Origin of the sequence: Achromobacter sp. UMC46, assembly GCF_014170335.1 — a bacterium.
Classification (GTDB): Bacteria; Pseudomonadota; Gammaproteobacteria; order Burkholderiales; family Burkholderiaceae_B; genus Achromobacter.
Genome location: NZ_LZZS01000030.1, coordinates 55,577 through 110,348, shown reverse-complemented (window position 1 = coordinate 110,348; position 54,772 = coordinate 55,577). Strand labels below are relative to the sequence as shown.

The 54,772-nt window shown below is 67.5% G+C and carries 58 protein-coding genes (2 of these 58 cut by a window edge); 20 read left to right on the top strand and 38 right to left on the bottom strand.

Going from position 1 to position 54,772, the window contains the following annotated elements:
• From A9973_RS20595 to A9973_RS20585, 3 genes are all read left to right on the top strand, one after another.
• On the top strand, positions 1-321 hold the 3' end of the coding sequence (locus tag A9973_RS20595) for a LysR family transcriptional regulator (RefSeq protein ID WP_183015526.1). The gene continues 567 nt to the left of window position 1, outside the view; only the last 321 of its 888 coding nucleotides appear in the window; its start codon lies off the left edge, out of view; its stop codon occupies positions 319-321.
• 146 nt (positions 322-467) lie between these two features.
• Entirely contained in the window at positions 468-617 is a 150-nt protein-coding gene (locus A9973_RS20590; RefSeq protein WP_183015525.1) for a hypothetical protein, read from the top strand.
• A 211-nt stretch (positions 618-828) separates the two neighbouring features.
• Positions 829-1,647 (top strand): SDR family NAD(P)-dependent oxidoreductase, encoded by an 819-nt coding sequence (locus tag A9973_RS20585; protein ID WP_183015524.1) that lies wholly within the window; start codon positions 829-831, stop codon positions 1,645-1,647.
• Positions 1,648-1,680: 33 nt separating this feature from the next.
• Here the strand turns inward: A9973_RS20585 and A9973_RS20580 are convergent, their stop codons facing one another.
• Together A9973_RS20580 and A9973_RS20575 are read right to left on the bottom strand one after the other, a co-directional pair.
• Positions 1,681-2,451, bottom strand: a complete 771-nt coding sequence (locus A9973_RS20580) for a sulfite exporter TauE/SafE family protein (protein WP_183015523.1) — start codon at positions 2,449-2,451, stop codon at positions 1,681-1,683.
• Positions 2,448-2,864, bottom strand: a complete 417-nt coding sequence (locus A9973_RS20575) for a sel1 repeat family protein (RefSeq protein WP_183015522.1) — start codon at positions 2,862-2,864, stop codon at positions 2,448-2,450. The genes A9973_RS20580 and A9973_RS20575 overlap by 4 nt, the downstream gene beginning before the upstream one ends.
• A 136-nt stretch (positions 2,865-3,000) precedes the next feature.
• Here A9973_RS20575 and A9973_RS20570 point away from each other — a divergent pair, with 136 nt between their 5' ends.
• Positions 3,001-3,966: a LysR substrate-binding domain-containing protein gene (locus tag A9973_RS20570; protein ID WP_183015521.1), complete on the top strand. Its 966-nt coding sequence runs from the start codon at positions 3,001-3,003 to the stop codon at positions 3,964-3,966.
• On the opposite strand, the gene A9973_RS20565 is transcribed toward A9973_RS20570, so the two are convergent.
• Positions 3,887-5,290 (bottom strand): MATE family efflux transporter, encoded by a 1,404-nt coding sequence (locus tag A9973_RS20565; RefSeq protein ID WP_255469247.1) that lies wholly within the window; start codon positions 5,288-5,290, stop codon positions 3,887-3,889. The two genes, A9973_RS20570 and A9973_RS20565, sit on opposite strands and share 80 nt — an antisense overlap.
• Before the next feature lie 133 nt (positions 5,291-5,423).
• Here A9973_RS20565 and A9973_RS20560 point away from each other — a divergent pair, with 133 nt between their 5' ends.
• Complete coding sequence (locus tag A9973_RS20560) at positions 5,424-5,900, top strand: MarR family winged helix-turn-helix transcriptional regulator (RefSeq protein WP_183015520.1); 477 nt, start codon at positions 5,424-5,426, stop codon at positions 5,898-5,900.
• On the opposite strand, the gene A9973_RS20555 is transcribed toward A9973_RS20560, so the two are convergent.
• The 5 genes from A9973_RS20555 to A9973_RS20535 form a co-directional block, all read right to left on the bottom strand.
• The gene (locus A9973_RS20555; RefSeq protein ID WP_255469246.1) at positions 5,897-6,829 is read right to left on the bottom strand and encodes a DMT family transporter; all 933 of its coding nucleotides are present in this window, start codon (positions 6,827-6,829) and stop codon (positions 5,897-5,899) included. The two genes, A9973_RS20560 and A9973_RS20555, sit on opposite strands and share 4 nt — an antisense overlap.
• 96 nt (positions 6,830-6,925) lie before the next feature.
• Positions 6,926-7,729: an AraC family transcriptional regulator gene (locus A9973_RS20550; RefSeq protein WP_183015519.1), complete on the bottom strand. Its 804-nt coding sequence runs from the start codon at positions 7,727-7,729 to the stop codon at positions 6,926-6,928.
• 23 nt (positions 7,730-7,752) lie between these two features.
• The gene (locus tag A9973_RS20545; protein WP_183015518.1) at positions 7,753-8,091 is read right to left on the bottom strand and encodes an EF-hand domain-containing protein; all 339 of its coding nucleotides are present in this window, start codon (positions 8,089-8,091) and stop codon (positions 7,753-7,755) included.
• Between the two features lie 52 nt (positions 8,092-8,143).
• On the bottom strand, positions 8,144-8,476 hold the full coding sequence (locus A9973_RS20540) for a hypothetical protein (RefSeq protein WP_183015517.1): 333 nt from the start codon (positions 8,474-8,476) through the stop codon (positions 8,144-8,146).
• A gap of 69 nt (positions 8,477-8,545) precedes the next feature.
• On the bottom strand, positions 8,546-8,923 hold the full coding sequence (locus A9973_RS20535) for a hypothetical protein (RefSeq protein ID WP_183015516.1): 378 nt from the start codon (positions 8,921-8,923) through the stop codon (positions 8,546-8,548).
• 252 nt (positions 8,924-9,175) lie between these two features.
• On the opposite strand from A9973_RS20535, the gene A9973_RS20530 reads away from it, so the two are divergent.
• Entirely contained in the window at positions 9,176-10,816 is a 1,641-nt protein-coding gene (locus A9973_RS20530; RefSeq protein WP_183015515.1) for a hybrid sensor histidine kinase/response regulator, read from the top strand.
• Here the strand turns inward: A9973_RS20530 and A9973_RS20525 are convergent, their stop codons facing one another.
• From A9973_RS20525 to A9973_RS20510, 4 genes are all read right to left on the bottom strand, one after another.
• Positions 10,817-11,470 (bottom strand): response regulator transcription factor, encoded by a 654-nt coding sequence (locus A9973_RS20525; RefSeq protein ID WP_183015514.1) that lies wholly within the window; start codon positions 11,468-11,470, stop codon positions 10,817-10,819.
• Between the two features lie 157 nt (positions 11,471-11,627).
• Positions 11,628-12,122 carry a hypothetical protein gene (locus A9973_RS20520; RefSeq protein WP_183015596.1) on the bottom strand — a complete coding sequence of 165 codons (495 nt, stop codon included), beginning with the start codon at positions 12,120-12,122 and terminating at the stop codon, positions 11,628-11,630.
• A complete protein-coding gene (locus tag A9973_RS20515; RefSeq protein WP_183015513.1) occupies positions 12,122-12,670 on the bottom strand; it encodes a hypothetical protein in 549 nt (182 codons plus the stop codon). Before A9973_RS20515 ends, A9973_RS20520 begins: the two co-directional genes overlap by 1 nt.
• 141 nt (positions 12,671-12,811) lie before the next feature.
• Positions 12,812-13,780, bottom strand: coding sequence for a LysR substrate-binding domain-containing protein (locus tag A9973_RS20510; RefSeq protein ID WP_183015512.1), 969 nt, complete (start codon positions 13,778-13,780; stop codon positions 12,812-12,814).
• Between the two features lie 107 nt (positions 13,781-13,887).
• On the opposite strand from A9973_RS20510, the gene A9973_RS20505 reads away from it, so the two are divergent.
• Complete coding sequence (locus A9973_RS20505; RefSeq protein WP_183015511.1) at positions 13,888-16,188, top strand: NADP-dependent malic enzyme; 2,301 nt, start codon at positions 13,888-13,890, stop codon at positions 16,186-16,188.
• Between the two features lie 96 nt (positions 16,189-16,284).
• Here the strand turns inward: A9973_RS20505 and A9973_RS20500 are convergent, their stop codons facing one another.
• Positions 16,285-16,665 carry a hypothetical protein gene (locus A9973_RS20500; protein ID WP_183015510.1) on the bottom strand — a complete coding sequence of 127 codons (381 nt, stop codon included), beginning with the start codon at positions 16,663-16,665 and terminating at the stop codon, positions 16,285-16,287.
• Positions 16,666-16,855: 190 nt separating this feature from the next.
• A complete protein-coding gene (locus A9973_RS20495) occupies positions 16,856-17,212 on the bottom strand; it encodes a DUF4148 domain-containing protein (protein ID WP_183015509.1) in 357 nt (118 codons plus the stop codon).
• Positions 17,213-17,433: 221 nt separating this feature from the next.
• Between A9973_RS20495 and A9973_RS20490 the strand changes: the two genes are divergently transcribed.
• The gene (locus A9973_RS20490; protein WP_183015508.1) at positions 17,434-18,252 is read left to right on the top strand and encodes a class I SAM-dependent methyltransferase; all 819 of its coding nucleotides are present in this window, start codon (positions 17,434-17,436) and stop codon (positions 18,250-18,252) included.
• An 11-nt stretch (positions 18,253-18,263) separates the two neighbouring features.
• Here the strand turns inward: A9973_RS20490 and A9973_RS20485 are convergent, their stop codons facing one another.
• Positions 18,264-18,479: a SlyX family protein gene (locus A9973_RS20485; RefSeq protein ID WP_183015507.1), complete on the bottom strand. Its 216-nt coding sequence runs from the start codon at positions 18,477-18,479 to the stop codon at positions 18,264-18,266.
• A gap of 157 nt (positions 18,480-18,636) precedes the next feature.
• On the opposite strand from A9973_RS20485, the gene A9973_RS20480 reads away from it, so the two are divergent.
• A complete protein-coding gene (locus A9973_RS20480) occupies positions 18,637-20,709 on the top strand; it encodes a TonB-dependent receptor (RefSeq protein ID WP_220805595.1) in 2,073 nt (690 codons plus the stop codon).
• A gap of 12 nt (positions 20,710-20,721) precedes the next feature.
• On the opposite strand, the gene A9973_RS20475 is transcribed toward A9973_RS20480, so the two are convergent.
• Positions 20,722-21,351: a nitrogen fixation protein NifQ gene (locus A9973_RS20475; protein ID WP_183015594.1), complete on the bottom strand. Its 630-nt coding sequence runs from the start codon at positions 21,349-21,351 to the stop codon at positions 20,722-20,724.
• Between the two features lie 213 nt (positions 21,352-21,564).
• Between A9973_RS20475 and A9973_RS20470 the strand changes: the two genes are divergently transcribed.
• Positions 21,565-24,045: an ankyrin repeat domain-containing protein gene (locus A9973_RS20470; protein ID WP_183015506.1), complete on the top strand. Its 2,481-nt coding sequence runs from the start codon at positions 21,565-21,567 to the stop codon at positions 24,043-24,045.
• A 92-nt stretch (positions 24,046-24,137) separates the two neighbouring features.
• On the opposite strand, the gene cyoD is transcribed toward A9973_RS20470, so the two are convergent.
• The 12 genes from cyoD to A9973_RS20410 all read right to left on the bottom strand — a co-directional run bounded on the left by cyoD (position 24,138) and on the right by A9973_RS20410 (position 35,686).
• Positions 24,138-24,488, bottom strand: coding sequence for a cytochrome o ubiquinol oxidase subunit IV (gene cyoD / locus A9973_RS20465; RefSeq protein WP_054422653.1), 351 nt, complete (start codon positions 24,486-24,488; stop codon positions 24,138-24,140).
• The gene (cyoC, locus tag A9973_RS20460) at positions 24,488-25,102 is read right to left on the bottom strand and encodes a cytochrome o ubiquinol oxidase subunit III (protein WP_006222595.1); all 615 of its coding nucleotides are present in this window, start codon (positions 25,100-25,102) and stop codon (positions 24,488-24,490) included. Before cyoC ends, cyoD begins: the two co-directional genes overlap by 1 nt.
• 3 nt (positions 25,103-25,105) lie before the next feature.
• A complete protein-coding gene (gene cyoB / locus A9973_RS20455) occupies positions 25,106-27,082 on the bottom strand; it encodes a cytochrome o ubiquinol oxidase subunit I (RefSeq protein ID WP_183015505.1) in 1,977 nt (658 codons plus the stop codon).
• Positions 27,083-27,084: 2 nt separating this feature from the next.
• Positions 27,085-27,993, bottom strand: a complete 909-nt coding sequence (cyoA, locus tag A9973_RS20450) for a ubiquinol oxidase subunit II (protein ID WP_183015504.1) — start codon at positions 27,991-27,993, stop codon at positions 27,085-27,087.
• Between the two features lie 524 nt (positions 27,994-28,517).
• Positions 28,518-29,069: a response regulator transcription factor gene (locus A9973_RS20445; protein ID WP_183015503.1), complete on the bottom strand. Its 552-nt coding sequence runs from the start codon at positions 29,067-29,069 to the stop codon at positions 28,518-28,520.
• 5 nt (positions 29,070-29,074) lie between these two features.
• Complete coding sequence (locus A9973_RS20440; protein WP_169272008.1) at positions 29,075-30,277, bottom strand: ATP-binding protein; 1,203 nt, start codon at positions 30,275-30,277, stop codon at positions 29,075-29,077.
• A 215-nt stretch (positions 30,278-30,492) separates the two neighbouring features.
• The gene (locus tag A9973_RS20435) at positions 30,493-30,864 is read right to left on the bottom strand and encodes a DUF4148 domain-containing protein (RefSeq protein ID WP_183015502.1); all 372 of its coding nucleotides are present in this window, start codon (positions 30,862-30,864) and stop codon (positions 30,493-30,495) included.
• Between the two features lie 286 nt (positions 30,865-31,150).
• Positions 31,151-31,648 carry a copper chaperone PCu(A)C gene (locus tag A9973_RS20430; protein ID WP_370539516.1) on the bottom strand — a complete coding sequence of 166 codons (498 nt, stop codon included), beginning with the start codon at positions 31,646-31,648 and terminating at the stop codon, positions 31,151-31,153.
• A gap of 35 nt (positions 31,649-31,683) precedes the next feature.
• Positions 31,684-32,307: an SCO family protein gene (locus tag A9973_RS20425; RefSeq protein ID WP_183015592.1), complete on the bottom strand. Its 624-nt coding sequence runs from the start codon at positions 32,305-32,307 to the stop codon at positions 31,684-31,686.
• A 76-nt stretch (positions 32,308-32,383) separates the two neighbouring features.
• Positions 32,384-32,824, bottom strand: a complete 441-nt coding sequence (locus tag A9973_RS20420; protein ID WP_183015501.1) for a DUF2946 family protein — start codon at positions 32,822-32,824, stop codon at positions 32,384-32,386.
• Positions 32,825-32,850: 26 nt separating this feature from the next.
• The gene (locus A9973_RS20415; RefSeq protein ID WP_183015500.1) at positions 32,851-34,401 is read right to left on the bottom strand and encodes an acyl-CoA-binding protein; all 1,551 of its coding nucleotides are present in this window, start codon (positions 34,399-34,401) and stop codon (positions 32,851-32,853) included.
• Entirely contained in the window at positions 34,388-35,686 is a 1,299-nt protein-coding gene (locus tag A9973_RS20410; RefSeq protein ID WP_220805588.1) for an MASE1 domain-containing protein, read from the bottom strand. Before A9973_RS20410 ends, A9973_RS20415 begins: the two co-directional genes overlap by 14 nt.
• A 285-nt stretch (positions 35,687-35,971) precedes the next feature.
• Here A9973_RS20410 and A9973_RS20405 point away from each other — a divergent pair, with 285 nt between their 5' ends.
• The 7 genes from A9973_RS20405 to A9973_RS20375 all read left to right on the top strand — a co-directional run bounded on the left by A9973_RS20405 (position 35,972) and on the right by A9973_RS20375 (position 41,696).
• Positions 35,972-36,655 (top strand): peptidoglycan DD-metalloendopeptidase family protein, encoded by a 684-nt coding sequence (locus A9973_RS20405; RefSeq protein ID WP_183015499.1) that lies wholly within the window; start codon positions 35,972-35,974, stop codon positions 36,653-36,655.
• Positions 36,656-36,837: 182 nt separating this feature from the next.
• Positions 36,838-37,818: a tripartite tricarboxylate transporter substrate binding protein gene (locus tag A9973_RS20400; protein ID WP_183015498.1), complete on the top strand. Its 981-nt coding sequence runs from the start codon at positions 36,838-36,840 to the stop codon at positions 37,816-37,818.
• Positions 37,819-37,878: 60 nt separating this feature from the next.
• Positions 37,879-38,835, top strand: a complete 957-nt coding sequence (locus tag A9973_RS20395) for a tripartite tricarboxylate transporter substrate binding protein (RefSeq protein WP_255469245.1) — start codon at positions 37,879-37,881, stop codon at positions 38,833-38,835.
• 37 nt (positions 38,836-38,872) lie between these two features.
• Positions 38,873-39,517: a flavin reductase family protein gene (locus A9973_RS20390; protein WP_183015496.1), complete on the top strand. Its 645-nt coding sequence runs from the start codon at positions 38,873-38,875 to the stop codon at positions 39,515-39,517.
• 37 nt (positions 39,518-39,554) lie between these two features.
• Positions 39,555-40,169 (top strand): glutathione S-transferase family protein, encoded by a 615-nt coding sequence (locus A9973_RS20385; RefSeq protein WP_183015495.1) that lies wholly within the window; start codon positions 39,555-39,557, stop codon positions 40,167-40,169.
• Between the two features lie 13 nt (positions 40,170-40,182).
• The gene (locus A9973_RS20380; protein WP_183015494.1) at positions 40,183-40,797 is read left to right on the top strand and encodes a carboxymuconolactone decarboxylase family protein; all 615 of its coding nucleotides are present in this window, start codon (positions 40,183-40,185) and stop codon (positions 40,795-40,797) included.
• Positions 40,794-41,696, top strand: coding sequence for an amidohydrolase (locus A9973_RS20375; RefSeq protein WP_183015493.1), 903 nt, complete (start codon positions 40,794-40,796; stop codon positions 41,694-41,696). The genes A9973_RS20380 and A9973_RS20375 overlap by 4 nt, the downstream gene beginning before the upstream one ends.
• 18 nt (positions 41,697-41,714) lie before the next feature.
• On the opposite strand, the gene A9973_RS20370 is transcribed toward A9973_RS20375, so the two are convergent.
• From A9973_RS20370 to A9973_RS20330, 9 genes are all read right to left on the bottom strand, one after another.
• Positions 41,715-42,677 (bottom strand): LysR family transcriptional regulator, encoded by a 963-nt coding sequence (locus A9973_RS20370; RefSeq protein WP_183015492.1) that lies wholly within the window; start codon positions 42,675-42,677, stop codon positions 41,715-41,717.
• A 63-nt stretch (positions 42,678-42,740) separates the two neighbouring features.
• Positions 42,741-43,712, bottom strand: a complete 972-nt coding sequence (locus tag A9973_RS20365; protein ID WP_183015491.1) for a tripartite tricarboxylate transporter substrate binding protein — start codon at positions 43,710-43,712, stop codon at positions 42,741-42,743.
• A 44-nt stretch (positions 43,713-43,756) separates the two neighbouring features.
• Complete coding sequence (locus A9973_RS20360) at positions 43,757-46,087, bottom strand: acyl-CoA dehydrogenase (protein WP_183015490.1); 2,331 nt, start codon at positions 46,085-46,087, stop codon at positions 43,757-43,759.
• The gene (locus A9973_RS20355; protein ID WP_183015489.1) at positions 46,084-47,307 is read right to left on the bottom strand and encodes a CaiB/BaiF CoA-transferase family protein; all 1,224 of its coding nucleotides are present in this window, start codon (positions 47,305-47,307) and stop codon (positions 46,084-46,086) included. The genes A9973_RS20360 and A9973_RS20355 overlap by 4 nt, the downstream gene beginning before the upstream one ends.
• Before the next feature lie 97 nt (positions 47,308-47,404).
• Positions 47,405-48,202: an enoyl-CoA hydratase/isomerase family protein gene (locus tag A9973_RS20350; RefSeq protein ID WP_370539515.1), complete on the bottom strand. Its 798-nt coding sequence runs from the start codon at positions 48,200-48,202 to the stop codon at positions 47,405-47,407.
• 21 nt (positions 48,203-48,223) lie between these two features.
• Positions 48,224-49,444 carry a CaiB/BaiF CoA-transferase family protein gene (locus A9973_RS20345; protein ID WP_183015488.1) on the bottom strand — a complete coding sequence of 407 codons (1,221 nt, stop codon included), beginning with the start codon at positions 49,442-49,444 and terminating at the stop codon, positions 48,224-48,226.
• A gap of 144 nt (positions 49,445-49,588) precedes the next feature.
• Positions 49,589-50,347: an amino acid ABC transporter ATP-binding protein gene (locus A9973_RS20340; protein ID WP_183015487.1), complete on the bottom strand. Its 759-nt coding sequence runs from the start codon at positions 50,345-50,347 to the stop codon at positions 49,589-49,591.
• The gene (locus tag A9973_RS20335) at positions 50,344-51,024 is read right to left on the bottom strand and encodes an ABC transporter permease subunit (protein WP_183015589.1); all 681 of its coding nucleotides are present in this window, start codon (positions 51,022-51,024) and stop codon (positions 50,344-50,346) included. Before A9973_RS20335 ends, A9973_RS20340 begins: the two co-directional genes overlap by 4 nt.
• Before the next feature lie 84 nt (positions 51,025-51,108).
• Positions 51,109-51,891, bottom strand: coding sequence for an amino acid ABC transporter substrate-binding protein (locus tag A9973_RS20330; protein WP_183015486.1), 783 nt, complete (start codon positions 51,889-51,891; stop codon positions 51,109-51,111).
• Between the two features lie 203 nt (positions 51,892-52,094).
• Here A9973_RS20330 and A9973_RS20325 point away from each other — a divergent pair, with 203 nt between their 5' ends.
• Both A9973_RS20325 and A9973_RS20320 read left to right on the top strand, forming a co-directional pair.
• Positions 52,095-53,171, top strand: coding sequence for a P1 family peptidase (locus A9973_RS20325; protein WP_370539514.1), 1,077 nt, complete (start codon positions 52,095-52,097; stop codon positions 53,169-53,171).
• A gap of 102 nt (positions 53,172-53,273) precedes the next feature.
• Positions 53,274-53,906, top strand: coding sequence for a hemolysin III family protein (locus A9973_RS20320; RefSeq protein WP_183015485.1), 633 nt, complete (start codon positions 53,274-53,276; stop codon positions 53,904-53,906).
• A gap of 25 nt (positions 53,907-53,931) precedes the next feature.
• Here A9973_RS20320 and A9973_RS20315 read toward each other — a convergent pair whose 3' ends face one another.
• Positions 53,932-54,405, bottom strand: coding sequence for an Lrp/AsnC family transcriptional regulator (locus A9973_RS20315; protein ID WP_006222611.1), 474 nt, complete (start codon positions 54,403-54,405; stop codon positions 53,932-53,934).
• A gap of 139 nt (positions 54,406-54,544) precedes the next feature.
• Here A9973_RS20315 and kynU point away from each other — a divergent pair, with 139 nt between their 5' ends.
• A protein-coding gene (gene kynU, locus A9973_RS20310) for a kynureninase (protein ID WP_183015484.1) crosses the window boundary here: on the top strand, positions 54,545-54,772 show its 5' portion. Its footprint extends 1,023 nt past the window's final position; 228 of the gene's 1,251 nt are visible here — the first part of the coding sequence; it begins with the start codon at positions 54,545-54,547; its stop codon lies beyond the right edge, outside the window.

Below are 54,772 nucleotides of genomic sequence, written 5' to 3'. Positions count from 1 at the left end.
CCATTGGCGGTGTTTCCCGAGCCGTGCGTGTATCGCGAGGCGGCCATCGCGGCGCTGGGGCAGACCGGCCAAGGATGGGTGCCTGCTTTCGAAAGCGGCAGCATGGCGGGTTGCCTGTCTGCCGCGCTGGCGGGATTCGCCGTGGCTCCGGTGGCGCGCAGCCAGCTGCGCGAGGGCCTGCGCGCCCTGTCGCAGCATGATGGCATGCCGGACCTTCCGATGACGCGCTTCTACGCTTATCTGCGTTCGGCCGAACCTGCGGTGCATGCGCTGGTGGCCGCGGTCAGGCAGACCGGCCAGCGCCGGCGGTTCGGGCGCTGACCGCCTGCGGGTATCGCCGCCCTTTATCGCCGCCATTGAGTAAAGCAAATGGACGCCGCGCGCCATGGCCCGCACCATGACGCTCATGTCCTTACCGAGGCCGGCGCGCAGTCCGCCGGCCGGGACGCTTCACTCAAGGAATCAACATGGCAAATTTCATACTGGCATTGGTCAACGCGGAACTCTCGTTGTTCGGCGTGCAGACGGCGGACGAACCGGTGGCGGCGCCTGCCGCCGTCGTGCAGGACACCGCGCCCGCCTTCAATAGCGAGCACTACCGCAGCGCGCTGGGCTGAGCGCGCGCACCGCGCTGCGGCGCAAAAAGCATCAGCGGAGAAATAGGCAGGTTTCACGCAAGAACGAGCCTGTACGCCCGCCCGCACGATTCTTAATATCCTTAACCAGGCTCAGGGCCGAAGCGTCAGACATGAATGCTTCGTCCGGCCTGGCCGCCCGGCATCTTGCCGGCGGCTGCAAGCATGCAGGCTAGCAAGGGATGGGAATCGCATGAATACCGAAAAAATCTGGTTGGTGACGGGCGCGTCGACGGGCTTGGGCCTGGTGCTGGTGAAGATGCTGCTGGACCGTGGACACAAGGTGGCGGCGACGGCTCGGGACGGCGATGCATTGCTGGAGGCCGTGGGGGCCAAGCTGGAAGGGCAGTTCCTGCCCCTGTCGGTGGACCTGGCGGACGAGCGCAACGTGCGCCGTGCGGTGGACGCCACGATGGCCGCGTTCGGCAGGGTGGACGTCGTGGTGAACCACGCGGGCGACGCCCTGCAGGGATCGTTGGACAGCCTGTCCGACGACGCGTTGCGCGGCACCTTCGACATCAATGTCTTTGGCATGTTGAATGTCATCCGCGCCGTGCTACCGCGCATGCGCACGCAGCGCAGCGGGCACGTGTTCAACATTTCGTCGATCCTGGGCTTTGACGGCGGCCACGCGGAATGGGGTGCGTACAGCGCGGCCAAGTTCGCGGTCAGCGGGTTGACCGAGGCGTTGGCCGCCGAAGCATCGGCGTGGGGCGTGCGCGTGTCGCTGGTGTACCCCGGCGCCATGCGCGCGGTGCCGGATCGCGGCGACGCGCCCGAATTGGCGGCGCGCGACCCGTTGCTGCAAGCGTCGGGCGGGGATCCCGTGAAGGCCGCGCAAGCGTTGATCAGCGCCGCGCAGGCGCAGTACGCACCGCTGCATCTGTTCCTGGGCCGCGACGCGTTCGACCAGGCACGCGGCAAGATCCAGTCGGTGCAGCAGGAATTGGCGCGCTGGCGCGAGATGTCAGTATCGATCGGCTTTGTCGACGAGCGGCGCCTGGCGGCGTGATCGGCCCGCGCTTGGGCGCGCGGGCCGGGTCGCTCACGCCGTCCAGCCTTGCACGACCTGGTACACGCCCAGCAGCGCCAGGCTCACCATGAAGCACAGCTTGAACGTGTGCGCCGACAGCCGGCCGCGCAGCCATTGGCCCAGTGCCATGCCGATCAGCGCGGGCAGCAGCATCAGCACCGAGGCGCCGGCCGCGTTCGAACTGTAGCCGCCGTTCAGCCACAGGCCGGCCGCCAGGGCCACCGTCGATACCGTGAAGGAAATGCCCATGGCCTGGATCAGTCCATCCTTGCCCAGGTTCAGCGCCTGCAAGTAGGGCACGGCGGGAATCACGAACACGCCCGTCGCTGCAGTGATCACGCCGGTGACCGCGCCGACCACCGCGCCCAGCGCCTGCTCGTGCCGGCGAGGCACGCTGGGCGGTGATCCGAACAGGCCCCAGGCCGCATAGGCGATCAGCGCAAACCCCAGGCAGACGCTGGCCCAATGGCCGCTGGGCGCACCGAGCCATAGCGCGCCCGCGATCGTGCCGACGCAGACGCCCGCCTGCATGGCGGCAACGCGGCGCAAGGTCGCGAAGAGCGTGGGCCAGGGCCGCGCCTGCCACAGGTTGGTGACCAGCGACGGCACGATCAGCAGGGCGGCGGCCTGCGCGGGCGCCATGACCAGCGCCAGCATCGCCATGGAAATGGTCGGCAGGCCCAAACCCACCACGCCCTTCACGACACCGGCCAGGACGAACACCGCAGTGGTCAACGCAATCAGCGCCGGCGTGCCGCCGGGAAACAGGTCCAGCGGGCTCATGAGCGCTCGCATTGGAAGGGCTGGGCTTGCCGGGGGCGGCCGAACAGGGCGTAGGCCACGTCGTTCGGGGCGGCCCCGTCCTGGCGCGCGGCGCGCAGCAGCCATTGGCGCGCTTCGCACAGGTCGGCGGGCATGGCCGGGCCGTACAAGGCCGGGCCGCCGATCAGCGCCATGCCCAGCAGGCGTTGCGCCGGCGCATGGTCGTCCCGCGCTGCGGCGCGCAGCCAGGCCAGCATGGCGGGCACGTCGCCTTCGGTTTGGGCTTCCAGCGCCAACGCGTATTTCTGCGCGGGCGTGGTGTAGGCGCCAAGGCCGGGCTGGGCTATGGCGTCGCCTGAGGTGTTCAGGGCCAGCGCCAGCAGCGCCAAGCTTGGCCAACGCGACGGGCGGGAGCGGGGATTCAAGATTGTCATGGTCGAATTCCGGGTTCGGGCGGCAACGTAATGGGGGAACGTCTGAATTCTGCGCCACGGCGCCCGGGTATGGAATCGGGAAGTCGCATAGCTTGCCTATGGGTCAGCCTGAGGAGCGACGTGCTACGCTGGCCGGATGCGATTCGACCTGACCGACCTTCGGCTCTTCCTGAACGTGCAGGAAACGGGCTCCATCACGGCGGGCGCCAAGCGTTCCCACATGACGCTGGCCTCCGCCAGCGAGCGCATCCGCGGCATGGAGGACACCTTGGGCGTGCCGTTGCTGCTGCGCGAGCACCGGGGCGTCGACCCTACGCCGGCCGGCCGCACGCTGGCGCACCACGCGCGGGTGGTGCTTGCCCAGATGGACCGCATGCGCGGCGAGCTCGACCACTACGGCCACGGGCTGAAAGGCCATGTGCGCGTGTTGTGCAACACCACGGCGCTAAGCGAATACCTGCCGGCGGTGCTGGGCGATTTCCTGAAAGACCATCCGCGCGTGTCGGTGGACCTGGAAGAACGGCTCAGCCACGAGATCGCCGATGCGCTGCGCGCCGGCACCTGCGACATCGGCGTGCTGGCGGATTCGACCGATCTGCACGCCTTGCATACGCAGACCTTCCGCCATGATCCCTTGACGCTGATCGTGCCGCGCGGCCACCCGTTGGCGGGCCGTCCGGCGGTCACGCTGGCCGAGGTGGGCGACGAGGAGTTCGTGGGTCTGGTGGAAGGCAGCGCGTTGCAGGAGCACATTGCGCATCACGCGCGGCGCGGCGGCAAAGTGCTGTCGTACCGCGTGCGCTTGCGCAGCTTCGACGCCGTCTGCCGGATGGTGGGGCAGGGCGTGGGCATCGGCATCGTGCCGCGCGTGGCCGCGATGCGCTATGGCCGTGCCGCCGGTGTGCTGCGCGTGGCGCTGGCCGACGACTGGGCCACGCGCGACCTGGTGCTGTGCGTGCGCGACGCCTTGCCGGCGTATGCCGCCGAACTGGTCGCCTACGCGCTGCGCGACGCGCCCGCGGCTACGGACGCGCCAGCGGCTGGGGTTTGCGCAGATGCCCCCGGTCGAACCACGAGCCGGACGCGACCGCGGTCAGGATGATCAGGCCATACAGGCACATCGCCACCGCCGCGGTCAGGAAGAACACGGTCAGCGATCCGGTCAGGTGCAGCGCCACGCCGCCGGCGCCCACGGCAGTCAAGAGGCGCAGGCAGCCTGCGATCAACGGCCACTTCAACCGGCCCGCGCCTTGCGAAGCGAAGTACATCGAGAACCCCAGCGCAAAGAACCCGTAGACCGGGCCGACCGTGCGCAGATACGCCGAGCCGGCTTGCAGCATGTGGTCTTCGGCGCCGAACAGCCGCAGCCACGCTTCGGGAAAGCACGCCGCCGCGAGTCCGATGGCTTCGGCCAGCACGAAGGCCATCGCGCCGCCCGTCAATGCGATGCGCATTGCGCGTTCGGGCTGGCCCGCGCCGATGTTGGATGCGACCATGGCGACCATGGGCGCACCCAACCCGAAGGCGATCGGAATCAGCAGATACTCCAGACGCACGGCGATGCCGTAGCCGGCCACGGCCGCCGTGCCGGCATAGGCGCCGACCAGCGCCGCCGTCAGCGCCACCAGCGCATTGGTCAGCAGGGGGTTCAACGTGGCCAGCGCGCCCACGCTGAGGATGCTGCGCATCAGGTTCGGATGCAGCCGGCTGAGGACCAGCCGCGCGGGGTTGCGCCCGCTGACGCAGTAGGTGCCCAGGATCAGCGCGCCCACGCCGTAGTAGATGACCAGCGCCCAGCCGCCGCCTGCCACGCCCAGCGCGGGGAACGGCCCCCAGCCGAAGATCAGGCACGGCGACAGGGGGATCAGCAGCAACGCGCCGCCGCAGATCACCGCGCCGGGCACCAGCATGTTGCCGGTGCCCCGGATGACGCTGGCGAACGCGTTCATCAGCCACATCAGGACGATGCCGCCGAAAATGACATTGGAGTAGGCCAGGGCGGCGTCCAGCGCCTCGCCTTCGGCGCCCAGCGCGCGATACAGCTGCGGTCCGAATGCCAGCAGCAGCACGCAGAAGACCAGCCCCAGCAGCGCGTTCAGCACCACCGCGTGCAGCACCAGCTGGTCGGCCTCTTGCTGGCGGCCGCCGCCCAGCGCGCGCGCCACCGCGGCCGAGATGCCGCCGCCCATCGCGCCCTGCGACATGTTCCCCATCAGGAACAGCACCGGCACCACCAGCGCCACGCCCGCCAGCACGGATGTGCCCAGCCGGGCCAGGAACCAGGTCTCGATCAGGCCGGTGGCGGACTGCGCCGACATCATCAGGATATTGGGCCAGGCCAGGCGTGCCAGCGTGGGGGCGATGGGCGCTTCAAGCATGGCCTGCAGGCGCGCATTGGCGGGGCGTGGCGGGGGAGTCGCTGGCATGGAAGATGGCCGGAACGGGATGCGGTAAAATTTACGTGCATATGCCAATACCTGTCAAGAATGGGCTGGACGCGAGTCCGGCCCGGCAGTAGCGTAATGGCCTTGCCCCTTTCCATTTGCCGTCCCCGCCGCCATGTCCGCCGCCGATCCTACCGTCCCCGCCATTGTTCCGGATCCCCTTGTCTGCAACGGCGCCGCCCTGCGCAAGGCGACCCGGCGCGTGTCGCAGTTGTATGACACGGTGCTGGCGCCCTGCGGCCTGAAAGTGTCGCAGCATTCGATTCTGATCCACATCGCGCGCGCCGGCACACCGTCGATGACGGATCTGGCGCGCTCGATGGTGTTGGACCGTTCCGCATTGGCGCACAACCTGAAGCCGCTGGAACGGGACGGCTATGTGCGGATGGCGCGTGACGAACACGATGGACGCAGCCGCCGCGTGGCGCTGACGGACGCCGGCCGCGCCAAGCTGGCGGAATCCAAGCGCCTGTGGAAAGACGCGCAGGACCGCTTCGAAGCCGCCTACGGCGCAGAGCGCGCGGCCGCCTTGCGCCATGCGCTGGCCGACATTTTTTCCGATGAGTTCGCGCTGGCGTTCAGCCGGGGCTAGCCGCCTGCGGAATTAGCTGGATTTTTCGGATTCGCCGGATTTTCCACATGCCGCTTGCGGCCGGGCCAGCCCAGCAGCGCCACGGCGCCCAGCACGCACGCCATCCCCGCGATCTGGACGCCTGTCAACGGCTCCCCCAGCAAGCCGGCCGCCAGCGCGACCGCGGATGCCGGTGCCAGCGCCGTGAAGAGCGCGGCCTCGGACCCTTGCACGCGCGCGGCGCCGGCATACCACAGCAGGAAGCCGCCTACCGTGGGCACGACGGCGTAGTACGCGACGGCCAGGAATGCGTCGGCGGATACTTCGAGCCGCCAGGGCGATTCCGTCAGGCTCGCCAGCGCCGAGAAGGCCAGCCCGAAACCTGTCATGACGGTGGAAAGCGCAAGCGGCGGGACCGGTACGCGCAGGCGTTTGTTCAGCAGGATGAACAGTCCTTCGCACAAGACCGCGCCCAGGATCAGCGCGTTGCCGATCCAGGACGGCGCGCCGCTGGCGTCCGCGCCATGGCGCGTCATCAACCAGACGCCGAAACCGGCGGCGGCGATCGCGGCCAGCATGGCCTTGCCCGGGCGTTCACCCAGCAGCACGATCGCGACGGCCGCGGTGACAAGCGGCAGCGTCCCCAGAATGACGCCGCCGTCCACGGCCGATGTGCGCTGCAGCCCGGCGATCAACAGCGTGGTGTAGCCGACGCTGCCGGCGATGGCCTGCGCCGCCAGCAGCAGCCAGTCGCGCCGGTCCAGACGCGGCATCCGGGCGCCGGTCGCGGCCATCAGCAGCGCGAAGCAGGGCAGCGCGATGGCGAACCGCAGCGCCGTCGCGGTAAAGGGCGGCAGCCCGGTTCCGATGATCTTGCTGGCCACGACCGTGCTGCCCACCAGCACCATGGCCGCCGCCAGGCAGCAATATCCCTGCATCTTTCCATTCATGTCCGTGTACGCCACCAAGTGGGAAAGCCGCAGCGTAGGGCGTGCCCGCGGCACGCGTCTTGAACGAAATTGCAGGGGGGCGGCTGGGCGGAAAGGTCAGCGCGCCGCCAGCGCGTAGCGCCGGGGAGAAACGCCGTAGGTGCGCACGAACAGGCGGGTCATGTGGCTCTGGTCGGCAAAACCGCCCGCCACGGCGGCGTCCGCCAGCGGCCTGCCCTCGCGGATCAGGCGGCGCGCCAGCAGCAGCCGGCGCTGCATCTGGTAGGCGTGGGGCGTCATGCCGGTGGCGCCGGCAAAGGCGCGCAGTACTTGATAGCGGCTCAGGCCGCTAGCGGCGGCCAGATCGGCCAGCGACACCAGGGCGGCGGGATCGTCGTCGATCAGGGTGCGGGCGTGGCGGATCGCGTCGGGCACGCCGCGGCCGGCTTCAGATGGCGCGTAGGGGCTGTGCGCCGCCGCGACGATGCGCAGCAGCAGGGCGTCGCACGCCAGCCTGGCCTCTGCGCCAGCCGTCACGTGGGCATACAGCGACAGCACGTCGCGCGCCAGGCCGGGCTGGTCGCGGGCAGGGTGTTCGAATTCGTAGCGGCGCCCATCGGCGATCAGGTCGGCCGCGCTCTGCGCGATCACGCCGGGGTCCAGATACAGCATCTGCCAGGCACGCATGCCGTCGCCGACGGGCGCGCCGTCGTGGACTTCGCCGGGGTTGACGGTAATGACGTGGCCGGGACCGGCCTGCACGCGGCCGCGCCCGCTATGCGACACCTGGGCGCCCGCGCGGATCACGCCAATGCCGAACTGATCGTGCGTGTGCCGCGAAAAGGTGTGCCCGCTGCACGCAGCCACGGCCTGCACGCCGGGAAGCGCGCTGCGCTGCATGACGAATTGGCCGGGTTGCATGCGCGGGGCGCCGGCGAAGACGGTCAGCCCTTGTATTCCTTCATGACCTGCTTCAGGAATTCGGCGCGGCTGATCTTGCCGTCCTTGTTGGTGTCCATCGCGGCGAACTGTTCGGCCGTCAAGTCGGCCGGCAATTCGCTCTTCGTGAGAAAACCGTCGCCGTTGGCGTCCAGTTTGGCGAATGAGGCTTCCATGAAGGCCTGGTATTCGCTGCGGCTGACCACGCCGTTCTTGTCGGTGTCCAGGCGCTGCATCTGTGCCGGCGACAGCTGGACGCTGCCTTCGGAAGACGGGGCGGCCGCCAGCGGCGCCGCGATAGCCAGCGCGGCGACTGCCGCGCTCAAGGTGATGAACTTCTTCATGTCTTTCCTTCCCTTGCCGGCCAAGGCCGTGATGTTTGCAGCGTAGCCGAAATCACTTCAGCGCGCTGCAACGGAAGGCCTTGATGCCTTTTTCCACGTAGTGGGGTTCCCGGGTGCAGGCGGCGCGCATGGCCTGGTTGGCCAAGCCCATGAGCTTGACCGCGCGGGTCATGGCTTCCGAGCCGTCGGGGCCGGGGCCGACCTTGTCGGCCCACGCCTTGAATTGTTCGGCTTGCTTCTGGTAGGCCTGCGCGCGCAGGGCGTCGGTGTAGGCCACCGCGCGGGAGATGTCCCCGGCGGACATTTTCTCTTCGGCATGGACGGCCGCCGAAAGGCCAAGCGATGCCGCCATCAGCCAGGGAACGAGGGTGGTTTTCTTAATCATCTCAGGTGTGCTCGCAGGAAGGTCGATAGGCGTGCTGCAGGGGGGAAGGGCCAGGGAGCCTGGCTGCCGTCACCACATCTTGCAGGTCACCCCCTCGTTCTCGAGGTTGCCACCAACGATGATGCCGTTCTCGTCGACGTAGAAGCTGGTGTAGCAGTTGGCCACGCCCGAGCGCCGCTGGTAGATCGTCCCGCCGTACATGTTGTTGCCGTAAGAGCCGACGGCTTCGTTCCATTCGACGTTGTCGGCTGTCGAATACAAATACACCAGTTGGCCGACCGGCAGGTCGTCGCTGGCGTAGACCTTGTTGGGCGGCCCCCATTCGGCGACGAGGTCGTTGACGGGCCGGCCCTTCTGGCGCATGAGGGCGACGTCCCAAGTGGTGCATGCCGTCAGCATGGCGCCGCACAGGCCCGCCAATACCGCTCTCTGAAAACTGAATCGCACGTGCTTTTCCTTTTTATATGCGCGGCCAAGCCTCCCCGCCTGCGCCATGTCCCGGATGCGGCGGCGGTGCCCGCCAGCGCATTCGGCTGCTGATATTAAGTGGGCGGATCGGCCCGATCAAGATTTCGCTTGGGGTTTCCGGTGTACTAGTACACCGGAAACCCCAGGGCAAAGGATGAACCTGCCGCGAAAGGGACGGAAAATGCGCGTCGGTCACACCAAGACGCGGCGCCGGCCGCTCCCAAGGGGAATATGGCGGAACAGATCAAAGACACCGAGCGCGCGCAAGCGACGGTGCGCCTGATGAGCGCCTTGCTCGTCACGGTGTATGCGCCGATCCTGGCGTGGGCGGGGCAGCTGCCGCTGCAGCACGCCGTCATCATGGCGATCCACGGCGTAGCGTTCCTTGCGGTGTCGCTGCTGCTGCGGTGGGCAATCATCCGTTGGCCGGGAAACTACCCGGGCCGGCGCGTGTTCGCGATGGTCAACGACTATTCGGCCCTGGGCTTTCATCTGGCGATGGGCGGCAGGGTCCTGCTTCCCGTCTATGCGGTCGTGCTGTGGATGACGGTCGGATACGGCGTCCGGTATGGCTCGCGTTATCTGGCCGCCGCGACCGGCCTGGCGTTGCTTGACCTGGCGGTGGTGGTCTGGCTGACGCCGTATTGGCGCGAGCAGCCTTACGTCACGGTGACGCTGGCCCTGACCACGCTGATCGTGCCCGCCTATACGCATTTCCTGTTGCGCAGCAATGAAAAATCCCATGCGCGCGAACGCGAGGCGACGCTGGCGAAGACCCGTTTCCTGGCGCAGGCCAGCCATGATCTGCGCCAGCCGATCCATTCGATCGCGCTGTTCGCGGATTGCCTGCGCGACGAGAACCTGAACGGGCATCAGCGGCATCTGGTCGACAGCATCGACCGCTCGTTAAACAGCGTGTCGCACTTGTTCCGTTCGATCCTGGACAGCTACACGCTGGATAGCGGGAAGCTGGAAGCCAAGCCCGAAGTGGTGCGCCTGCGCGACGTGCTGGACACCGTGCTGCGGGATTCCCGCGATACGGCCTCGCATTGGGCCGAGGTGCCGATCCGCGTCAAGGCAGGCGACTGGCAGGTCCGGACGGATCCGCATCTGCTCAGCACCATTGTGCAGAACCTGGTGTCCAACGCCCTCAAGTACGGGGAGGGGCGGGAGGTGCTGGTGGCGGCGCGCCGGCGGGGGCGCGCCATCGCCCTGCAAGTGCATGACCGCGGGCGCGGCATCCCGGAGGCGCATCTGGGCCTGGTGTTCGAAGAGTTCTACCGGGTGCGCCTGCAGCGCGACAAGGACATCGAAGGCCTGGGGCTGGGGTTGTCGATCGTCAAGCGGCTATGCGCGCTGTTGGGGCTGCGCGTAAGCATCCGGTCGCGCTTGGGGCGGGGCACGACGGTAACGATCGAGGGGTTCCCGATCGCGGAGGCGGCGCAGCCGCCCCAGGCGCCCCGGACGGCGGCGGGCGCAAGCCGGTTGAACGGGCTGCGCGTCCTGCTGATCGAGGACGATGCGAACGTGCTGATGGCGACCGCCACGCTGCTGGAACGGTGGGGCTGCGTGGTGGAACGGGCAAGCGCGATGCCGGCGGCGCCGGCGTGCGATGTCGTCATCAGCGATTACGACCTGAATGCCGAGATGACCGGCGCCGAGTGCATCGCGCGGGTCAGGGAACAATTGGGGGCGCATGTGCCGGCGGTGCTGCTGACGGGCCATGACACGAAGGCGATCCGGGAGGTCGTGCCGGATCCGGCGCTTCCCGTTCTGGCCAAGCCGATCCGTGCGGCGGAACTGCGTTCGTTGCTGACGACCCTGGCGCTTGCCGTGCAAACGCGTCAGCCCGAGCCGGCGCGGGAACCGTGATCAGGCGGCGGCGCGCCGCACGCCCGCCTTGGCGGCCAACACCGCGGCGGACGCCCGCGTGGGCACGTTCATTGCCTTGAGCAGGGCGGAAACGTGGATGCGCACCGTGAAGGGCGAGATGTCCAGGATCCGGGCGATTTCCTTGTTGGTCAGGCCTTCGACCAGCATCGCCAGCACATCGCGTTGCCGTTGCGTCAGGCCCGCGATCACGCTGGCCAGGTCGTTGTCGCCGGACAGGTTCGGCCGGTTGTAGCGGACCACGATGTCGCCCGCCCGGATGGCCAGGATCGCTTCCCCGATTTCGGCGGGCGACACCGATTTGCCGATGAAACCGTCCGCGCCCGAGGCCATGACGGCGTCGATCCGCTGCTTGTCGTTGATCACCGAGACCACGATCAGCGAGCTGCGCGGGCACATCCGCCGCAACTCCGAAATCCAGTCGACCGAGTTGCCTTCGGGGAACAGCAAATCCAGCACCAGCGTGTCCGGCGGCCCGTCCCGCCGGATCATTTCGAACACGTCCTCAAGGCGGTCGGCCTCTTGCAGCGCGGCGGCAGGCGCAATGCGCCGGATGATTTCGCACATGCCCATCCGAAACGTGGGGTGGTCATCCGAAATCAGGAAACGCTCGGGCGGGCCGGATCCAATTGCCATTTTTTTTATCGTCTAGCAGGTGCTTTCCGCGAATAGGAATTTTCCCGCATCTTATGCGCAGAGGCCGTGATTCCGATCGGGACGCAGCCTAAGGTTGATAAATGTTACGTTTTGAAGCCGGGGCGCGAGGATGCGGCCGCCGGGCGCCTCCGCCGGGCTATTGCAGCCCGTTCCAGCGCGCCACCGAGGGCTCCGCCGCCGCCCATTTCCATTGCCCGCCGGGTTGCCGGCAGATCATGCTGGCGTAGGCGGGCGCGGGCGCGTCGTCCTGCTCCACCGTGAACAGCACTTCGCGGCAGCGCGCAAGCGGCGTGTCGATGTCGCGCACCACCTGGATGCCGCCTTGCTCGTTGCCCACGGGCAGCGCATGGCGGATCTGCCATTGCCGCACCTGGCCGATGGGCAGTTCGCCGGCCGCGTTGGCCATGACGTTCTGCTGATCGTTCTTCCATTCGCGCAGCACGTATTTCACCGTGGCGTCGACTGCGGCCTGCACGGTGACGCCGATGGCGTAGCCGGCGACGGGATTCGCGGTGGCCGCGCCGCTGACGGTGCCGACCACGGCGCCCGTGGCGCCGCCGATGGAGGAGCTTTGGCAGCCGCTCAACCCGACGGCGGCGGCCAGCAGCGCCAGCAAGCCTGCGCGGCGCATCACTGCAACGATCCCCAGCGCGCCGTGGCCGGTTCGGCGTTGGCCCAGCGCCAGTGCGCGCCGTCGCGGCAGACCGCCGTGACGAAGAATTCGCGCGACGGGTCGCCGCCTGCCTTGTCGGCGGGCGTGTCGATCGAGAAGACCACTTCCTTGCATTCCAGGCCCGCGCCGCCGAAGGTCCGGCTGATGGCGACCTGGCCGCGCGCATCGCTTTCGATGGGAAGCTGGTGCTTGACGCTCCAGGGCGCGACGGCGCCCACGCCGAGCGGCCCGGCGGCGGTGGCGATGGCGTCTTGTTCTTCGCCACGGGTCTTGCGCTGGGCGTAGGCCAGCGCGGCTTTGGCGCCGGCCTGCACGCCCAGGCCGATGCCGGTGGCGACGGTCGCGTTGTCGGTGACTTTGTTGGCGATGGCGGTGCCGGCGATACCTGCCGCGGCGCCGGTGCCTTCGCTGAGCAGCGAGCTGCAGCCGGACAGCGTGGCTAGCGCCGCAAGGGCGATCAGGGCAAGTGCGCGGCGTTTCGCGTGGCGTGGCGAATGGGTGAACAAGCGGCGTGCCCTCCTGCGTGATGCTTGGCGCCGCAAGTATAGGAGGGCAGGCGGCGGCGCGGGCGCGGCCTTTGCATTTCTTGGCATTCCGCCCGCCCGCATCGGCGCGCCCCGGGGGCGGCCCAGGACCGGGTCCAGACGCTACGCGCCCGGTCTTGCGCCCTTGGTATAGACCTCGCGCAAGGCCGATGCGAACAACGCGTCCACATTGCGCCGCAAGCCGTCCGCTCGCGTGAACAGCGAGATCGGCGGCAGGGTCCAATCGAAGGAATAGGGCACGATGGCCGCGCCCGCGATGCGCACCAGTTCATCGGCGATGTCGGCCGGCAGGATCGACACGGCGCGGTCGCTGGCCACGATCATTTCCCCGATCAGCTTGGATGAATCGCTTTGCACCGACGGCGGCGGCGGCGGCAGGCCGGCGCGCAGGAAGATGTCGGCCACCTGTTCCCGGATGGGGCTGCCCGGCGTGCCCAGGATCCAGTCCAGGTCGGCCAGCCGGTTCCATTCCAGCCGCGACCGGCCCAGGCGCGCGGCCAGGCGGCGGCTGGCGATCAGGCGCGGCTGCTGGTGGTACAGCACTTCGAAATCGATGTCGCTCAGGTCCACCGACGGCGTCGCCCAGCCCACCACGATGTCCAGGGTGTGGTCGCGCAGCTGGCGCAGCAGGGCGGGCCCCTGGCCTTCGTGGATGGTCGCGGTGATGCGCCGGCCCTGCGGCAGCGTGCGGCTGATGGCTGCCGACAGCATCTGTCCCGACACGAAAGGGATGACCCCGATGTGCAGGTGGGCGGCATGGCCGGCCGCCACGGCTTCCATTTCCTGCACCAGATGGCCCAGGTCATGGACCAGCCCCCGGGCGCGCACCAGCACGACGGCGCCCAGCGCGGTGGGCGTCATGCCCCGGACCGACCGCTCGAAGAGCGGCACGTCGAACATGCTTTCCAGTTCGGCCAGGGCGTTGGTCACCGCCGGCTGGCTGGTGGCCATGTGCTCCGCCACCCGGGTCAGCGACCCGTGCTGCTCGATTTGCAGCAGCAGCATCAGGTGGCGCATCTTCAGGCGCGAGGTCAGTTTCCGGATGACGGCATCCGGGTCAAAGGCTGTCATAGACAGGCCATAAGGTAAAGGTAATGGGACAATATTAAATCCGAATGATCGTCTTATGTCTTGAGGCCTAGAATTTTTGCATATTCAAGACAGCGAGGCTACCGCCCATGAACACCCCCTCAGACCGCCAGGCAGCACTGGACTATCACGAGTTCCCCACCCCGGGGAAGATTTCAGTGGTGGCTTCCAAGCCGCTCGTCAACCAGCGCGACCTGGCGCTGGCGTATTCGCCCGGCGTGGCGTCGGCCTGCGAAGAGATCGTGGCCGACCCGGCCAATGTCTACCGCTACACGGCGCGCGGCAACCTGGTGGGCGTGATCACCAACGGCACCGCGGTGCTGGGCCTGGGCAACATCGGCGCGCTGGCTTCCAAGCCGGTCATGGAAGGCAAGGCGGTGCTATTCAAGAAGTTCGCCGGCCTGGATGTCTTCGACATCGAAATCAATGAAACCGACCCGGACAAGCTGGTCGAGATCATCGCCGGCCTGGAAGCCACCTTCGGCGGCATCAACCTGGAAGACATCAAGGCCCCGGAATGCTTCACCGTCGAGCGCAAGCTCCGTGAACGCATGAAGATCCCGGTCTTTCACGACGACCAGCACGGCACGGCCATCACCGTATCGGCCGCCTTCATCAACGGCCTGAAGGTCGTGGGCAAGGACATCAAGTCGGTCAAGGTCGTGACCTCGGGCGCAGGCGCCGCCGCGCTCGCTTGCCTGGACCTGATGGTGGACCTGGGCCTGCCGCTGGAAAACATCTGGGTGACGGACCTGGAAGGCGTGGTCTTCGAAGGCCGCACCGTGCTGATGGATCCGGACAAGGCGCGCTTTGCGCAAAAGACGGAGGCCCGCAAGCTGGCCGAAGTGATCCAGGATGCCGACGTGTTCCTGGGCCTGTCGGCAGGCGGCGTGCTCAAGCCCGAAATGGTCGCCGCGATGGGTTCGCGCCCGCTGATCCTGGCGCTGGCCAACCCCACGCCGGAAATCCTGCCGGAAGTGGCGCACGGCGTGCGCGACGACGTGGTCATGGCCACGGGCCGTTCGGACTACCCGAACCAGGTCAACAACGTGCTGTGCTTCCCGTACATCTTCCGCGGCGCGCTGGACGTGGGCGCAACCACCATCACGCGTGAAATGGAAATGGCGGCGGTGTACGCCATCGCCCAGTTGGCGGAAGAGGAACAGAACGAAGTCGTGGCGGCCGCTTACGGCACCTATGACATCTCGTTCGGCCCGGAATACCTGATCCCCAAGCCGTTCGATCCGCGCCTGATCGTGCGCATCGCGCCGGCGGTGGCCAAGGCGGCGATGGACGGCGGCGTGGCCACGCGCCCGCTGGCCGACCTGGAAGCCTACGAAGAGCAGCTGCAGCAGTTCGTGTACCACTCGGGCGCGTTCATGAAGCCGTTGTTCTCGGCAGCCAAGCGCATCGTGCGCGGCGGCGGCAAGTCGCGCATCGTGTTCACCGAAGGTGAAGACGAACGCGTGCTGCGCGCCGTGCAGGTGGTGGTCGACGAAGGCCTGGCCCGTCCCATTCTGGTGGGCCGTCCGGCCGTGCTGCTGTCGCGCATCGAGAAATTCGGCTTGCGTCTGCGCCTGGGCGAAGACGTCGAAGTGACCAACCCCGAATACGACGAACGCTTCCACCAGTACTGGACGACGTACTGGGAACTGATGTGCCGCCGCGGCATCACCAAGGAAATGGCGCGCGTGGAAATGCGCCGCCGCCTGACCTTGATCGGCGCGATGATGGTGCACCTGGGCGATGCCGACGGCATGGTCTGCGGCACCGTCGGCGCCTATCACGACCACCTGCGTTTCGTGGACGAAGTGATCGGCCGCCGTCCGGGCCACAACGTGTATGCCGCCATGAACATCCTGCTGCTCAACGAGCGCACGGTGGTGCTGGTGGACACGCACGTGAACGACGAGCCCACGGCGGAACAGATCGCGGAATTCACGGTGATGGCGGCGCAGGAAATGGCCCGCATGAACCTGGCGCCGAAGGTGGCGCTGCTGTCGCGGTCGAACTTCGGTTCGGGCAGCTCGGCCTCGGGCGCCAAGATGCGGCATGCGCTGGAAATCGTGCGCGAAAAAGCGCCCGGTCTGGAAATCGACGGTGAAATGCACGGCGACTGCGCGCTGGACGAAGCGCTGCGCATGCGCATCCTGCCGTCGTCCACGCTGAAGGGCGAGGCGAACCTGCTGGTGTGCCCGAACGTGGATTCCGGCAACATCGCCTACAACCTGCTCAAGACGGCAGCCGGCGGCAACGTGGCGGTGGGCCCGTTCCTGCTGGGCGCGAATGCGCCGGTGCACATCCTGACCTCCAGCTCGACCGTGCGCCGCATCATCAACATGACGGCCATGACCGTGCTGGACGCCAATCGGGTGGAAGCCTCGGACTGAAGTAGAGGGGGGCTGCCCCCACGCTGCCCGCGCCGCACACGCTTCGCGTGCTTGCAAAAAAAATGCCCCGCAAGGGGCATTTTTTTGGGCGGCCGCTTAGTTGCTGCTGGCCTTCCAGGTGCCGTCGGGCTGCTTGCAGAACCAGAACTGCCATTTTTCGGTGGTGCTGGTGCGCGCGAAGTCCGCCACCAGGAAGCGGCAGACGCGGTCGTCCTTGACCTTGCTGGTTTGCGTGGGCGTCAGCTGGACGGTGATCGGGGCGGCCCGCTTGGGTTGCGCCTTGCTGGCCCATTCGGTGCGTTGGCCGTCAGCCGAATTGTTCAGTGCCTGCGCGACGGCTTCATGGAACGACGTCCGGTCGCCTTTGGGGATCTCGGTGATGAGCGAATTGTTCAGCATTACCGGCGGCGCGGCCACGGCGGTGGCCGACAAGCCGGTCGCGATGAGCAATGCGGCGAGAACGCGGGTGGTTTTCATTATGGGCTCCTTGTCGGATGGATCAGATTGTCATGCTTGCACATGAGGCGATAGTACGCGAACCCGTTCCATTTTCAATCCGCCCGTCCGCGCGCGTTTTGACTTGACGCGACCCGATAAAAAAAAAGGCCGCCCTATTGAAGGCGGCCAAGGTACAACAAGGGGAGGGAGTCGGTCGTTACCGGGCAGATCAGTTGCCGTGGTAGACGCCGGAGAAGGGCATGTCGTTGGGTTCGACATTGCTGACCAGGCCGGCGGCCTTGGCGGCGGCTAGTTCGGCTTGCACGTCAGCGCGGGTCTTGCCCGACTGGGGGGCGCCGTAGACGCCTTGGAACGGCACGTTGTTCGGTTCGACGTTGGTCACCAGGCCAGCGGCCTTGGCGGCAGCCAGTTCGGCTTGCACCTGGGCGCGGGTCGGGCCTTCGTACTGGGTGCCGTAAACGCCTTGGAACGGCACGTTGTTGGGTTCGATGTTTTGCGATGCGTAGGCGCCGGCGCTCAGGGCGGCCAAGGACAACATCAAAGCGGTAGCGAGGGTCTTCTTCATGATAAATCTCCGATTTCAAGAGCCTGGGGGCGAATCCGGCGGCCTATCCGTCGTGGTTCGTGCTGTTTCCCGATGACTGAATTCTGCGCTGAATTAAGATAGGGATAAACCCGTATATCGGTAAAACATATTTCCATTAATGGAAATAATGATGTTCGATATTCTAGATAGTCGCCATCAATGGAACGGATAGTGCAAGCATTGGCCTACCTGGAGCCCGCATGGAGAAGGTCCATCTGACCGGAGAGAAGGCCACGCTGCTGATCACGCTGCACGCCAAGGCAGAAGAGAGCCGCCTGCCTGGCTCCCTGTTGCAGGACCACCATGCCGCCGAGGCCGTGGCGCGCATCGACCACGATTTTTCCGCGCTGGGCATGCGCCGCGACGAGATGATCGGGCTGGCAATGCGGGCGTACACGCTTGATGCCTGGGTGCGGGAATTCATCGCCGCGCACCGCGGCGCCACCGTGTTGCATCTGGGCTGTGGCCTGGACAGCCGGGTATTCCGGGTGGCGCCGCCGCCCGAGGTCAGTTGGTTCGACGTGGATTATCCCGACGTGATCGCCCTGCGCCGGGCGCTGTATCCGTCGCGGCCCGGTTATCAGTTGCTGGGCTCGCCCATGTCGGACCTGGGCTGGCTGTCGCGGATCCCGACAGACCGGCCGGTCCTGGTGGTGGCCGAAGGGTTGTTCCTGTATCTGGCCGAAGACGAGGTGCTGTCATTGCTGCGCGCCGTGGCCACGCAATTCCCGTCCGGCGAGATCGCGTTCGACGCGTACAGCCGGATGGGCTTGGCGCTGGCATCGCGCAACCGCATGTTCCGGGCGACGGGCGCGGTAATGCGCTGGAGCCTGGACAATCCGTTGGACCTTGAGGCGCAGGTGCCCGGGTTGCGGCTGCGCGACGAGCAATGGGTGTATGAGGAAAGCGACGGCGCGCAGTGGGCCAGGTTTTCCTGGCCCGCCCGGGCGGCGGTCTGGCTGATGCGGCGGGTGGCGCCGCTGCGGCGCCTGGGCAGGCTGCTGCGCTACCGTTACTAGCCGCGCCGCGCTTAGTAGTGTGGCGGCAGTTCGTCGCGCAGGCTGCGGAAAGGCGTGGCGCCTTCGGGCGTCTGCTGGCGCAGGTCGGCCACTTCACGCAGCAGCCGGTCTATCTGCTGTTGCTGGCGGACGATGATCTGGTTCAGTTGCTCGAGCAGGTCGTCCGCGAAGCTGGACTTGACCTCCAGTTCGAGCAGGCGGCGTTCGATGTCTTGCGATGGTTCCATAGCGGCTATTAGAACCTATTCCCGCTTTGTGTTTCCAATGGCGATGGCGGGGTGCGTGGCTCTACGGGAGAGAGAATTGACGAAGCAAGTCGAACTGCGCGGCAAGGCGGCGCAACGAGGAGGGCAGTGGGGCGTGCGCTGGGCCGTGCGCGGTTCGCTGGCGGCGGGCCTGGCGCAAGCGCTGGCGAACGCGGCCTGGGCCGAGGAGGCCGGGTCGACGTTGTCCCCCGTGGTCGTCACGGGCACGCGCCTGGGCACGCCGGTCCTGGACACGCCGGCGTCGGTGGACGTGGTCGACGGCGCGGCGATGCGCCGGGGACAGCCTGGGATCAATCTGTCCGAGGGGTTGGCGGGCGTGCCGGGCCTGCAGATCCAGAACCGGCAGAACTACGCGCAGGACCTGCAGATATCCAGCCGTGGCTTTGGCGCCCGGTCCACCTTCGGCGTGCGCGGCGTCCGGCTTTACGTGGACGGCATTCCCGCCACCATGCCGGACGGCCAGGGGCAGACGTCGAACATCGACATCGGCTCGATCGACCGCGTCGAGGTGCTGCGGGGGCCGTTTTCCGCGCTATACGGCAATTCCTCGGGCGGCGTGATCCAGGTCTACACGGAAGACGGGGCGCCGCCGCCCACGCTATCGGCAAGCGGGTGGGGCGGCAGCTACGGCACGTGGCGCTATGGCGCGAAGGCCAGCGGCGGGGGCGCCGGCGGGCTGGATTATGTGCTGGACGCCAGCCGCTTCACCACCGACGGCTACCGCGACCACAGCGCGGCGCGGAAGAACCTGGCCAACGCCAAGCTCGGCCTGCAGCTGGACGACGCCAGCCGCTTGACCCTCGTGGTCAACAGCGTCGACCTGAAGGCGCAGGACCCGTTGGGCCTGACGTACGCGCAGTTTCAGGACGACCCGCGCAGCGCCCCGCTGGCCGAGCAGTACGACACGCGCAAGACGGTGCGGCAGACGCAGGGCGGCGTGGTGTATGAACGGCAGGTGGATAGCCGCAACACCTTGCGCATCATGGCGTACTACGGCCAGCGCGACACGACCCAGTACCAGTCGATTCCCCCGGCGGCGCAATTGGCGCCCACGCAGGCGGGCGGCGTGATCGACCTGGCGCGCCAGTACGGCGGCGCGGATCTGCGCTGGACGTCCGATGTGGAGCTGGCGGGCCGGCCGCTGACGTTGATCGGCGGGTTCTCTTACGATTCCATGCGCGAAGACCGCAAGGGCTATCAGAACTTCACGGGCTCGGGCGCAGGCCTGCAACTGGGCGTGCAGGGCGCGCTGCGGCGCGACGAGACCAACACCGTCTACAACGCCGACCCTTATATGCAGGCGTCATGGCAGGCATCCGAGCGCTGGACGGTGGACGCGGGCTTGCGCTACAGCACGGTCCGCTTCGATTCCGACGACCACTACATCACGGCCGGCAATGGCGACGACAGCGGCGGCGCGCGCTACCGCAAGGCGTTGCCGGTGGCCGCGCTGCGCTACGCGGCCAGTGCGGACGTCAGCGTGTATGCCTCGTATGGGCGCGGTTTCGAGACGCCGACGCTGAACGAGATCTCGTATCGGCCCGGCGGCCTGCCGGGTTTGAATTTCGGCCTGGCGCCGTCATTGAGCACCAATCTGGAGGCGGGCGTGAAGGCGCGCATGGCGGGCGGCCTGGCGACGGCGGCCGTGTTTCATACGGGCACCGACAACGAGATCGTGTCGGCTGGCAGTTCAGGCGGGCGCACCAGTTACCAGAACGCCGGCCGCACCCGGCGCGACGGCGTGGAGCTGGGCTGGTCGGGGGAAGTCGCGCGCCACTGGCGCACGCAGCTTGCCTATACGTGGCTGAATGCGCGCTACGCCGACGACAGTTCCGGCGATATCCGCGCCGGCAACAAGATCCCCGGCATCGCGCGCCAGGGGGTGTTCGCGTCGCTGGCCTGGGCGCCGCCGGAAGGCTGGCAGGCGTCGGTGGAAGGCCGCTACCTGAGCAAGATCTACGTGAACGACGCGAACGACCAGGAGGCGCCCGGCTACTTCGTGGCCGCGGTCAGCGCGGGCTATGTGAAACGGCTGGGCGCGTGGGAATTGAACGCCCATGCGCGCGTGGACAACCTGTTCGACAAGCGCTATGCCGGGTCTGTGATCGTCAACGAAAGCAACGGCCGCTATTACGAGCCCGCCGCCGGGCGCAGCGTGGGCGTGGGGGCCGGGGTGGCCTACCGCTTCTAGCGCGGTCCGCCTTCAGTCGGGCGCATCCGGATAGCAGACGCCAAAGTCTTCGCAAGCGGGGCAGCCGGGCGCGGCCGAAGGCGGCAGGCCGGCGTGTTCACAGGCCGAGTACGCCAGGAATTTCTTCCAGCGTAAATTGCGCGTGTTGCGGATCACCAGCCCCGGATAGTGGCGCGCCAGCAGGAAGGTCACGTCTTCGCGGCCAGACAGGCCGAGGTCGCGCCAAAGATGGTCGGGCCGCAGGCAGGCATGCACCAGCACGCCGGTGACCCAGGTCGTGGTCTCGGGTTCGGGCGCGCGGTAGGCGTCCAGCAGCACGCGCAGCAGCAACGTGAAGCCGGGCTGGGGATCGCCCCGGCCCTGCGCGGCGTATTGCGCCGCCTGTTCGCGCAACGCGGCCAAGCGCGCATCGTCGGATGCCAGGGCGCCGGGAAACAGGTGGTGCAGCAACTGTCGCAGCTCGTCGGGGCACAGGCCGGTGCGCGCCAGATCCCGGTGCGCCAGGCTGGTGCCGATCACGGTGGCGAAAAAACCGGCGTCGGGATGGCCGGGCGGCGCATGGTGCAGCAGGGCGCGGGCAAACCGCTGGGCCGGTACGGTGGTATCGGCCAACGCGGAGGAAGGGGTCAGCACGGCGTCCATGGGGATGTGGCGGTCGCTAAATTCGTTCAAATGTTAATGAAATCGCTATATTGCGGAATATATAACGAAAGATGGCCGAAATTCCGTGATGCGGAACAAAAACGCCTCAGGACTTACCCGCGAGCGGGCGCGGCCCGGGGGTATGATCGGTGTCCCTGATTTCCTGGGTTTACCCTCCGCATGCCGCGCTGCTTCCGCCCCGCAGTCTCCCGAATGACCGGTGCCGTCCTGTTGGCGCTGGCTGGCCTGGCGGCAGCGCCGCCGCCTGTCCTGGCGTCCGATATCGGCGCCGCCATCGAATCCATCCGCCTGTCGCGCTACCCGTTGCGCGAACCGGAGCGGCGCGTGTGGGGCACCGAGAACGTGCGCGACGCGCTGCTGGTCGGCCAGATGGAGAACCGCCTGTATCTGTACCGGTACGTGCGGGGCACGGGCAAGGAATTCCGCCTGGACTTTCGTTCGCAACCCTTGGTGATCGACCCGGCGGCGTGGAAGGCGTCGCGCGAAGAGAACGTGCAAGTCCGGGCGCCGCGCAACGACGAGACCCTGTATTGGGTGGGCTACACCTATAACGACGCGGATACCCCGCGGTCGGACGGTTTCCTGGTGGACGCGGCAGGCAATGTGGCCACGGTCCGCGCCGACGCCAGCCTGGCGGTCGTCACCGCCAACGAACCCTGGGACGACGCGCGCAAGGCGCAAGCCCTGGCCACACTGCGGCAGGCGCTGACGAATTACCCCGGGCGCCTGAAGTCGTTTCCCGCCGACGTGCGCTTCGAGCATCAGGCGCCGGTGGATGTGACGGCCACGTTCCGTACGCTGCATCAGGTGGCGCGCGCCATCCCGCGCGGCAAGACCGCGGAATTCGGACGTGCGCTGGCGGACCTGCGCCGTTTCGTGATGGAACAGGACTTCCGCGAGATCGATCCCGGCGGCAAAGATGCCGAGATGCTGACGGGATTGAACGATTATGGCTTCTGGCTGGCCGAGTCGGGCGATGCCGTGCAGGCCGACCGCGTCTTGAGCGACGTGCTGCGGCGCGACCCGTCCCGCACGGCCGCCTACCTGAACCGCGCCGACGCGCGCTGGGCGCAAAGCGCGAAGGCCGGCGACCGGCGCGGCTACTTCGAGGCGCTGGCACGCGAGGACTACCGCCTGTATTGCGCCCACCGCCTGGCGGCCAAGGAGCCGATCCCCGGCAATATCGCCGGCCGCATCAGCGCCGCCTTGAACGAGAAAGCGCTGGACGCGGACGTCTGCCGGCCCCAGCTGGCGATCTTCAAGGCGATCCGGGCCGACGACGTGGACGCGGTGCGCGCCGAGTTGGCGCGCGGCCAGGACCCGAACGGCGTGAACGAGAACGGCACGTCGGCGCTGGCCGTGGCGGTGTCCGGCAAACAGCTGGAGATGGTGCACGTCCTGCTCGCGGCGGGCGCCCGCGCAGACGGCCCCAACAACGGATTCGTGTTGCTGGCCAGCGCCTTGCCGGACGCCAAGGACACGCGACCGGCGGCGGAGCGCTACGCGCTGGCTGATGCCCTGATCGCGGCGGGCGCGCCGCTGAATGCCGTCGACTACAACGGCACGCCGCTGCTGGTGCGGCGCATTTCGTACTACAGCGAAGACAAGGACAGCCTGACCTATTTGCTGGCGAAGGGCGCGGACCCGAATGCGCGCGAAAAGAACGGCCGGTCCGCGCTGCATGCCGCCATGGGCTCGCCCAGCCGGTTCTGGTTCGCCGAGCAGTTGCTGGCCAAGGGCGCGGATATCAACGCGGCCTATGTCCGGATGTACTACGGCAACCGCGGCATGTGGGAAACGCCTTTGCTGGAAGCGCTGCGCGAATCGAACAGCGGCGAGTTGACGCCGACGGCGGTGTTTCCGGTCTCGGAACGCGTGGCCTTCGCCTTGGCGCACGGGGCGGACGCGGCGGTGGGCGGCTATAGCGCCAGCAAGACGCCCGAACGCAATGGTCTGAACGAAGCCTTCAGCCTGGCGGTGCGCACCCTGCAGCCGGCGCTGGTGGACCAATTGGCGCAAGCCGCCGGCCAGCCGCGCCTGCCGCTGACGCCGGAGTCGCTGTCCAGCTTGCTGAGCGTGTGGAACCAGGTGGAGATCCGCGCGGCCATCAAGCAGAACGATTCCGAGTGGGACGGCCAGCGGGCCAAGCTGCGGGCTACCGCCGACCGGTTGCTGGCGGCGGGCGTGCCGCTGACCCGCGCGGACGACGCGACGGGCGTGTCCAATAACAGCATCGCGCCGCTCAGTCTGCCGTGGCTGCCCGATGACCTGTATCTGGCGTGGCTGGAGAAGGGCGCAGACGCCTCGGACCGCACCGGCAATAGTGTGCGCATCGACGGCGTGGCGGATACCGACGCCTTGCCGCTGGTGATCATGCTGCGCCTGGGCAAGGAAGCCAAAGCGAAGATGCTGCTGGAACATGACGCTGGGCTGTACCGCACGCCGTGGCGTTGCGGCATGGCGGTGGCCGATGTGCTGGCCTGGCAGCTGGACGACGGCGGGCCGCTCAGCCCGATGGGGGCGCGCGCCGTGAAGCAGGTGCTGGACGGCGCGGCGGGCGCGGCCAGTTGCGATCTGAACCAGGTCTCGCGCGTGCAGCCGTTCGTCGGCGTTTCCGCCAGCGATCTGGCCGCGAAGGCCGGGGTGGTGTTGACGGTGACGGCGCCGAAGTAGCCCGGCGTGTGCCGTGCACGGGCGCGCAAGCCCCGCAATGTAAAACAGGCGCCCGAAGGCGCCTGTTTTTTTGCTTCAACGGCAAGCCGTCATTACATGGCGTGGCCCATGTTGACGTTCATGTTGTACAGCACCCATGCCGAACCGCCGACGATGATGGCGATGATCAGCACGGTGAAGACGAACGCAGCCAGGTTGTCGCGGGCCGACTTCGACGCGCCCATGTGCAGGAAGTACACCAGCTGCACCAGCAGCTGGAGCACGCACAAGGCGACCACGCCGACGATGGTGATGGTGTGGGACAGCGCGCCGTGCATCACCAGGCCGAACGAGCCGAAGGTGAGCAGCAGCGAGAGCACGAAACCGATGATGTAGGACTTCAGGCTGCCGTGGTCGGCGGCGTGATCGTCGTGGCCGTGTGCGGCCGCAGCGGAGTGCGACATCAGATGGCTCCCATAAGATAGACGAAGGTGAAGACGCAGATCCAGACGATGTCCAGGAAGTGCCAGAACAGGCTCAGGCACGCCAGGCGGCGCTTGTTGATCGAGTCCAGGCCATGGCGGCGGATCATGTCCAGCAGGACGATGATCCAGATCAGGCCGAAGGTGACGTGCAGGCCGTGCGTACCGATCAGCGTGAAGAACGCGGACAGGTAGGCGCTGCGGCCCGGACCGGCGCCTTCAGTGATCAGGTGATGGAATTCCCAGACTTCCATCGCGATGAAGCCCGCACCGAACAGGAACGTCACCATCAACCAGCCCATCGCGCGGGACTTGTTGTTGGCGTGCACGTTCAGGTTGGCCATGCCGAAGGTGAAGCTGGAGAACAGCAGCAACAGCGTTTCGACCAGCACGAACTTCAGGTCGAACAGTTCCTTGCCCGTGGGGCCGCCCGCGGTGGCGTTGGACAACACCGCGAACGTGGCGAACAGCACCGAAAAGATCAGCAAGTCGCTCATCAGATAGACCCAGAAACCGAAAACGGTCTTGGATCCATCGTCATGATGCGCGTGATCGTCGTGACCCGCGTGGGGGTGAGTGGCTACGGCTTGAATCATGGCTCAGGCGGCCTTCTGCATTTTTTCAAAGTGGGCGTTTTCGATGCGTTCGACTTCCGCGGCCGGGACCCAGTAGTCGACGTCGCGGTCATAGGCGCGGGCGATGAACGAACCGACCATGCCGACGAAACCGGCGATGGCGAGCCACCAGATGTGCCAGATCAGCGCAAAGCACATCACCAGGCCGAACAGGCCGATGTACACGCCGGCGCCGGTGTTCTTCGGCATATGGATGTCTTCGTACTTGGCCGGGCGCTTGTAGGCCTTGCCGCTCTGCTTGTCTTCCCAGAACTGGTCCAGTTCTTCAACGTGAGGAATGTGGGCGAAGTTGTAGAAAGGAGCCGGCGACGAGATCGCCCATTCCAGGGTGCGGCCATCCCAGGGATCGCCGGTGACGTCCTGGTTCTGCTTGCGCTGGCGGACCGACACGAACACTTGCTGCAGCAGGAACCAGATGCCCAGCATGATCAGCGCGGCGCCAGCCAGCGCGACCAGCAGGTAGGGCTGCCATTCGGGGTTGTCGTAGTGGTTCAGGCGACGCGTCATGCCCTTGAAGCCCAGGATGTACAGGGGCATGAAGGCCATGAAGAAACCGACGAACCAGCAGTAGAACGAGTAACGGCCCAGACGCTCGTTCAGCGTGAAGCCGAACGCCTTCGGGAACCAGTAGGTCATGCCCGCGATGCAGCCGAACACCACGCCACCGATGATGGTGTTGTGGAAGTGGGCGATCAGGAACAAGCTGTTGTGCAGCACGAAGGACACGCCGGGGATGGCCAGCATCACGCCGGTCATGCCGCCGATGACGAAGACGATCATGAAGCCCAGCGTCCACAGCACCGGCGTCGTGATGCGCAGGCGGCCGCGGTAGATGGTGAACAGCCAGTTGAAGATCTTGGCCCCGGTCGGGATCGAGATGATCATTGTGGCAATGCCGAAGAAGGCATTGACGTTGGCCCCCGCGCCCATCGTGAAGAAGTGGTGCAGCCAGACCAGGAACGACAGCACGCCAATGGCGGCCGTGGCGTAGACCATGGACTTGTAGCCGAACAGCGTCTTGCGGGCAAAGGTGGCGACCACTTCCGAATACACGCCAAACGCCGGGAGCACCAGGATGTAGACCTCGGGGTGGCCCCAGATCCAGATCAGGTTCACGTACATCATGACGTTGCCGCCCATGTCGTTCGTGAAGAAGTGCGTGCCCAGGTAGCGGTCGGCGGTCAACAGCGCCAGCGTCGCGGCCAGCACGGGGAAGGCGGCGACGATCAGCACGTTGGTGACCAGCGAGGTCCACGTGAAAATCGGCATCTTCATCAGGCTCATGCCCGGTGCGCGCATGCGCAGGATGGTCACGATGAAGTTGATGCCGCTAAGCGTGGTGCCCAACCCGGATATCTGGAGCGCCCAGATGTAGTAGTCCACGCCCACGCTTGGGCTGTAGTCCAACCCGGACAGCGGCGGATAGGCGAGCCAGCCAGTCGCGGCGAATTCGCCCACGAACAGCGAGATCATCATCAGCGCGACGCCGGCGCCGAACAGCCAGAAGCTCAGCGAGTTCAGGAACGGGTAGGCCACGTCGCGGGCGCCGATCTGCAGCGGCACCACGATGTTCATCAGCCCGGTAATGAAGGGCATCGCCATGAAGAAAATCATGATGACGCCGTGGGCGGTGAAGATCTGGTCGTAGTGGTGGGGTGGCAAAAAGCCGGCGGAGTCGGCGGAAGCGACCGCCAACTGGGTGCGCATCATGATGGCGTCGGCGAAGCCGCGCAGCAGCATGATCAGCGCGACGATGATGTACATCACGCCGATGCGCTTGTGGTCGACGGAGGTCAGCCATTCCGTCCAGAGGTACTTCCACTTGCCGAAGTAAGTGACGGCGCCGAAGACCGCTAGGCCTCCCAGGCACACGGCGGCCAGCGTAACCATGACGATAGGTTCATGGTACGGAATGGCCTCGAGGGTGAGTTTCCCGAGCATTGTTAGTTAATTCCTGCGATCAGATTTTTCGACGTGGGGGTGCACGTGGCGGAGTCCACGCCGGCCATCTTGGACATGGTGCTGCCCAGAATGAAATCAAACATGGCCGGAGGCGCCGAGGAGTACTTGGCGACCGGATTGCGCTCGCTGCGCTTGGTCAGTTCAGCGTAGGCCTCGGGGGTCAGCGCCGTGGGCGAAGCGCGGGCTTCCTTGACCCAGTTGTCGAACCCTTCCTGCGACGTGGCGATGGCCTTGAAGCGCATGCCGGAGAAGCCGGCGCCGCTGTAGTTGGCCGAGATGCCCGCGTAGGTGCCGGCTTCGGTCGCGTTCAGGTGCAGCTTCGTTTCCATGCCGGCCATCGAGTAGATCTGGCTACCCAGCTGGGGGATGAAGAACGAGTTCATGACCGACGCCGAGGTGATCCGGAAGTTGACCGGGACGTCCACGGGGAACGCGATCTCGTTGACCGTGGCGATGTCGTACTCGGGGTAGATGAACAGCCACTTCCAATCCAGCGACACCACCTCGATGGTGACGGGCTTGTGTTCGGAAACAAGCGGCTTGTAGGGATCCAGCGCGTGCGTGGAGCGCCAGGTGATCACGGCAAGAATCGCCACGATGATACAAGGAACGGTCCAGACCACGACTTCGATCGCCGTGGAGTGGGCCCACTTGGGCTGGTAGTCGGCTTTGGTATTGGACGCGCGGTATTTCCACGCAAACGACACGATCATGAACAGTACTGGAATCACGACGATGAGCATCAGCCCCGTCGCCGTGAACAGCAACGTCTTTTCCTGAGCGCCAATGTCTCCCTTGGGGGAGAGGATTTCCATGTTGCAGCCGCCAAGCAGCATGACCGCGCCGACGCCAAAAATGCGCGTTAGGGTCGCAAGGAGGGGGTGTTTCACGTACAGCCTTGGATGGATGGTTGGAAATGCTGCGAAGCAGCAAGCTGGAATGCTAGGGCCAGTTGACGCTGAAAACGGCCCCGCACAGGCCTGCAATCGGGCGCCAGGCTAGGCGTGGACGCCGCAGCGTGGCGTGCGCCACGCAAGGTGGCTGCAACGACGCCTGGCGCCCGATTGCAGGCCTGCCCGGAGGGTGAGTGACCAAAGGAGCGTCTCTCGGCGTTGCGAATGCTCGCCGTGGTCCTGCCACGGCTGCGCTTCGCGCCTTGATAGCCACGCCTCTGGTTGCTCATGCGGGGCCGTTTTCAGCGTCAACTGGCCCTTGCAGCAACGTCCATCCTATCGGCTTGATATCGGTCAAGCATGCGACGAATGGTCGCATTGCCTGGGAAGATTCTGGCCCCAGTGGAGCAGATTCAGGGTTTTCCTAGGGAGCAGATGCCCTAAGAGGCGGGGGTGGGGGTGCGACGATATGTCGCACCTGCACATGACGCTGTTGTAAAGATGTGTCGCAGCTGCACAAATCAGTCAACCAGCACTTCGCGTTCCGGCCCCGGTTTTTTGGCCAACTTGCGTTGCAAGGACCGCCGGTGCATGCCCAACAGGCGCGCCGCCGCCGAAACATTGCCGCTGGTCTCGTGCAGGGCCTGGTGGATGTGCTCCCATTCTAGGCGGTGCAGCGGTGTCATGGTCGTTTCGATCGTAACGGATTCCGGCTTCACCAGACCCAGCGTGCGCAGGATCATCGGGGCGGTGGCGGGCTTGGGCAGGTAGTCGTCCGCGCCGCGCTTGATGGCCTCGACGGCGGTGGCCACGCTGGCGTACCCCGTGACCAGCAGGATTCGCATGTCCGCGCGGAGCGCGCGCAGGGGGCGGATCAGGGTCAGGCCGGAGTCCTCGCCCAGGCGCAGGTCCACCAGCGCGAAGGCCGGACGGATCTCTTCGGCCACGCGCAGCGCTTCGGCGATGCCGGTGGCGGTACGGGTTTCCAGGCCCCGGCGTGACAGACTGCGCTGCAGGGTGCGCACGTACAGTTCGTCGTCGTCGATCAACAGGCCAAGGTCGGTAGGATTCATCACTTTCAGGTTCCGGGGTTGCCCAGGGGCAGGTAAAAGCGGATGCGGGTGCCTCCCCCTGAGGCGGCGGTCATGGTCATTTCGCCGCCCAGTTGTTCCACGGTGGCGTGCGACAGCGCCAGGCCGACGCCCAGCCCTCCCGGCTTGCCGCTGTTGAACAGGCTGGTCGCGGGCAGCAGGGTCTGGTCGGGATCGAAGCCCCGTCCGTAGTCCCGCACTTCGCCGCGCAGGGCGCCATAGCCATATTCCAGATGCAGGTCGACGCGGGGCGCCTCGGCGGCTTCGCCGGCATCCGCCGCATTGTTCAAGAGCGCCTGCAGCAGGTGCGCGATCGCCGGGTCCACCCGCAGGCTGGTCGGCAGGGCGCCCGAGCGTTGCAGGTCGATCGTCGGGCGGATCAGGCGCCATTGCCCCACCACGCGGACAAGATCCACTGCGGTTGGGACCGCCAGATTGCGGATGCGTTCCCGGCACAGGGCCAGCAACTGGCTCAATGTGGCCACGTCGGCGCGCAGGTCTTCGTCCTTGACCTCGGCGGCGATCTCGTCGGCCAGGAGCGTCATGGTGGCCAGCGGGGTGTTCAGTTCGTGCGCCATGGCCGCCGCGTGGGTGGCCAGGGCGACGATGCCCTCGTTGCGGGTGAAGCGTTCGCGCAGCCGGGCCAGTTCGCGCTCGCGGTCGCGCAGGTCGGACGCCAGCCGGGTGGAAAACACCAGCACGACGACCACGGAAATCAGGAAGTTCACGCCCAGCCCCCACAGCAGCAGGGAATGCGTGTCGACGTCGCCGCGCAGGGGCTGGCCGAAGATGGCGGCCGCCGCGTAGCCGGAAATGCCCGCCACCGCCGCCGCCAGCGCCCAGTTGCGCGGCAGCGCCAGGGCCGCCAGCGCGGTCAGGATCAGGAACATCGTGCCGAACGGATTGCTGATGCCGCCGCTCCAGCCCACCATCCACGACAACACCGCCATGTCCACGAACAGGTGGCCGAAGGCCGTGGCGTGGGACAGGTCGCGGGGATGGCGTAGGCGCAGGCTGGCGTAGGCGTTGAATCCGATCAGCACGCCGACGCCGATCCACAGGGGCTCAAGCGGCAGGGCAAGGCCCAGCACGCTGCTGGCCAGCAGGATGGTGGCGGCTTGGCCGGCGATGGCGAGCCAGCGCAGGCTGCATAAGGTACGCAGGAATGAAAAGGCGGAACTACCGGGCATATCCAGACACAGAGGTGCCGGCGGCCCGCCGGCGGGTCAAGCGCCCGGCGGCGCGGAACGCAGGCATCCGGCGCGCGGCGCGAGAGGCCGGCTGCCGTCGGGCCTGACTACGGCGTCGACGGCGGATGTGCTGGCATTGTATGGCGATTCAGCAGGAAACGCTGGCGGGGCGGGCAGGAAATGTGTCCCCGATATTTGCCGAGTGGCCCCGTACGTCAATGGATATCGGACATGCCGCTGTGGGCCATGGCCGCAGGCGGGTAGTCTTCCTGGTCGGACGCCATCTGGCCTTGGATCTGGGCCTGCTGCAATTCCTGCTCGACCTGGGCACGGCTTTCGGACCGGCCGGACGCGACGGCGGGCGGGTAGTCTTCCTGGCCGAACGTGTATTGGCCGTCGGCCTTGGCTTCAGCCAGTTCAGCGGCGACCTGGGCCGAGGTCTTGGCGGTGGGGGCGGGGTAGCTGACACGCCAGTCCCCGTAAAGATCGCGCTTGTACTGCGCGGATGGGGCCGCGGTCTGGGCCTGGGCGGCTCCCGTGAGGGCCAAGCCGGCGCAAAGCAACAACGTGGTGGTGAAGGTCTTCATGATGAAACGCTCCTGGCAAACAAAGCCTGCGGCCGGTCCGACCGCGCCGTCGTCCGCGATGCTGCCGTCGGACGATTTCCTGGATGCGGGAATGCCTGGCCGGGTGCGTGAAAACGGCGCGCGTCCGGTCTTTTCAATTCGACCGGACGCGCGCTGCGGCGTTGCAGGGAAATCGGCGGCGGGACGCGAAAGGTATTTCAAGCCTGAAGCACAGGTGTCATTCGGCTTTCATGGGGACGTGTCCCCTTCGCCTGCCCGCCGCCAGCGCCTCATCTATATAGAGGCGTCAGTGGCCATGCGGCGCCGGCGCGGCACCCGCCTTCGCGTTCAAGGCGCGGGCCTCGGCTTGCACCGGCACGCGGCGCTGCTGCTGGCTGGCGTCTTCCACCACCAGCGTCAGCGCGATGCGGTCGCCCGGGTTGATCTGCCTCGCCAGGTCGATCAGCATGACGTGGTAGCCGCCGGGCTTCAGTTCTACCGGCTGGCCGGCGGGCAGGTCGATGCCGGGAACCTGGCGCATCTTCATGACGTTGTCCTGCATGGCCATTTCGTGGACTTCCACATGCTTGGCGGCGTCGGACTCCACGGCCACCAGGCGACCGGGCACGTTCGAGGTCAGGCGCATGAAGGCGCCGGTGGCGTGCTGGCTGGGCACGGTGGCGCGCACCCAGGCGTCGTCCACCTTCAGGGCGGCGTCCTGCGCCAGGGCGGCGGGGGCGGCGGCGGCCAGCGCGCACAGGGAAAGGGCGGCGGCCAGGGACTTGAGCGAAACGATGTTCATCATGGTGGCTTCTCTTGATCGGGTTGACGGCGTCGGGGTCACAGCACCGTGCGCAGGTCTTCCACGCATTGCTCGGCGGTCTGCGGGTGGCGCAAGGCCAGCCGCAGCTTGCCCTGGACGTCGATGACGTAGGTCAGCGCCGTGTGGTCCATGGTGTAGGACGAACCGGTGGCGACCTTTTGATAGAACACTTTGAACGACTGCGCGGCGGCGCGGGTCTGCTCGGCATCGCCGCGCAGGCCGACGAAAGCCGGATCGAAGGCCTGGGTGTAGGCGCGCAGGATCTCGGGGGTGTCGCGCTCGGGGTCGACGGTGATGAACAGCACCCGCAGCTTGTCCGCGTCGGCGCCCAGCAGGCCCTTGATCTCGATGGCGCGGGTCAATGCCGTGGGGCAGATGTCCGGGCATTGCGTGAAACCGAAGAACAGCATGACGGGATGGCCGCGGTAGTCGGCCAGGCGGCGCGTCTGGCCGCTGGTGTCCTGCAACTGGAAATCGCCTGTCGGCATGCCGGACAGGTCCATGCCGTGCAGCTTGGGGGCATCGGGCCCGCAGCCGGTCAGGGCCAGCAGCGCAAGGGAAGACAGCAGCAGGCGGCGGCGGGGATCAGGCGCAGCGTCAAGCGCCGCGCCGGCGCGCGCGCGCAGGGCGGGGGAGTGCATGAAGGGGGAATGCATGGAAACCTCTTGGGTCGACGGATCGGCAAGGCGCGCGGCGGGGCCGCGCGGTCAGGCGGAGTCAGGCCAAGGCGGGCGGGGCGCGGGAACCGAGGGGCGGGCCATGGGCGGCCAGCGCGGGCAGGGCCCGGTAAGCGGGCGGGGGCGGAACGTACCGGCCCGCCGGCAGCAGGATGGGCGCAAGCGAGGGGGTAGGCGCGGGCGCGACATGCGCCAGCAGCCCGAAGGGGCATTGCGCGCCGGTCTTGGCGCCGTCGTGGCCGGCGGGGTCGCCGCCGTCGCCACCGCCCCTTGCGCCTCCCAACGCCACGCTGAGCGTGGACAGGTCGCCCGCCGCCGAGCAGAACGTGACTTCCAGCCGGCCGTCATGCAGCGCGCGGACATCGGGCATGTAGCCCGCAGGCACCAGGGCGCGCAGGGTCAAGGCCAGAAGCGCCAGCCACAGCACGCCCCGGGCGCGCGCGGCGCGTCCCAGGCGGTGGAGGCGGGTCAGGTCAGGCATCGCGCCATTTTAGTCATGCTCCGCGGTCAATCCCCTGCGTCCAGACGCCGCACCAGGGCGATGTAGCGGCGTTGCGCCTGGTCGGCCGGCAGCCCGGCCAACAGACTCCAGGCGGCGTGGCGGACCTGGCCGCGGGCATCCGCATCAGGCGGCGCCGCCGGCGGGGCGTCGCCGTGGCGCGCTTGCTGCTCGTAGGCGGCAAGCCGGATCGCCACGGCGGCCGAGGGCGGCGCGGACAGCGAGCGCAATTCGATGACGGCCGCCTCGAACGCATCGGGCAGGGCCTGCGTGCCGAGGGCCAGCGTGGCGTCGTCCATGGCGTCGCCTTCGGGTTCGTGGCCGCCGGCGGCAGCCAATCTGCGCCACAGGGCGTCTTCGTGCCCGGGGTCGTCGGCGCGGGCGGTGACCTTGCTGATGGCGTTGTTGCGCAGGCGCAGCGTGTGCGTGGACGCGCCGTGATACAGGTTGGCGCCGTCCTGGACCTGGAAACGCAGCGGCAGCACGATGGAGCGTCCGGCCAACGCGGGGTGGCCGACATCGCTGACCGCGAAGGTGTTGCGCGAATAGTCCATCAGCCGCGAGAACAGGGTGATCAGCGCGCTCCGGCCTTCGTAGACGCCGCTGATGGGGTTGTCGCCTTCCTCGGTCCAGACCACGTCTTCGGCGAACAGCGGGAACAGGGTTTCGAATTCCCCGGTCAGAAGGGAACCCCGGTACGCGTCCAGGATGCGTTCGACATCCGCGGCGCCCATGGGGGCCGCGCGTCCGGCCGCGCGCGGCGATTGCGCGGCAGTGGGGTCGCGGTCCATGAACTGCAGCACGGTGGCCGCCACGAGGTCGCGGTCATTGTCCACGCAGATCATGTGATAGCTGTTGTCCAGCAGCACCAGCCGGCTGCCCGAAATCGCGTCATGCAGCAGGCGGGCCGAGCGCACCGACGTGAGCTCGTCCTCGTGCGCGTGCATGATCAGCGTGGGGCAGGCGATGCCGTCCAGTCCGCGCACAACGGCGTCGCGCAGCCGGTCGACTTCGCGCACGCAGGCCAGCGGCACCCAGCGGTAGTGGAAGTTCTCGCCCCGTTCGAACTTGGCCTTGACAATGGACCGCACCAGTTCGTTCTTGATGCCGAAGGGCTCTTCCTCTTCCACGCGCATGCGCGCGGCCAGGCCGGGGATGCGGTAGACCAGTTGGCGCAGGCCGCGGTACCAGGGCGTGCTCCAGCCGTCGATGAAGACGGGGGCGGCCAGCGACACCAGCTTGCCCTGGCGGTGCCCGACCCGCTTGCACAGTTCGACCGCCAGCAGCGCGCCCAGGCACATGCCCATGACGTGCACGGTGTCGTGGCGCGCAGCGACTTCGCGGTACTTCAGGGTGACGGCGTCCAGCCAGTCTTCCATGCGTACGGACAGCAGGTCTTCGGGCGAACCGCCGTGGCCGGGCAACGTCAGGCTGTACGTCTGGACGCCGGCGCGCTTCAGGACCTTGTGCATCGACCCCAGGTCGTACTCGGTACCGCCCAATCCGTGGATCAGGAGCGCGCCCGTGCCGGACGGCGCGTCGGGACTACTGGACACCATCGGCCGGCTCGCGCTCGATCTCGCCCAGCCGCCACATGCCGGCCACGACCGCCACGCTGCCATCGAAGTCGGGCAGCGGCGACCCCCGGTCGCTGACCAGCCGCCAGCCGCCGGCCGAATGAGCCACGCGGAACAGCAGGGGCGTGCGGTCCTGGGCGCCGGCGCGGCGCGCCGCCCAGTGCATCGCCAGGCGCGACCGGTCTTCCGGGTGCGCATGGGCGGTCAGCGTCGCCAGGTCGGTGATGGCGGTGGCGGGCAGGCCGAAGGCGTCCTGCAGGTCGCCCGCCAGTTCCAGCTTGCCGTCATGGGGGTTGAAGCGGTACATCAGCTGGTGGCTGCCCGCCAGCGCCAGGTCGAAGCGGCCGCGCCATTGCTCGGCGCTTTCAAGCGCCTGGGCGCGCGCGCCGCGCAGGGTGTTGACCAGCAGCAGCAGCAGGGCGGTGACCACCAGGTAGACCTGGGTGGCCAGCAGCGCGTGCCAGGGGTCGTTGGATTCGACGAACGGGCCTTCGCCCTGGGCGCTTTGATACAGCGCCATCAGCATCAGCGTGACCATCGCCAGCGTGCCGCCCGGCGTGCCCCAGACCAGCGCGATCAGCACGGCGAACACCAGCGGCAGATAGGTCAGCTCGAAGGAGACAACGTAGGGCAGGTTCTGGATCATGTCGCCGTCGAACGTCATGAAGGTCGATACGATCATCAGCGCGTAGGCCGCCGCACCGATCAGCAGGTCCCGCATGCGCGGGCCGCCGGAGCGCCGCGGCCGGAATTGCGCCCAGCCCGTCAGCGCCGGCGCCAGGATCAGCACGCCCGCCAGGTACGCGGTGACCCAGGTGCGCAGGCGGACCAGCGCGTGGGCTTCCTGCGTCAGCCATAACCAGCCGCCGCCCATCAGCGCGCTGCTGGCGGCCCCCGCCACCGCGCCGGCCAGCAGGGCGGCCACGAAGCCCGGACCCTCGGCGCGCGGCGACAGGCGCTGCACGGTCCAGGCCGCCAGCAGCGAAGACAGGCTGCCCGTCACCGCGAAGGCGATGGCGGTGGCGGGTTGCCCGCGCGCGACCAGGGTCAGCAGCAGTTGGGCGCAGAAAAACCCCACGGCCAGCAACAGCCAGTCGCGGCGCGGCGACAGCAGGTAGGCGCCCACGGCCACCCCCGGCGGCAGCCAGACGAAGAGCGCGTGGCTGACCGGGTCGTTGAGCAGGTGGGAGAACACGCCGCACAGCAGATAGGGGATGGTCCACAGCAGGCAAAGCGGATTCTTTCTAACCGTGTCGGTTATGCCCATGTCGGTCCTTGCAAACACATTGAGTCGTGGCGAAGCATGTCCGCCGTGATGAGCGGGTTATACACGGCCCGGCGGCCGTTGCGAAGCACCCGCGCCACACTGGCACGCGAAAATCTTGGTACCCTTGAATGCACTTCCGTTTCCACCGCCCTCTCAGTGCCCCAGGTTTCAGTGCTTTCCTTGTCCGCCCCGACCCTGCCCGTGCCCGCCTCCGCCCTCTGTGCCGCGGCGCCTGCCGGCCCGCCCCGGTTTGCCAGGCGGCCCCGTCCGCTGGGGCGGCTCTGGATGTGTGCCGGCATCGTGGCGTTGCTGCTTCTGCTGACCGCTTGCGGCACCACCAAGGTCCAGCCCGGCTACTACCGCGTCCAGTCGGGCGACACGCTGACGCAGATCGCGCGCAAGCAGGGCACCAGCGTCAGCAACCTGGTGCGCTGGAACAGCTTGTCGAATTCGAATGCGATCGAGGTCGGGCAGATGCTGCGGGTGCAGGCGCCGGGCGGACAGGCCAGCACCTCCGCCTCCGGCAAGGCGCAGTCCCGGCCCGCCGCCTCGTCGCCGCGGACCTCCACGTCGTCGGCCAAGCGGCGCACCGCGCCGCCGGGCGCGATCTCGCTGGTGTGGCCGGCCCAGGGCAAGGTCACGCGCGGCTATGACGGCGGCGGCTCCAACGGCATCGTCATCTCGAATTCGTCGGGCACGCCGGTGGTGGCCGCGTCGGGCGGCACCGTCGCCTATTCGGGCAGCGGCCTGCGGGGCTACGGCCACCTTGTCATCATCAAGCACAACGCCAGTTTCCTCAGCATCTACGCCCACAACAGCAAGCTGCTGGTCAAGGAAGGCCAGAGCGTGAAGCAGGGGCAGAAGATCGCCGAAATGGGCAACAGCGACAGCAAGCAGGTCGGGCTGTATTTCGAATTGCGCTATGACGGCCAGGCCGTCGACCCGGCGGGGAACCTGCCGCCCCGGTAGAGGGGGGAGCGCGCAAGCAACCGCCAGGAAACCGCAGTCGCGACCCCGCCGCTGCCGGGGCAGCCGGACCAAGGGCGGCCCACTGCCGCTGCGCAAAGCAGATATGCGATTCCGCGCATAGCGTCGCCGCCGCCTCGCGCCTACCATGCTGCAAACACTAGAACCACCAGGGTGGAGACAGCATGAGAATGGCAAGTGCGCTGACCGCATTCGGCGTCTGGCTCGGTGCGGGCCTGATCGCTACCGCCGCGGCGGCCGGGGCGTATCCCGACAGACCGGTCAAACTGATCGTGCCGTTCCCGGCGGGCGGAGCCACCGACCTGATGGCGCGCTCGCTGGCACAGGGCCTGGGTGAGAAACTCGGCCAGACCGTCGTGGTGGAGAACCGCGGCGGGGCGGGGGGATCGATCGGCGCCGAAGCGGTGGCTACCGCCGCGCCCGACGGCTACACGCTGCTGTACTCGACCATGGGGGTGCTGACGATCAACCCGTCGCTGTATCCCAAACTGCGCTACGACCCGCAGCGCAGTTTCGCACCGGTGTCTCTGACCAACCTGACCTCGAACCTGCTGGTGGTCAACCCGGCCCTGAAGGTCAATTCGGTAGCCGAGTTGGCCGACCTGGCGCGTCAGCGGCCGGGCGAGCTGACTTTTAGCTCCTCGGGCAACGGCACCACCAGCCACCTGGCCGGAGAGATGTTCAAGACGGCGGCCCACGCCGACATCCGGCACATTCCGTACAAGGGTACGTCGGGCGCCATCAACGACTTCCTGGCCGGCCGCATCTCGATGATGATCGACACCTCCTCCAATTTCATCGAGCAGGTCAAGCAGGGCAAGGTGCGGGCGCTGGCCGTGACCAGCCGCCAGCGGCTGGCCGCCTTGCCCGACGTGCCGTCCATGTCGGAGGCGCCCGGTTTCGAGGACTACGAGGTCAGCCTGTGGTCGGGCGTGCTGGCGCCGGCCGGCACGCCGCGCCCCGTCATCGACCGCCTGAACGCCGACATCAACGCGGTGATGACCTCGCCGCAAATGGTGGAGCGCATGGCCAGCTATGGCATCCAGACCACTCACAGCACGCCCGAAGCCTTCGCGGAACGCATCCGCGTCGATATGGCGAAATGGGCGCGCATCATCGAACAGTCCGGCGCCCGGGCCGATTGACGCCGTAACGCTCTGGCTGGCCAACCGGGCCGGCCCTTCGAGAGGAACCCCATGCGCTTGATGATCCGATCCTTGTTGGCGGCGGTTGTCGCGTCCGCCGTGTCCCTGTCCTCGGCGGCGGCCTACCCCGACAGGCCGGTGATTTTGGTCAATCCCTACGCCGCCGGCGGCCCGGCCGACGTGGTGGCGCGCAGTCTGGCGCGCGCGCTGGAAAAGCGCCTGGGCCAGCCGGTGGTGGTGGAAAACAAGCCCGGCGGTGGTGCTTCCATCGGCACCGGCTTCGTGGCGCGCGCCAAGCCCGATGGCTACACGCTGCTGCTCGGCACCTCGGCCGGCCACGTGGTGACGCCGCTGATGCAGAAGACCGTGTACGACGGCGTCAACGGCTTCGCCTTCTGTTCGGTGGTGGCCGAGCAGCCGATCATGCTGGTGGTCAACCCGGCGCGCGGCATCCGCACGGTGTCCGAGCTGATCGCCCGAGCCAATGCCGAACCCGGCAAGCTGAGCTACGGCTCTGCGGGCGTGGGCGGCGCCACGCACCTGGGCGCGGAGCTGTTCCAGCATGCCGCGCACGTGCAGTTCAACCACATTCCCTACGCCGGCGCTTCGCCCGCCATCAATGACGTGGTGGGCGGCCAGACCGACCTGGCCATGCTGAACCTGTCGGCCAGCCTGCCGTTCATCCGCCAGGGCCGGTTGCTGGCGCTGGCCTATGCCTCGGACAAGCGCTCGCCCTTGTTGCCGGACGTGCCGACATTGGCCGAAGCCGGCGTGCAGGGCGCGGACGCGGCTACCTGGTACAGCCTGGCCGCGCCCGCCGGCACACCGGCCGCCATTGTGCGGACGCTGAGCGATACCGTCCGGGCCGTGAACGAAGATCCCGACTACCGCCGCGTGATGCAGGAGCAGGCGATAGCCTTGATGGCGCTGTCCCCCCAGGACGCGCAGGCCTACGTCGTCAAGGACCAGGCGGACATGCGGCGCCTGCTGGGCACGCTCGGGCTGTTGGCGAAATGACGGGGCGGCGCCGGTCATCGCCACGGACACAACATCCATGAACTTCGATTTCAGCAAGCTCAGTACCGCCAACGCCTTCAAGCTGCTCTCCAGTGTGGTCGTGCCGCGCCCGATCGCCTGGGTGGTCAGCCAGTCGGCGCAGGGTCAGCGCAACGCCGCGCCGTTCTCGTTTTTCAACGTGGTCAGCAGCGACCCGCCCATCGTTGCGCTGGGGATCGGCCCGCGCGGCGGGCAACTGAAGGACACCTCGCGCAACATCCTGGAAACCGGCGAATTCGTCATCAACCTGGTCTCGGCCGAACTGGCCGAGCAGATGAACCGCACCAGCCTGGACTACGTCGCCGAGGTCGACGAACTGGCGCGTGCCGGCCTGGCGACCGAACCATCGCTGGTGGTCTCCCCGCCGCGCATCGCGTCCAGCCCCGCGGCGCTGGAATGCCGGGTGTGGAAGGTAATCGACGCTGCACCGCAGCGTGTCATCGTGCTGGCGCAGGTAGTGGCGCTATATCTGCGCGACGACGCGTTGCTGGATGCGGAACGGTTCCATGTGGATACGCCCGCGCTGCGGCTTCTGGGCCGCATGCACGGTGCCGGCTGGTATGCCCACACCAGCGACCTGTTCCAGATGCGCGCGCCGGAAGCCGCCAACGATCCGACGGTACGGCCGGCGCAGGGCCATTGAGCCACGCCACGATTCTGAATCTTTTGGGAGCCTGTTGATGAAACTGCATTGGTCGCCGCGTTCGCCCTTCGTGCGCAAGGTGATGATCGTCCTGTACGAAGCCGGCATTGCGGACCGCGTGACATTGGTGCGCACACCGGTTGCGATGGACAAGCCCAACCTCGACCTGATGGCCGACAACCCATTGATCAAGCTGCCGACACTGGTGCTGGATGACGGCACGCCGGTCTATGATTCGCGCGTCATCTGCGCCTACCTGGACGGCTTGACCGGCGCCGGCCTGCTGCCCGCGGAACCGGCCGCGCGCCTTTTGGCCGAACGCCGCCAGGCGCTGGGCGACGGTTTCCTGGACGTGCTGCTGCTGTATCGGCAGGAGCGCAACAAGCCGGTCGATAAGCAGACCCCGGCGTGGCTGGACGCGTTCGCGCTCAAGGTACAGGCGGTGTTGGCCGCTTTGGAAGCCGAAGCGCCGACCTTGCAAGCCAGCCGCTTTGACCTGGGCCTGATCGCCATCGGCTGCGCGCTGTCGTATCTGGACTATCGTTTCCCGGAACGGGTCTGGCGCGACGGACATCCGCAGCTGGCCGCCTGGCACCAGGACTTCAGTGCGCGCCCCTCGGTGCAGCGCAGCCAGCCCGAAGAGACCCCTTGAACGAAGGACGATGATGAGCCGTATTCCCTTGCCCACGCCCGACAGCATGAACGACGACCAGAAGCGCGTCTACGAGCGCATCGTCTCCGGCCCGCGCGGTCGGCTGGTCGGCCCCTTGCGCGCGGCGCTGCACAATCCCGATCTGGCCGAACGCTGGCAGGCGCTGGGCGCCTTGCTGCGCTTTGGCACCAGCCTGCCGCCGCGCGTCAGCGAACTGGCCATCGTGGTGACCGCGCGGCGCTGGAACAGCCAGATCGAATGGCACATCCACGCGCAGGCCGCCCGCGCCGCCGGCATTGCCCAGGCGGTGCTGGACGCCATCCAGGCGCGGCGCGAGCCGCAGTTCGACAGTCGCGAAGACGAGATCGTCTACGCCTATGCCCGCCAGTTGCAGGAGACCGGCCAGGTTGATCCAACGTTGTATGCCGAGGCCGTTGAACGCTGGGCCGCCGTCGGCGTGGTCGAACTGACCGCCGTGATCGGCTACTACACCATGGTGTCGATGACGCTGAACGCGCACCAGATCCCGATGCCGGACGACGCGCCCGCGCCGCTGGACCTGCCGCAACAGGATGGCCATCCGGCGCTGAGCCATCTGGCTCCGCTGGCCGGGCGGGGGTGGGCATGACCCGTGACGCCGCAAGCGCCTATGTGCCAGCTACTGTCGAGACGCCGCGCATGCCGGTGGCCCCCGCACAGCCCTTGCCGCCAAAGGCCTGCGACACGCACTGTCACGTGTTTGGCCCATACGGCCGCTTCCCGCTGTGGCACCCGTCATCCTATGCCGCGCCCGACGCGCCGGCGGGGCGCTACCTGCATATGCTGGACACCTTGGGCGCCGCGCGAGGGGTGCTGGTGCAGCCCGCGCCCTACGGTACCCATCCCGAGGCCTTGCTGGATGCTCTGGCACAGGGCGGCGAGCGCCTGCGCGGCATCGCCGTGGCCGACCCGTCGGTCAGCGATGCGCAACTGCGCGCCCTGTACGACGGCGGTGTGCGCGGGCTGCGCTTCGTTGAGGCGCGCGATCCGGCCGGCAACCTGTTCCCGGGCAGCGTTGGCTTTGACCAGGTCGCCGCGCTCGCCCCGCGCATGAAGCATCACGGCCTGCATGCGCAGCTCTGGGCCCCGTGCGACACCTACCTGCGGCACCTGCCGACGCTGGCGAAATTGGACCTGCCGCTGGTGATCGACCACCTCGGCAGCCTGGTGCCCGCGCGTGGCCAGCTGGATCCCGCGTTCCAGTTGCTGCGCGGCTTGCTGGCCGAGGGCCGCATCTGGATGAAGCTGACGCTGTGCCGCGTGGGCAGCGCGCCCGACTACGAGAACGCGCGCTTCATCCACGACGCCTTCGTGGACGCCAATCCCGACCAGTTGCTGTGGGGTTCGGACTGGCCCTTCGTGCGCATGGGCCAATCGGCGCCCTCGGCCGACGCGCTGGTGGCCGTGGCGCAGCGCTGGCTGGGCGATGACGGCTTGCGCCGCAAGGTCTGGGTCGACAACCCGGCGCGGCTTTACGGTTTCGCTTGAAACGGGCCGGCGGCCCCGTCAGGGGCTGGCGTGCCACACGCCTTCGCCGCCGATCTCGCGCACCAGGCTCTGGATCTGCGCCGCAACCTCGGTGACGGTGCGGCCCGGCCCCTTGGCACGGGCGAACGCCATCGAGATGATGCGGCCCATGGTGGGATCGCGCAGCGCCGCGATGCTGAGGCGGCCTTCCTGCACCTCCTGCCAGACCGCGTGCAGCGGCAGCACCGTGTACATGTGCTCGTGTTCGACGATGGACTTCATCAATGGCAGCGAATCGGCCTCGATCAGCGGCGCGATGGTGATCTTGCGCGCCCGCGCCAGCCCGTCCAGCGCATTGCGCAGGCCGTTGGGCGCGCCCGGCAGGATGAAGGGCAGGCCGTCCAGTTGCTCGAAGACGACCTCGCCGGCGTGCGTCAGGGGATCGCCGGCCGCGCCGACCAGGTAAGAATCGACCGATGCCAGCGCCAGTTCGCCCGGCGGGCACTTGTCGCCGTAGCGGTACAGGATGGCGATGTCGACGCGGCTGTCGGTCAGCCATTCCTCGATCTGCCCGCTGGAACCTTCCAGGATCTTCAGGTGTACCTTGGGAAACTGCTTGCGCAGCCGCGAGAACAGCCTTCGGATCAGCGGATGCGCGGTGGACGGCAGCAGCCCGAGCGTGACCTCGCCGGCCGGCTCGCGCGCTTCGCCGTTCAGTTCCAGTTCCAGCCGCTCGGCGTCGCCCAGCAGGGTGCGCACCAGTGGAAACAGGCGTTCGCCCACTTCGGACAGGTGCACGCCGCGGCCGGTGCGGTTGAACAGCCGCGCGTTGCACTCGCGTTCCAGGGCGTTGATGCGGCGGCTGAGCACCGACTGGTCCTGATCCAGGTAGAGGGCGGCGCGCGAGATGCTGCCAAGTTCCGCAATGGCCAGGAAGGCCCGCCACTTGTGCAGGTCGGCGGTGACGTCCAGGCTCAGGCCCGTGGCTTTGGCAGGTGGCATGATCGAAATGGCGGCAACGAAAGAGACGGCATAAGGGTAGGGCAAAAGCGGCCCGGCATGGGGTTATTCCAGCCCCAACTTGCCGCGCCGGATCACCTCGCCCCATTTCTTCGACTCGGCCTGCATCAGCGCCTGGTAGGCCTCGGGCGTGGTCGCAGTCGGAATCGCGCCCTGGTCGATCATCTTCTGCCGCAGGGCCGGGTCGGCCAGCGTCTGGGCGATCGCTTGCGACATCTTCTGCACGATGTCCGGCGGCGTGCCGGTCGCGGCGATGATGCCGTAGTTCGATTCCACGATCACATCGGGAAAACCCGCTTCCTTGGTGGTCGGCACGTCGGGCAGCCCCTCGAAGCGCGTCGGGCTGGCCACTGCCAGCGTGCGCAGCTTGCCCGCCTTGATGAAGGCCAGCACCGCCGAGGTGTCGCCCGGAAACATCTGCACCTCGTTGGACAGCAGCGCCGTGACCGCGGGCGAGGCGCCCTTGTACGGCACGTGCATGATGTCGATGCCGGTCTGCTGCTTGAGCAGTTCGCCGCCCAGGTGCGGCGTGGTGACGTTGCCGGCCGAGCCATAGTTGTACTTGCCGGGCTGGCGCCGGGCGCTCTCGACGAACGCGCCCAGCGTCGTGTCGGGCAGCGCCGGGTTGACCACAATCACCAGCGGAATGCGCGCCACCAGAGATACGTACTGGATCTTGGACACGTCGTACGGCACCTTCATCACGTGCGGCAGGCCGGTGATGGCGCCCGGCACGCCGAAACCGAAGGTGTTGCCGTCGGGCGTGGCGCGTACCGTGGCGTCCACGCCGATGGTGCCGCTGGCGCCGGCCTTGTTTTCGATCACGATGGTCTGGCCCAGCCGCTGGCCCAGCGCCGGCGCCAGCAACCGCGCCAGGTTGTCGACCGAACCGCCGGGCGGGTAGGGCACGATCAGGCGGATCGGCTGGCTCGGCCACGGCGCGGCCGCCTGGCTGGCGCTAGTGAACGCGGTGCCCAGCAGCAGGGCCACCACCGTCAATGCGGTTGTTTTTTTCATGTGTCTCTCTCCTGTGGCGCCGGCTCGGGGCCGGCGCGTTGTTGTCATGCGCCTTCCAGCCCAAGCTGTCTGGCGTAGATATTGCGCTGGATCTCGTTGGTGCCGCTGAAAATGGTGGCCGCCAGCGCATTGACGTACGGCGCCAGCGCGTGCACCTGACCGTTGCCATAGCCCAGCCGCATGTCCGCGCCGCCGTATTCCTCGGCGATCTGGATCAGCAGGGCACCCAGCCGCTCGTGGGTCTCCGTGGCCCAGATCTTCAGCAGGGACAGCTCCGGGGGCAACGTCCGCCCCGCCTTGGCAAGGTCGGCGAACACGCCATACATGGCGGTCAGGTCGGCCGCATCCATGCGAAGCTCGGCCAGTCGATCGGCAAACGCCGGATCGGCCAGCAGGCCCCGCTGGCGCGCGATGCTGAAGATCTGCTGCAAAGCATGGTTGGCATGCTTGGGGCTGCCGCTGAACAGCCGCTCGAAGCCCAGCAGGGCCTTGGCGATGCCCCAGCCGGCATTCAGGTCCCCCACGATATTGGCGCGCGGCACGCGCACCTGGTCGAAAAACACCTCGCAGAATTCCGCGTGTCCTGACAGCGTGCGGATGGGACGACGGCTCACGCCCGGGCTGGACAGGTCCACCAGCAGGAAGCTGATGCCGGCCTGCTTCTTGACCGTCTTGTCCGTGCGCACCAGCATGAACATATGGGTAGCGTCCTGCGCCAGCGTGGACCAGGTCTTCTGGCCGCTGACCACCAATTCGTCGCCATCCACCAACGCCTCGCAACGCAGCGACGCCAGGTCCGAGCCGGCGTTCGGTTCCGAATAGCCTTGTGCCCAAACTGCCTTGCCCGACAGGATGCCGGGCAGGAAGCGCTTGCGCTGTTCTTCGGTGCCGTAGCGGATCAGGATCGGCCCCAGCATCACCAGCCCCTGATCCGGCGCGCGCGCCACCCCGTGGCGCTCGGCCTCTTCGATGAAGGCGATCTGGCGCGCGGGCGACAACGCCATGCCGCCATGCTCGCGCGGCCACGACGGAGCGATCCAGCCCTGGCGCGACAGCGTGTCGTACCAGTCCTTGATCTCGTCCCAATGCAGCCGCCACGGCACATGGCGCAGGTGTTCGGGATAGCGGGCGCGGAAGAAGCCGCGTACCAGCCGGCGGAAGTCCGCTTCCGGCATGCCGTTCCAGTCGGCCGTACGCGGGAAGTCCGTCACCGGCGCGGCCTCGTCGCCGTCGGGAGCGGACGCAGGCAGCGCCGCCAGGGCGCCATAGCGCTGGCGGTGCGCGCTGGCGTTGCCCAGCCACGCCGCCAAATGCAACGCGCTGCGGAAATACAGGCTGACGTCGCATTCCTCGGTATAGCCGATGGCGCCGTGCAGCTGGATCGCCAGCCGCGTGGCTTCGAGCCCCGCGCGCGCGGCGCGGGCCTTGGCGCGGCTGGCCGCCGTCTTGCGCAGGGTGGCGTCGTCGGGCCGCGCGTCGAGCGTATCGAGCGCATCCAGCAGGCTGTTGGCCGCCAGCTCGACCTGCATGGCCGTATCTACCAGCCGGTGCTGCAAGGCTTGGAAAGACGCCAATGGCCGGCCGAACTGCTGGCGCGTATTCAGATAGGCCACCGAATCGGCCAGCACCTGCCGGGCCACGCCCACGAGTTCTGCCGACTGCATCAGCCGGCCCAGGTCCAGCGCCTCGTCGACCGCGTCCAGCACGTCATCGCGCGCCAGCAACGCCTCCGCCGGAACGATGGCGGCTTCGATTGCCAGATGGCAAGCGGGGCTGCCGTCGGCGCGCTCGTGCACATGGGCCGTCACGCCCGGCGTGCCGGCCGCGACGAAGAAGAGGGCAGTCCCGTGTTCGCCGTCGGCCGTGACCAGCCAGCCGTCGACGCCGGCGCCCGGCACGACGTGGCGCTTCTCGCCGTTGAGCACATATGCGCCTTCGCGCTCGATCACGCTGACGCCAAAGGCCGTGGCAGCCTCGCCGGCCTCCAGTTGGCCCTCGGTCTCCTGCCACGCCAGTCCGACCAAGCTTTCGCCGGCGCACACTGCCTGCAGCAGCGCATCGCGGCGTGCGGCCGCGACCGGCGTGATCCGCGCCAGCAGCGTCACGGGTAGCACGCCCGCGCCCACCAGCGGCTCCGGCAGTTGCGCGCGGCCCGCTTCCTCCAGCACCGCCGCCATCGCCCGCCAGCCCAGCCCCAGGCCGCCTTGCGCCTCGGGAACGCTCATGCCCAGCCAGCCGACGCCGGCAATTTCGCGCCAGTAGTCGCGATCCACGGGGGCCGCGCGGCGCATGCGCTGGCGCTGGTCGCGGCGTTGCAGGAAATCGCGCGCGCTGTCGCGGATTTCTTCGATCAGCTCATGGTCCACGCTGCTCATACGATGCCCGCTTCCCGTAGCCGGGCGATCTCATCCTCGCGCAGCCCCAGCTCGGCACGCAGGATCTCGGCCGTGTGCTCGCCCAGCAAGGGCGGGGGCAGCCCGCTTGTGATCGGTGTGCCGGAAAAATGGATCGGGTTGCGAATGACCGGTATGCGCCCCACCTGAGGATGCTCCACCTTGCCGAGCACTTCGCGGTGCCGCACCTGCGGATCCTGGAACACCTGGTCCATGGTGTAGATCGGCCCGCAGGGTACATTGGCCGCCGCCAGCGCCTGGTTCCAATCCTGCACGGTGCGAGCGCGCATCGCGGGTTCTATCAGCCGCGACAGGTCCGCTTGCGCGCCGGCGCGCTTGGGGTTGGTATCAAAGCGCGCATCGCGCCCCAAGTCCGGCAAGCCGATCACGTCGCAGAAGCTGCTGAACTGCGAGTCATTGCCCACCGCCACCATCAGGTGCCCGTCGCGGCACTCGAACGCCCGGAACGGCGCGGTGATCTGCGAGGCCGACCCCATGCGGGCCGGCAACTGCCCGCTGGCCAGATAGTTCATGCCGATGTGCGACAGCGCCGCGATCTGCGCGTCCAGCAGCGCCAGGTCGATGTGCTGGCCTGCGCCCGATATCTGGTCGCGGTGTCGCAGCGCCGCCAGAATGGCGCACACCGCATAAAAGCCGGCGGTCAGGTCCGACACCGAGTAGCCCGCCTTGACCGGCCCGGCGCCCGGCTCGCCGTCAGGCACGCCGGTCACGCTCATCAACCCGCTCATCGATTGGAAGATCGGGTCATAGCCCGGCAAATGGCTGTAGGGCCCGGTTTGGCCGAAGCCGGTGATCGAGCAATACACCAGCCGCGGGTTGACCGCCGACAGTGCCGCGTAGTCCAGTCCGTAGCGGCGCAGGTCGCCGGCTTTGAAGTTCTCGATGACGATGTCCGCTTGCTGCGCCAGCCGGCGCACCAACGCCTGGCCCTCGGATCGCGAAATGTCGATGGTCAGCGACTTCTTGCCGCGGTTCATCGCCACGAACGACGAGGTCTGCGGACCGGGCGAGCCATCGCGGCCGGGCATAGGGTAGCCTTGATGGCGTACATCGTCGCCGCGCCCCGGGCGCTCGACCTTGATCACCTCGGCGCCGAAGTCGGCCAGCATCTGCGCGGCCCAGGGCCCCGAAAACACGCGGCTCAGGTCCAGCACCTTCACGCCGTCCAACGCGCTCGTCATGTCGTCTCCTCGGTATTTTTCTTGAAATATGGGTAGCGCTCGGCCTTGCACCTGCAACGCCACCGCGATAGCTGCAATAGGTCGCGTCGGGCCCCGGCTAGCGGCCCTGGAACACCGGCGCGCGCTTTTCCAGGAAGGCGCGGCGCGCTTCCAGGGCGTCCTCGGTCTTGGCGATGGCCGCCGTCATGTCCTGCTCGTAGCGGTAGCCGTCGCGCAGGCTCATGTCCTCGATGGCGTTGAGCGTCTGCTTGGCCAGGATGGTTGCCAGCGGGCTCTTGGATGCCAGTTCGCGCGCCAGTTCCAGTGCTCGCGGCATCAGCGCCTCGGCCGGCAGCGCTTCCTCGACGATACCGAGCCGGTACAGCTCGTTGCCGTCCACGCGCAGCCCGGTCAGCATCATTCGCCGCAACCGCGAATGGCCGAACAAGCGCATTCCGTGGCGCCCACCGCCCAGCAGCCCGACGTTGATTTCGGGCAGGCCCACCACGGCGTCGGATGACGCCAGCAGAATGTCGCACGAGGCCACGATGGCCAGCCCCGCGCCCAGCGCCGCGCCATTGATCGCGCCTACCACCGGCTTGGCGCACTCGCGGATCGCATGGAAGCACTCGCGAGTGCGGCGTGAATGCTGCGGCAGGTCGCCCGGCCCCTTGATGGTGGCGGCGCGGTTCTTCAAGTCGGCGCCCGCGCAGAAGGTCTTGCCCTGGCCTGACAGCACGACCGCGCGCACCTCGGGCGTCTCGGAAATCCGGTCCAGCACCCACGACAGCTCGTTCATCATTTCCGTGCTGAGCGCATTGACGGGGGGATTGGCCAGCAGGATGGTGGCGACGCCGTCGTCGATACGGACGTCCAGCGCGGTATAGGGCCCGGCCAGATTCTCCGGCATGTTCATAGTGGTCTCCTTGTTGTCCGGTCAGATGATCTTGCGGTCGCGGTAGTCCTGGATCTGCGCCGCGCTCAGTCCCAGTTCGGCCAATACCTCGGCCGTGTGCTGGCCCAGCAGCGCCGGCGCGCGGTCCACTCGCAGTGTGGATTGGCCAAAGCGCAACGGGTTCATCACCTGCGGCACCTCGCCGGCGGTGGCGTGGGGCAGGCGCCGCAGCATGCCGCGGTGCAGCACCTGCGGGTCCTCGAACACCTCGGGCACCGTGTTGATCGAACCGGCCGGCACGCCGGCCTGCTTGAGCAGGGCCAGCCAGTGGGCGCGCGGCCGGGTGATGAAGATAGCGTCCAGCAACGGATCGAGCGTGTCCAGGTTCTTCACGCGCTGGCTGTTGCTGACGTAGCGCGGGTCGCGCGCCAGCTCGGGCTGGCCCAGCGCCGTGCACAGCGTGGCAAATTGCGCGTCGTTACCCACCACGATGACGATGTCGCCGTCCGCGCACGCGAAGGTGCGTTGCGGCTGGATGTTTGGGTGCGCGGTGCCGGTGCGGCGGGGAACCCGCCCGCCCAGCAGGAAATTCATCGCCTGGTTGGCCAGGAGGCCCACCTGCACGTCCAGCATGGCCACGTCGATGTACTCGCCCTGGCCGGTCTGCGCGCGTCGCAGCAAGGCGGCTACGATGCCCAGCGCCGCATACACGCCGGTGGTCAGGTCGACGATGGGGACGCCCACCTTCTGCGGCCCGCCGCCCGGCTTGTCGTCGCGCTCGCCGGTCACGCTCATCAGCCCGCCCATGGCCTGGATCAGGAAGTCGTAGGCCGGCTCGGCCGCGCGCGGTCCCGTCTGTCCGAAGCCCGTCACCGAGCAATACACCAGGCGCGGGTTGATGGCGGACAACGACGCGTAGTCCAGTCCCAGCCGTGCCAGCGTGCCGACCTTGTAGTTCTCTAGCACCACGTCGGCGTCGCGGCACAATTGCTTGACCAGCGCCTGGCCCTCGGACGTTTGCAGGTCCAGCGTGATCGAACGCTTACCCCTGTTGGTGGCGATAAAGTAGGCGCCGTCCGCCGTGTCGCGCCCTTGCTCGTCCTTCAGGAAGGGCGGCCCCCAGGATCGGGTGTCGTCGCCCTGGCCGGGCCGCTCGACCTTGATCACATCCGCGCCCAGGTCGGCCAGGATCTGGCTGGCCCACGGCCCGGCCAGCACGCGGCTCAGGTCGAGCACTTTCAGGTTGGATAACAGCGGTTGCAAAAGCCCTCTCCTTGACTGCGGTGATTTGGTGGCAGTCTAGGTTTTGCAGGGCTCCGCAGGATCGGCCCGAGGGCGCAAAGCTGTTATGCGGTTCGCGCCGCACCTGGGTGGCGCGGATCAGCGGGAGACAGGGGAAAAGTCATCTCAGGATAGCGCCGCGTCCTGCGTCAGGGTCGAGATGAACGTGGCGGTGCGCGGGTCGGCGGGACGCGAGAAGATCGTCCGGGACTCGCCGGCTTCCACCACGACGCCATCCAGCAGGAACACCACTTCGCGCGATACGCTGGCGGCCAGGCGCAGGTCGTGCGTGGCCATCAGCATGGTCATGCCTTCCGTCGCCAGCTGGCGCAGCACATCCACCACTTCGGCGGCCAGGCCCGGGTCCAGCGCGGAAGTCGGCTCGTCGCACAGCAGCACGCGCGGCGCGGGCGCCAGCGCGCGGGCGATCGCCACGCGCTGCTGCTGGCCGCCCGACAGGTTGGCGGGCCAGGCGTCGGCCTTGTCGGACATGCCGACTTTCTTCAGCAGTTCTTCGGCCCGCGCGCGGGCGCGGTCCAACGGCCATTTCTGCACCGTCAGCAAGCCTTCCATCACGTTGCCGATCACCGTCTGGTGCGGAAACAGCTGGAAGTTCTGGAACACCATGCCGGTCTGCTTGCGCACGCGCTGCACCTGATCGCGCGGCAACTTCCGGCCCGGTTCGAATTCCACCGTTTCCGGCCCGATGACAAGCGTGCCGCGGTCGGGCACTTCCAGCAGGTTGACGCAGCGGAGCAGGGTGCTCTTACCGCTGCCCGACGGGCCGATCAAGGCGGTGACGCTGCCTTCGGCGATGCTCACGTCCACTTGCTTGAGCACGGGATTGCCGCCGAAGGATTTTTCGATTTTCTGCAGGCGGATCATCGGCTTTTCTCGGAAAACACGGCGTGCTGGCCAAAGCGCCTCTCAAGCCGGACTTGCGCGGCCGACAGGACGGAACTGAACACCAGATAGATCAGCGCGGCTTCCGTGTAGAGGATCAGCGGTTCATAAGTGACGGCGGCGATGCGTTGCGCGGCCTGGAAGATCTCGGGCACGGTCAGCACGGCCGCCAGCGACGTGTCCTTGACCAGTGCGATGAAGGAATTCGACAGCGGCGGCACCGCCACGCGGGCCGCTTGCGGCAGGACCGTGCGGCGCAGCGCCTGGCCACGCGTCATGCTGAGCGAATACGCCGCTTCCCACTGGCCCTTGGTGATGGATTCGATGGCGCCGCGGATCACTTCCGAGTTGTAGGCGCCCACGTTCAGCGTGAAACCGATCAGCGCGGCGGGCAGCGGATCCAGCACGATGCCCACGCTGGGCAAGCCGTAGAAGATCACGAACAGCTGCACCAGCAGCGGCGTGCCGCGGATCAGCCATACGTAGAAACGCACCACCGCCACCAGCGGCGCCGGGCCGAACAGCCGGATCAGCGCCACCAGGAACGCAAGCGCCAGACCCAGCGCGAACGACATCAGCGTGAGCGGCACCGTGAACACCAGCCCGGCGTGCAGCAGCGGCCAGAACGAATCGGCCATCAACTGCACCCAGGCCGGCACGGTCCACGAGCCGATTTGCGCCAGCAGCCAATCGGGCATGACGGCCTGCAGCCAGGAGGGTAGCGTCATGTGCGTGCCCCCCGCTTATTGCGCCGACAGATCCGTGCCGAAGTATTTGACCGAAATGGTCTTGTAGGTGCCGTCGGCCTTGATGTCGGCCAGCGCCTTGTTGATGGCGGCTTGCAGTTCGGGATTGCCCTTGCGGAGCAGCACGCCCGAATTGCTGAATTCGGCGGTCTTGTCGGTGGCGGCAATCTTTACCTTTGCGTTGGGCTTCTGCTTCTTGAAGTCCAGGTACGACAGGTTGTCGTTGACCGTGGCTTCCACGCGGCCCGAGGTCAAGAGGTCGATGGCTTCATTGAAGCCCTGCACGGCGATCACTTCCGCGCCGTGGCTTTGCGCCAGCTTGCCGAAGTTGCTGGTCAGCGTATTGGCCGACTTCTTGCCCTTCAAATCGGCGAACGACTTGATGGTGGTGTTGTCGTCGCGCACGATCAGCACGGCCGCCGAAGAGATGTAGGCGTCGGAAAAATCGTATTTGGCTTTGCGCGCGTCGGTAATGCCGACCTGGTTGATCACGGCGTCGTAGCGCTTGGCGTCCAGCCCCGCGATCAGGCCGTCCCACTTGCCTTCGACGAATTGCGCCTTCACGCCCAGGCGTTCGGCGATGGCGCGCCCAATGTCCACGTCAAAACCGGTAAGCTGGCCTGATGCGTCGTGGAAGGTGAAGGGGGCGTAGGTGCCTTCGGTGCCGATCTTGAACGTGCCGGCGGATTTGATCTGGTCCAGGCCGGACTGGGCGTGGGCAGCGGTCAGGGCGGCGGCCTGGATAAGGCCGGCGATGAACAGCGAGCGGAAGAGTTTCATGGCAATGCTCCACGGATGATCGGTGTCATTCTGGAGAGCTTGCGGGTGTGCAATACCCTCCGGCGTAGCCGCACTCTAACAACGCGCCTATTTTTCCACAAAGCATAAGGAATAGTAAAAATATAGCTGCAAGTCATATGAAACCCCCCGCCGGGCGCACTCCGCGCCGGGCGAAAACTATCGGCAAAGAGAGGGAGATCGGTGTGGAACAGCAATGGAACAGGCGGTCGTTCATGATGGCGGCAGCGGGCGCGGCGGCGTTTGCCGGGGTGATGCCCGCGCAGGGTGCCGACGGCTTGCGGCTGACGCCGGGCGGAGGCAGCATCACCCAGGTATCGGGCCTGCGCGTGGGCCATTACACCGATACCCGCCGCCCGACCGGCTGCACGGTCATCATCGCCGAGGCGGGCGCCACCGGCGGCGTCGATGTGCGCGGCGCCGCGCCCGGCACCCGCGAGACCGATCTGCTGAACCCCATGAACATGGTGGAAAAGGTGCATGCCATCGTGCTGTCCGGCGGCAGCGCGTTCGGCCTGGACGCCGCCTCCGGCGTCATGCGCTACTTGGAAGAAAAGAAGATCGGCTTCGATGTGGGCGTGGCGCACGTGCCCATCGTGCCGGCCGCCATCCTGTTCGACCTGGGCGTGGGCGACGCGTCGATCCGGCCGGACGCGGCGGCGGGCTACCAGGCCTGCAAGTCGGCGTCGACCGCCGCGCCGCAAGAGGGCAATGTCGGCGCCGGGGCCGGCGCGACGGTGGGCAAGCTGTATGGCGCCAAGCGCGCCATGAAGGGCGGCATCGGCAGCGCGTCGCTGACGGTGGCCGGCGTAACGGTCGGGGCGATCGTGGCCGTGAACGCGGTGGGCGACGTGCTGGACCCCGCCACCGGCCGCATCCTGGCGGGCGCACGCACGCCGGACGGCAAGCATTTGCTGGACACGCGCGCCGCCATCCTGGCGGGCGACCTGCCCAACGCCATGCGTCCCGGCACCGCCACCACCATCGGCGTGGTGGCCACCGACGCCACGCTGACCAAGGCGCAGGCGCAGAAAATCGCGGGCATGGCCCACGACGGGCTGGCCCGCACCATCAATCCCATCCACACGATGATGGACGGCGACACGATCTTCGCGCTGGGCACCGGGGCGTCGGGCAAACCGGGCAACGTGATGCTGCTGGGCGTCATGGCGGCCGAGGCCATGGCGATCGCGGTGCAGCGCGCCATCCTGGCGGCGCGCGCGGTCGAGGGCTTCCCCGCCGCCGTCGATTTCATCGCCTGACCCGCCCGCCGGGCTGCCCGGCCCCGGTCCTGACCTCACCTTGTCACAGGACGGGGACATGATGAAGGGCACCGGGCATCCGGTGTCCTGAGAGGGCTTTCTATGTACAAGGGCGAACGATTCAATGGCGCCACGCACCTTGCCGGCCTGGCGCTGGCCGTGGGCGCGTCCGGATGGCTGATCTCGCGCGCGGCCGAGCTGAAGGTGGATACCCGGCAGATCGTCAGCTGCGTGGTGTTCGCGGCGTCGATGATCGCCGTCTACGCGTCATCGGTGCTGTACCACTGCACCCGCGGCCGCAACAAGGAACGCTGGGCCAAGGCGGACCATTGCGCCATCTACCTGCTGATCGCCGGGACCTACACGCCGCTGGCGTTCGGGCCGGTCGCGCATGGCTGGGGCGCGGCGATGGGGGTGGCGATCTGGCTGCTGGCCGCCATCGGCATCAGCCGGGAACTGTGGTGGGCGCGCGGCGCGGCGCCCGCCTTGCCGCTGTACCTGGCGATGGGCTGGCTGGGGGTGATGTTCGCCGCCCCGATCGCGGGCGCCCTGTCGTCCGCCGGCCTGGCCTGGTTGCTGGCGGGCGCGGCGGCCTATACGGTGGGCACGCTGTTCTACGTGAACGACAAGCGCTGGCGCCACGCCCACGGCATCTGGCACCTGTTCGTGATGGGCGGATCGGCCTGCCACTTCGTCACCGTGTTCGGCTTCCTGCGCTACGGCACGCCGGCCTGAACACGACGGAGCGGGGCGGGCGGCGTCAACGCCAGCTGGCCAGCGGCAGCATGCCGCCCCGGTCTTTCACTTTTCGCATGACGATATGCGAACAGAGGTCGCGCACCCCGGCGATCTTGCTGAGCTTGTCCTCCACGAACTGCGAAAACGCCGACAGGTTGCGGGTGCGCACCGTCAGGATGTAGTTGGAGGCGCCGGTCACGATGCTGGCTTCGGTGATCTCGTCGTGCGCGGCGATGCCGGCCAGGAACGCCTCGTGCCAGCCGGGGCGCGACTGGTCCAGCGACACGTGGACGATGGCCTCCAGCTCGAACCCCAGTTTCTCGGCGTCCAGCACGGCCCGGTACTGGCGGATCATCCCGCCTTCCTCCAGCGCCCGCACGCGGCGCAGGCAGGCTGACGGCGACAGCGCCACCTGTTCGGCCAGGTCCTGGTTGCTGAGCTGGCCGTTCTCCTGCAGGCGGTACAGGATGCGCTGGTCGATCGCGTCAAGTTGCATGGTGCAATCCAATTCTAAAAATCTGGGTTTCGTGCAATTTACTGCGGAATCTTAGGGTAAGCCACGCCCGATTTTGCAATATTCCGGCCTGCTCGCGCTGCTATCCTGTTTTGCAGGATATTGCCCGAAGGAGCATTGCATGACTACGCGTGAAGACTGCGTCGCCGCAGACCGGAAAGACCCCCTGGCCGCCCTGAAAGACCGTTTCGAGCTGCCGCCCGGCGTGCTCTACATGGACGGCAATTCCCTGGGCGTGATGCCCAAGGCCGCGGCCGCCTGCGCCGCCGGTGTCATCACGCAGGAATGGGGCACGGGCCTCATCCGCAGCTGGAACACCGCAGGATGGTTCGAATTGCCCGTCCGCCTG

Excerpts from the sequence above, each read along its gene's own strand:
- A9973_RS20590 (WP_183015525.1), top strand. The coding sequence starts at position 468 with ATGGCAAATTTCATACTGGCATTGGTCAACGCGGAACTCTCGTTGTTC.
- A9973_RS20585 (WP_183015524.1), top strand. The coding sequence starts at position 829 with ATGAATACCGAAAAAATCTGGTTGGTGACGGGCGCGTCGACGGGCTTG.
- A9973_RS20580 (WP_183015523.1), bottom strand. The coding sequence starts at position 2,451 with ATGAGCCCGCTGGACCTGTTTCCCGGCGGCACGCCGGCGCTGATTGCG.
- A9973_RS20575 (WP_183015522.1), bottom strand. The coding sequence starts at position 2,864 with ATGACAATCTTGAATCCCCGCTCCCGCCCGTCGCGTTGGCCAAGCTTG.
- A9973_RS20570 (WP_183015521.1), top strand. The coding sequence starts at position 3,001 with ATGCGATTCGACCTGACCGACCTTCGGCTCTTCCTGAACGTGCAGGAA.
- A9973_RS20565 (WP_255469247.1), bottom strand. The coding sequence starts at position 5,290 with ATGCCAGCGACTCCCCCGCCACGCCCCGCCAATGCGCGCCTGCAGGCC.
- A9973_RS20560 (WP_183015520.1), top strand. The coding sequence starts at position 5,424 with ATGTCCGCCGCCGATCCTACCGTCCCCGCCATTGTTCCGGATCCCCTT.
- A9973_RS20555 (WP_255469246.1), bottom strand. The coding sequence starts at position 6,829 with ATGAATGGAAAGATGCAGGGATATTGCTGCCTGGCGGCGGCCATGGTG.
- A9973_RS20550 (WP_183015519.1), bottom strand. The coding sequence starts at position 7,729 with ATGCAACCCGGCCAATTCGTCATGCAGCGCAGCGCGCTTCCCGGCGTG.
- A9973_RS20545 (WP_183015518.1), bottom strand. The coding sequence starts at position 8,091 with ATGAAGAAGTTCATCACCTTGAGCGCGGCAGTCGCCGCGCTGGCTATC.
- A9973_RS20540 (WP_183015517.1), bottom strand. The coding sequence starts at position 8,476 with ATGATTAAGAAAACCACCCTCGTTCCCTGGCTGATGGCGGCATCGCTT.
- A9973_RS20530 (WP_183015515.1), top strand. The coding sequence starts at position 9,176 with ATGGCGGAACAGATCAAAGACACCGAGCGCGCGCAAGCGACGGTGCGC.
- A9973_RS20525 (WP_183015514.1), bottom strand. The coding sequence starts at position 11,470 with ATGGCAATTGGATCCGGCCCGCCCGAGCGTTTCCTGATTTCGGATGAC.
- A9973_RS20520 (WP_183015596.1), bottom strand. The coding sequence starts at position 12,122 with ATGCGCCGCGCAGGCTTGCTGGCGCTGCTGGCCGCCGCCGTCGGGTTG.
- A9973_RS20510 (WP_183015512.1), bottom strand. The coding sequence starts at position 13,780 with ATGACAGCCTTTGACCCGGATGCCGTCATCCGGAAACTGACCTCGCGC.
- A9973_RS20505 (WP_183015511.1), top strand. The coding sequence starts at position 13,888 with ATGAACACCCCCTCAGACCGCCAGGCAGCACTGGACTATCACGAGTTC.
- A9973_RS20500 (WP_183015510.1), bottom strand. The coding sequence starts at position 16,665 with ATGAAAACCACCCGCGTTCTCGCCGCATTGCTCATCGCGACCGGCTTG.
- A9973_RS20495 (WP_183015509.1), bottom strand. The coding sequence starts at position 17,212 with ATGAAGAAGACCCTCGCTACCGCTTTGATGTTGTCCTTGGCCGCCCTG.
- A9973_RS20490 (WP_183015508.1), top strand. The coding sequence starts at position 17,434 with ATGGAGAAGGTCCATCTGACCGGAGAGAAGGCCACGCTGCTGATCACG.
- A9973_RS20485 (WP_183015507.1), bottom strand. The coding sequence starts at position 18,479 with ATGGAACCATCGCAAGACATCGAACGCCGCCTGCTCGAACTGGAGGTC.
- A9973_RS20475 (WP_183015594.1), bottom strand. The coding sequence starts at position 21,351 with ATGGACGCCGTGCTGACCCCTTCCTCCGCGTTGGCCGATACCACCGTA.
- A9973_RS20470 (WP_183015506.1), top strand. The coding sequence starts at position 21,565 with ATGACCGGTGCCGTCCTGTTGGCGCTGGCTGGCCTGGCGGCAGCGCCG.
- cyoD (WP_054422653.1), bottom strand. The coding sequence starts at position 24,488 with ATGTCGCACTCCGCTGCGGCCGCACACGGCCACGACGATCACGCCGCC.
- cyoC (WP_006222595.1), bottom strand. The coding sequence starts at position 25,102 with ATGATTCAAGCCGTAGCCACTCACCCCCACGCGGGTCACGACGATCAC.
- cyoB (WP_183015505.1), bottom strand. The coding sequence starts at position 27,082 with ATGCTCGGGAAACTCACCCTCGAGGCCATTCCGTACCATGAACCTATC.
- A9973_RS20445 (WP_183015503.1), bottom strand. The coding sequence starts at position 29,069 with ATGAATCCTACCGACCTTGGCCTGTTGATCGACGACGACGAACTGTAC.
- A9973_RS20440 (WP_169272008.1), bottom strand. The coding sequence starts at position 30,277 with ATGCCCGGTAGTTCCGCCTTTTCATTCCTGCGTACCTTATGCAGCCTG.
- A9973_RS20435 (WP_183015502.1), bottom strand. The coding sequence starts at position 30,864 with ATGAAGACCTTCACCACCACGTTGTTGCTTTGCGCCGGCTTGGCCCTC.
- A9973_RS20430 (WP_370539516.1), bottom strand. The coding sequence starts at position 31,648 with ATGATGAACATCGTTTCGCTCAAGTCCCTGGCCGCCGCCCTTTCCCTG.
- A9973_RS20425 (WP_183015592.1), bottom strand. The coding sequence starts at position 32,307 with ATGCACTCCCCCGCCCTGCGCGCGCGCGCCGGCGCGGCGCTTGACGCT.
- A9973_RS20420 (WP_183015501.1), bottom strand. The coding sequence starts at position 32,824 with ATGCCTGACCTGACCCGCCTCCACCGCCTGGGACGCGCCGCGCGCGCC.
- A9973_RS20415 (WP_183015500.1), bottom strand. The coding sequence starts at position 34,401 with ATGGTGTCCAGTAGTCCCGACGCGCCGTCCGGCACGGGCGCGCTCCTG.
- A9973_RS20410 (WP_220805588.1), bottom strand. The coding sequence starts at position 35,686 with ATGGGCATAACCGACACGGTTAGAAAGAATCCGCTTTGCCTGCTGTGG.
- A9973_RS20405 (WP_183015499.1), top strand. The coding sequence starts at position 35,972 with ATGTGTGCCGGCATCGTGGCGTTGCTGCTTCTGCTGACCGCTTGCGGC.
- A9973_RS20400 (WP_183015498.1), top strand. The coding sequence starts at position 36,838 with ATGAGAATGGCAAGTGCGCTGACCGCATTCGGCGTCTGGCTCGGTGCG.
- A9973_RS20395 (WP_255469245.1), top strand. The coding sequence starts at position 37,879 with ATGATCCGATCCTTGTTGGCGGCGGTTGTCGCGTCCGCCGTGTCCCTG.
- A9973_RS20390 (WP_183015496.1), top strand. The coding sequence starts at position 38,873 with ATGAACTTCGATTTCAGCAAGCTCAGTACCGCCAACGCCTTCAAGCTG.
- A9973_RS20385 (WP_183015495.1), top strand. The coding sequence starts at position 39,555 with ATGAAACTGCATTGGTCGCCGCGTTCGCCCTTCGTGCGCAAGGTGATG.
- A9973_RS20380 (WP_183015494.1), top strand. The coding sequence starts at position 40,183 with ATGAGCCGTATTCCCTTGCCCACGCCCGACAGCATGAACGACGACCAG.
- A9973_RS20375 (WP_183015493.1), top strand. The coding sequence starts at position 40,794 with ATGACCCGTGACGCCGCAAGCGCCTATGTGCCAGCTACTGTCGAGACG.
- A9973_RS20370 (WP_183015492.1), bottom strand. The coding sequence starts at position 42,677 with ATGCCACCTGCCAAAGCCACGGGCCTGAGCCTGGACGTCACCGCCGAC.
- A9973_RS20365 (WP_183015491.1), bottom strand. The coding sequence starts at position 43,712 with ATGAAAAAAACAACCGCATTGACGGTGGTGGCCCTGCTGCTGGGCACC.
- A9973_RS20360 (WP_183015490.1), bottom strand. The coding sequence starts at position 46,087 with ATGAGCAGCGTGGACCATGAGCTGATCGAAGAAATCCGCGACAGCGCG.
- A9973_RS20355 (WP_183015489.1), bottom strand. The coding sequence starts at position 47,307 with ATGACGAGCGCGTTGGACGGCGTGAAGGTGCTGGACCTGAGCCGCGTG.
- A9973_RS20350 (WP_370539515.1), bottom strand. The coding sequence starts at position 48,202 with ATGAACATGCCGGAGAATCTGGCCGGGCCCTATACCGCGCTGGACGTC.
- A9973_RS20340 (WP_183015487.1), bottom strand. The coding sequence starts at position 50,347 with ATGATCCGCCTGCAGAAAATCGAAAAATCCTTCGGCGGCAATCCCGTG.
- A9973_RS20330 (WP_183015486.1), bottom strand. The coding sequence starts at position 51,891 with ATGAAACTCTTCCGCTCGCTGTTCATCGCCGGCCTTATCCAGGCCGCC.
- A9973_RS20320 (WP_183015485.1), top strand. The coding sequence starts at position 53,274 with ATGTACAAGGGCGAACGATTCAATGGCGCCACGCACCTTGCCGGCCTG.
- A9973_RS20315 (WP_006222611.1), bottom strand. The coding sequence starts at position 54,405 with ATGCAACTTGACGCGATCGACCAGCGCATCCTGTACCGCCTGCAGGAG.